At 56.0% G+C, this 55,838-nt stretch carries 60 protein-coding genes and 1 other RNA gene (1 of these 61 running past the window's edge); 36 read left to right on the top strand and 25 right to left on the bottom strand.

Going from position 1 to position 55,838, the window contains the following annotated elements:
• The 9 genes from GOV89_RS04650 to GOV89_RS04610 all read right to left on the bottom strand — a co-directional run.
• Positions 1-445, bottom strand: the 5' portion of a protein-coding gene (locus GOV89_RS04650; RefSeq protein ID WP_171173874.1) for an SspB family protein. It extends 14 nt beyond the left edge of the window; 445 of the gene's 459 nt are visible here — the first part of the coding sequence; its start codon is at positions 443-445; the stop codon falls past the left edge of the window.
• 76 nt (positions 446-521) lie between these two features.
• Positions 522-1,775: a chromate efflux transporter gene (gene chrA / locus GOV89_RS04645; RefSeq protein ID WP_171237841.1), complete on the bottom strand. Its 1,254-nt coding sequence runs from the start codon at positions 1,773-1,775 to the stop codon at positions 522-524.
• A gap of 235 nt (positions 1,776-2,010) precedes the next feature.
• Entirely contained in the window at positions 2,011-2,442 is a 432-nt protein-coding gene (locus GOV89_RS04640; protein ID WP_171173876.1) for an ester cyclase, read from the bottom strand.
• A gap of 100 nt (positions 2,443-2,542) precedes the next feature.
• Positions 2,543-2,890: a transfer-messenger RNA gene (gene ssrA, locus GOV89_RS04635) on the bottom strand.
• A gap of 36 nt (positions 2,891-2,926) precedes the next feature.
• Positions 2,927-3,289 carry a DUF4345 family protein gene (locus tag GOV89_RS04630; protein WP_171173878.1) on the bottom strand — a complete coding sequence of 121 codons (363 nt, stop codon included), beginning with the start codon at positions 3,287-3,289 and terminating at the stop codon, positions 2,927-2,929.
• A 17-nt stretch (positions 3,290-3,306) separates the two neighbouring features.
• Positions 3,307-3,957 carry a TenA family protein gene (locus GOV89_RS04625; protein WP_171237619.1) on the bottom strand — a complete coding sequence of 217 codons (651 nt, stop codon included), beginning with the start codon at positions 3,955-3,957 and terminating at the stop codon, positions 3,307-3,309.
• Positions 3,958-4,016: 59 nt separating this feature from the next.
• Positions 4,017-4,670: a hypothetical protein gene (locus tag GOV89_RS04620; protein ID WP_171237618.1), complete on the bottom strand. Its 654-nt coding sequence runs from the start codon at positions 4,668-4,670 to the stop codon at positions 4,017-4,019.
• A 13-nt stretch (positions 4,671-4,683) separates the two neighbouring features.
• Positions 4,684-6,084: a selenium-binding protein SBP56-related protein gene (locus GOV89_RS04615; protein WP_171173884.1), complete on the bottom strand. Its 1,401-nt coding sequence runs from the start codon at positions 6,082-6,084 to the stop codon at positions 4,684-4,686.
• Positions 6,085-6,201: 117 nt separating this feature from the next.
• On the bottom strand, positions 6,202-6,933 hold the full coding sequence (locus GOV89_RS04610) for a FadR/GntR family transcriptional regulator (protein WP_171173886.1): 732 nt from the start codon (positions 6,931-6,933) through the stop codon (positions 6,202-6,204).
• Between the two features lie 115 nt (positions 6,934-7,048).
• Here GOV89_RS04610 and GOV89_RS04605 point away from each other — a divergent pair, with 115 nt between their 5' ends.
• From GOV89_RS04605 to GOV89_RS04515, 19 genes are all read left to right on the top strand, one after another.
• On the top strand, positions 7,049-7,813 hold the full coding sequence (locus GOV89_RS04605; RefSeq protein ID WP_171176165.1) for a DUF2182 domain-containing protein: 765 nt from the start codon (positions 7,049-7,051) through the stop codon (positions 7,811-7,813).
• A gap of 4 nt (positions 7,814-7,817) precedes the next feature.
• The gene (locus tag GOV89_RS04600; protein WP_171173889.1) at positions 7,818-8,522 is read left to right on the top strand and encodes a DUF1326 domain-containing protein; all 705 of its coding nucleotides are present in this window, start codon (positions 7,818-7,820) and stop codon (positions 8,520-8,522) included.
• Complete coding sequence (locus tag GOV89_RS04595) at positions 8,522-9,049, top strand: DinB family protein (protein WP_171237617.1); 528 nt, start codon at positions 8,522-8,524, stop codon at positions 9,047-9,049. Before GOV89_RS04600 ends, GOV89_RS04595 begins: the two co-directional genes overlap by 1 nt.
• The gene (locus GOV89_RS04590; RefSeq protein WP_171237616.1) at positions 9,050-10,153 is read left to right on the top strand and encodes a dimethylsulfoniopropionate demethylase; all 1,104 of its coding nucleotides are present in this window, start codon (positions 9,050-9,052) and stop codon (positions 10,151-10,153) included.
• 105 nt (positions 10,154-10,258) lie between these two features.
• On the top strand, positions 10,259-11,254 hold the full coding sequence (gene acuI, locus GOV89_RS04585) for an acryloyl-CoA reductase (RefSeq protein WP_171237615.1): 996 nt from the start codon (positions 10,259-10,261) through the stop codon (positions 11,252-11,254).
• A gap of 182 nt (positions 11,255-11,436) precedes the next feature.
• Positions 11,437-12,000: a ribosome recycling factor gene (gene frr, locus GOV89_RS04580; protein WP_171173898.1), complete on the top strand. Its 564-nt coding sequence runs from the start codon at positions 11,437-11,439 to the stop codon at positions 11,998-12,000.
• 9 nt (positions 12,001-12,009) lie between these two features.
• Entirely contained in the window at positions 12,010-12,741 is a 732-nt protein-coding gene (locus tag GOV89_RS04575) for an isoprenyl transferase (protein WP_171173900.1), read from the top strand.
• Positions 12,738-13,520 (top strand): phosphatidate cytidylyltransferase, encoded by a 783-nt coding sequence (locus GOV89_RS04570; protein WP_171237614.1) that lies wholly within the window; start codon positions 12,738-12,740, stop codon positions 13,518-13,520. The genes GOV89_RS04575 and GOV89_RS04570 overlap by 4 nt, the downstream gene beginning before the upstream one ends.
• On the top strand, positions 13,520-14,692 hold the full coding sequence (dxr, locus tag GOV89_RS04565; protein ID WP_171237613.1) for a 1-deoxy-D-xylulose-5-phosphate reductoisomerase: 1,173 nt from the start codon (positions 13,520-13,522) through the stop codon (positions 14,690-14,692). The genes GOV89_RS04570 and dxr overlap by 1 nt, the downstream gene beginning before the upstream one ends.
• Before the next feature lie 4 nt (positions 14,693-14,696).
• On the top strand, positions 14,697-16,049 hold the full coding sequence (rseP, locus tag GOV89_RS04560) for an RIP metalloprotease RseP (RefSeq protein ID WP_171237612.1): 1,353 nt from the start codon (positions 14,697-14,699) through the stop codon (positions 16,047-16,049).
• A gap of 79 nt (positions 16,050-16,128) precedes the next feature.
• Complete coding sequence (locus tag GOV89_RS04555; protein ID WP_171173909.1) at positions 16,129-16,272, top strand: hypothetical protein; 144 nt, start codon at positions 16,129-16,131, stop codon at positions 16,270-16,272.
• A gap of 127 nt (positions 16,273-16,399) precedes the next feature.
• Entirely contained in the window at positions 16,400-18,760 is a 2,361-nt protein-coding gene (gene bamA / locus GOV89_RS04550) for an outer membrane protein assembly factor BamA (RefSeq protein WP_171237611.1), read from the top strand.
• A gap of 21 nt (positions 18,761-18,781) precedes the next feature.
• Positions 18,782-19,345: an OmpH family outer membrane protein gene (locus GOV89_RS04545; RefSeq protein ID WP_253284429.1), complete on the top strand. Its 564-nt coding sequence runs from the start codon at positions 18,782-18,784 to the stop codon at positions 19,343-19,345.
• Between the two features lie 72 nt (positions 19,346-19,417).
• Positions 19,418-19,891, top strand: coding sequence for a 3-hydroxyacyl-ACP dehydratase FabZ (gene fabZ / locus GOV89_RS04540; RefSeq protein WP_050602398.1), 474 nt, complete (start codon positions 19,418-19,420; stop codon positions 19,889-19,891).
• The gene (gene lpxA, locus GOV89_RS04535; RefSeq protein WP_171173915.1) at positions 19,888-20,673 is read left to right on the top strand and encodes an acyl-ACP--UDP-N-acetylglucosamine O-acyltransferase; all 786 of its coding nucleotides are present in this window, start codon (positions 19,888-19,890) and stop codon (positions 20,671-20,673) included. The genes fabZ and lpxA overlap by 4 nt, the downstream gene beginning before the upstream one ends.
• A 4-nt stretch (positions 20,674-20,677) precedes the next feature.
• Positions 20,678-21,472, top strand: a complete 795-nt coding sequence (locus tag GOV89_RS04530) for an LpxI family protein (protein ID WP_171237609.1) — start codon at positions 20,678-20,680, stop codon at positions 21,470-21,472.
• Positions 21,472-22,638 (top strand): lipid-A-disaccharide synthase, encoded by a 1,167-nt coding sequence (lpxB, locus tag GOV89_RS04525; RefSeq protein WP_171173920.1) that lies wholly within the window; start codon positions 21,472-21,474, stop codon positions 22,636-22,638. Before GOV89_RS04530 ends, lpxB begins: the two co-directional genes overlap by 1 nt.
• The gene (locus GOV89_RS04520) at positions 22,631-23,206 is read left to right on the top strand and encodes a hypothetical protein (RefSeq protein WP_171237608.1); all 576 of its coding nucleotides are present in this window, start codon (positions 22,631-22,633) and stop codon (positions 23,204-23,206) included. The genes lpxB and GOV89_RS04520 overlap by 8 nt, the downstream gene beginning before the upstream one ends.
• Positions 23,207-23,303: 97 nt before the next feature.
• Positions 23,304-23,849, top strand: a complete 546-nt coding sequence (locus tag GOV89_RS04515) for a carboxymuconolactone decarboxylase family protein (RefSeq protein WP_171173922.1) — start codon at positions 23,304-23,306, stop codon at positions 23,847-23,849.
• On the opposite strand, the gene GOV89_RS04510 is transcribed toward GOV89_RS04515, so the two are convergent.
• Both GOV89_RS04510 and mnmA read right to left on the bottom strand, forming a co-directional pair.
• Positions 23,846-24,805 (bottom strand): hypothetical protein, encoded by a 960-nt coding sequence (locus GOV89_RS04510; protein WP_171237607.1) that lies wholly within the window; start codon positions 24,803-24,805, stop codon positions 23,846-23,848. The genes GOV89_RS04515 and GOV89_RS04510 overlap by 4 nt on opposite strands.
• A 167-nt stretch (positions 24,806-24,972) precedes the next feature.
• Positions 24,973-26,118, bottom strand: a complete 1,146-nt coding sequence (mnmA, locus tag GOV89_RS04505) for a tRNA 2-thiouridine(34) synthase MnmA (protein WP_171237606.1) — start codon at positions 26,116-26,118, stop codon at positions 24,973-24,975.
• A 130-nt stretch (positions 26,119-26,248) separates the two neighbouring features.
• On the opposite strand from mnmA, the gene GOV89_RS04500 reads away from it, so the two are divergent.
• The 6 genes from GOV89_RS04500 (at position 26,249) to GOV89_RS04480 (ending at position 32,344) form a co-directional block, all read left to right on the top strand.
• Complete coding sequence (locus GOV89_RS04500) at positions 26,249-26,542, top strand: DUF1153 domain-containing protein (RefSeq protein WP_171234311.1); 294 nt, start codon at positions 26,249-26,251, stop codon at positions 26,540-26,542.
• Positions 26,543-26,627: 85 nt separating this feature from the next.
• Positions 26,628-27,344 carry a response regulator transcription factor CtrA gene (gene ctrA / locus GOV89_RS04495; RefSeq protein ID WP_171234310.1) on the top strand — a complete coding sequence of 239 codons (717 nt, stop codon included), beginning with the start codon at positions 26,628-26,630 and terminating at the stop codon, positions 27,342-27,344.
• A gap of 123 nt (positions 27,345-27,467) precedes the next feature.
• Complete coding sequence (ligA, locus tag GOV89_RS04490) at positions 27,468-29,720, top strand: NAD-dependent DNA ligase LigA (protein ID WP_171234309.1); 2,253 nt, start codon at positions 27,468-27,470, stop codon at positions 29,718-29,720.
• Positions 29,717-31,807, top strand: coding sequence for an ATP-dependent DNA helicase RecG (gene recG / locus GOV89_RS04485; RefSeq protein ID WP_171237605.1), 2,091 nt, complete (start codon positions 29,717-29,719; stop codon positions 31,805-31,807). The genes ligA and recG overlap by 4 nt, the downstream gene beginning before the upstream one ends.
• Positions 31,808-31,919: 112 nt before the next feature.
• On the top strand, positions 31,920-32,042 hold the full coding sequence (locus GOV89_RS22975) for a hypothetical protein (RefSeq protein ID WP_256368504.1): 123 nt from the start codon (positions 31,920-31,922) through the stop codon (positions 32,040-32,042).
• Positions 32,043-32,182: 140 nt separating this feature from the next.
• Positions 32,183-32,344, top strand: coding sequence for a hypothetical protein (locus GOV89_RS04480; protein WP_171237604.1), 162 nt, complete (start codon positions 32,183-32,185; stop codon positions 32,342-32,344).
• 70 nt (positions 32,345-32,414) lie between these two features.
• On the opposite strand, the gene GOV89_RS04475 is transcribed toward GOV89_RS04480, so the two are convergent.
• The gene (locus GOV89_RS04475) at positions 32,415-32,867 is read right to left on the bottom strand and encodes an iron-sulfur cluster assembly scaffold protein (RefSeq protein WP_171234306.1); all 453 of its coding nucleotides are present in this window, start codon (positions 32,865-32,867) and stop codon (positions 32,415-32,417) included.
• Positions 32,868-32,934: 67 nt separating this feature from the next.
• On the opposite strand from GOV89_RS04475, the gene hisI reads away from it, so the two are divergent.
• Positions 32,935-33,306, top strand: coding sequence for a phosphoribosyl-AMP cyclohydrolase (hisI, locus tag GOV89_RS04470; RefSeq protein ID WP_171237603.1), 372 nt, complete (start codon positions 32,935-32,937; stop codon positions 33,304-33,306).
• Positions 33,307-33,316: 10 nt separating this feature from the next.
• Here the strand turns inward: hisI and gluQRS are convergent, their stop codons facing one another.
• The 4 genes from gluQRS to GOV89_RS04450 all read right to left on the bottom strand — a co-directional run bounded on the left by gluQRS (position 33,317) and on the right by GOV89_RS04450 (position 37,228).
• Positions 33,317-34,198: a tRNA glutamyl-Q(34) synthetase GluQRS gene (gene gluQRS / locus GOV89_RS04465; RefSeq protein ID WP_171237602.1), complete on the bottom strand. Its 882-nt coding sequence runs from the start codon at positions 34,196-34,198 to the stop codon at positions 33,317-33,319.
• A complete protein-coding gene (locus tag GOV89_RS04460) occupies positions 34,195-34,809 on the bottom strand; it encodes a class I SAM-dependent methyltransferase (protein ID WP_171173943.1) in 615 nt (204 codons plus the stop codon). Before GOV89_RS04460 ends, gluQRS begins: the two co-directional genes overlap by 4 nt.
• Before the next feature lie 37 nt (positions 34,810-34,846).
• The gene (gene trmFO / locus GOV89_RS04455) at positions 34,847-36,187 is read right to left on the bottom strand and encodes a methylenetetrahydrofolate--tRNA-(uracil(54)-C(5))-methyltransferase (FADH(2)-oxidizing) TrmFO (protein WP_171173945.1); all 1,341 of its coding nucleotides are present in this window, start codon (positions 36,185-36,187) and stop codon (positions 34,847-34,849) included.
• A gap of 255 nt (positions 36,188-36,442) precedes the next feature.
• Complete coding sequence (locus GOV89_RS04450) at positions 36,443-37,228, bottom strand: enoyl-CoA hydratase (RefSeq protein ID WP_171237601.1); 786 nt, start codon at positions 37,226-37,228, stop codon at positions 36,443-36,445.
• Positions 37,229-37,286: 58 nt separating this feature from the next.
• On the opposite strand from GOV89_RS04450, the gene GOV89_RS04445 reads away from it, so the two are divergent.
• Positions 37,287-37,730 (top strand): PaaI family thioesterase, encoded by a 444-nt coding sequence (locus GOV89_RS04445; protein WP_171237600.1) that lies wholly within the window; start codon positions 37,287-37,289, stop codon positions 37,728-37,730.
• Between the two features lie 62 nt (positions 37,731-37,792).
• Here the strand turns inward: GOV89_RS04445 and GOV89_RS04440 are convergent, their stop codons facing one another.
• Positions 37,793-38,020, bottom strand: coding sequence for a DUF1127 domain-containing protein (locus GOV89_RS04440; protein ID WP_171173951.1), 228 nt, complete (start codon positions 38,018-38,020; stop codon positions 37,793-37,795).
• 99 nt (positions 38,021-38,119) lie between these two features.
• Between GOV89_RS04440 and GOV89_RS04435 the strand changes: the two genes are divergently transcribed.
• The 3 genes from GOV89_RS04435 to rpsI all read left to right on the top strand — a co-directional run bounded on the left by GOV89_RS04435 (position 38,120) and on the right by rpsI (position 40,636).
• The gene (locus tag GOV89_RS04435; RefSeq protein WP_171237599.1) at positions 38,120-39,523 is read left to right on the top strand and encodes a PLP-dependent aminotransferase family protein; all 1,404 of its coding nucleotides are present in this window, start codon (positions 38,120-38,122) and stop codon (positions 39,521-39,523) included.
• A 162-nt stretch (positions 39,524-39,685) separates the two neighbouring features.
• The gene (gene rplM / locus GOV89_RS04430) at positions 39,686-40,144 is read left to right on the top strand and encodes a 50S ribosomal protein L13 (protein WP_039536983.1); all 459 of its coding nucleotides are present in this window, start codon (positions 39,686-39,688) and stop codon (positions 40,142-40,144) included.
• 6 nt (positions 40,145-40,150) lie between these two features.
• Complete coding sequence (rpsI, locus tag GOV89_RS04425; RefSeq protein WP_171090107.1) at positions 40,151-40,636, top strand: 30S ribosomal protein S9; 486 nt, start codon at positions 40,151-40,153, stop codon at positions 40,634-40,636.
• 66 nt (positions 40,637-40,702) lie between these two features.
• Here rpsI and GOV89_RS04420 read toward each other — a convergent pair whose 3' ends face one another.
• The 8 genes from GOV89_RS04420 to GOV89_RS04385 form a co-directional block, all read right to left on the bottom strand.
• Entirely contained in the window at positions 40,703-41,863 is a 1,161-nt protein-coding gene (locus GOV89_RS04420; protein ID WP_171237598.1) for an ABC transporter substrate-binding protein, read from the bottom strand.
• 25 nt (positions 41,864-41,888) lie between these two features.
• Positions 41,889-43,775, bottom strand: coding sequence for a long-chain fatty acid--CoA ligase (locus tag GOV89_RS04415; protein WP_171237597.1), 1,887 nt, complete (start codon positions 43,773-43,775; stop codon positions 41,889-41,891).
• Positions 43,776-43,780: 5 nt separating this feature from the next.
• Entirely contained in the window at positions 43,781-44,554 is a 774-nt protein-coding gene (locus GOV89_RS04410; protein WP_171237596.1) for an ABC transporter ATP-binding protein, read from the bottom strand.
• Entirely contained in the window at positions 44,551-45,315 is a 765-nt protein-coding gene (locus GOV89_RS04405; RefSeq protein WP_171173961.1) for an ABC transporter ATP-binding protein, read from the bottom strand. Before GOV89_RS04405 ends, GOV89_RS04410 begins: the two co-directional genes overlap by 4 nt.
• Entirely contained in the window at positions 45,312-46,409 is a 1,098-nt protein-coding gene (locus GOV89_RS04400; RefSeq protein ID WP_171237595.1) for a branched-chain amino acid ABC transporter permease, read from the bottom strand. The genes GOV89_RS04405 and GOV89_RS04400 overlap by 4 nt, the downstream gene beginning before the upstream one ends.
• A gap of 3 nt (positions 46,410-46,412) precedes the next feature.
• The gene (locus tag GOV89_RS04395; protein WP_171173965.1) at positions 46,413-47,288 is read right to left on the bottom strand and encodes a branched-chain amino acid ABC transporter permease; all 876 of its coding nucleotides are present in this window, start codon (positions 47,286-47,288) and stop codon (positions 46,413-46,415) included.
• 73 nt (positions 47,289-47,361) lie between these two features.
• Positions 47,362-48,390: an alcohol dehydrogenase catalytic domain-containing protein gene (locus tag GOV89_RS04390; protein WP_171237594.1), complete on the bottom strand. Its 1,029-nt coding sequence runs from the start codon at positions 48,388-48,390 to the stop codon at positions 47,362-47,364.
• A gap of 195 nt (positions 48,391-48,585) precedes the next feature.
• The gene (locus tag GOV89_RS04385) at positions 48,586-49,110 is read right to left on the bottom strand and encodes a hypothetical protein (RefSeq protein ID WP_171237593.1); all 525 of its coding nucleotides are present in this window, start codon (positions 49,108-49,110) and stop codon (positions 48,586-48,588) included.
• A 380-nt stretch (positions 49,111-49,490) separates the two neighbouring features.
• Between GOV89_RS04385 and GOV89_RS04380 the strand changes: the two genes are divergently transcribed.
• The 6 genes from GOV89_RS04380 to GOV89_RS04355 all read left to right on the top strand — a co-directional run bounded on the left by GOV89_RS04380 (position 49,491) and on the right by GOV89_RS04355 (position 55,714).
• Positions 49,491-50,717 (top strand): site-specific integrase, encoded by a 1,227-nt coding sequence (locus GOV89_RS04380; RefSeq protein ID WP_171237592.1) that lies wholly within the window; start codon positions 49,491-49,493, stop codon positions 50,715-50,717.
• Positions 50,717-51,667, top strand: coding sequence for a hypothetical protein (locus GOV89_RS04375; RefSeq protein WP_171237591.1), 951 nt, complete (start codon positions 50,717-50,719; stop codon positions 51,665-51,667). Before GOV89_RS04380 ends, GOV89_RS04375 begins: the two co-directional genes overlap by 1 nt.
• Positions 51,668-51,778: 111 nt before the next feature.
• Complete coding sequence (locus GOV89_RS04370) at positions 51,779-52,033, top strand: helix-turn-helix transcriptional regulator (RefSeq protein WP_371810603.1); 255 nt, start codon at positions 51,779-51,781, stop codon at positions 52,031-52,033.
• Positions 52,034-52,400: 367 nt separating this feature from the next.
• Entirely contained in the window at positions 52,401-54,788 is a 2,388-nt protein-coding gene (locus tag GOV89_RS04365; RefSeq protein WP_171237589.1) for a phage/plasmid primase, P4 family, read from the top strand.
• 130 nt (positions 54,789-54,918) lie between these two features.
• Positions 54,919-55,455 (top strand): hypothetical protein, encoded by a 537-nt coding sequence (locus GOV89_RS04360; protein WP_171237588.1) that lies wholly within the window; start codon positions 54,919-54,921, stop codon positions 55,453-55,455.
• Positions 55,445-55,714, top strand: coding sequence for a hypothetical protein (locus tag GOV89_RS04355; RefSeq protein WP_170469000.1), 270 nt, complete (start codon positions 55,445-55,447; stop codon positions 55,712-55,714). Before GOV89_RS04360 ends, GOV89_RS04355 begins: the two co-directional genes overlap by 11 nt.
• Positions 55,715-55,838 lie beyond the last annotated feature (124 nt).

The following is a 55,838-nucleotide window of genomic DNA, read 5'->3' as shown; positions in this document are numbered from 1 at the left end:
TGTCCAGTGACACGACGTCTGCGTCGTGGTGTGGTTCTTCTTCTTCGACTTCAATCGTCTCTTCTGCGATATGATCGTCATCCATATCGTCCTCAGGGCTCTCAAAGCGCAGGCCGAACTCCACAGAGGGGTCAACAAACGTCTTGATCGCGGCGTAGGGGATATAAAGCGGTTCGGGCGCATCACCGAAATTCAGAGTGATGGCAAAGCCGGTCTCACCAACCTCGAGGTTTTCGAACCAATGCTGCATGACAATCGTCATTTCTTCCGGATAACGTTCGCGCAACCAGTCGGCGATATCCACACCGTCCTCGCGCGTGTCGAAGGTAATGAAGAAATGATGTGCACCGGGTAATCCGGTTTCGGAAACATCTGTCAGCACTTTCTTGATAAGCCCGCGCATGGCGGAGTGCATCAGGTTGCCGTAATCGATGCCTTGCGACATGTGTGATCCTCAAAAGTGGTTATGCCCAGCATAGGGCTTTTGTTCGGAAACGAAAGAGCGGGTATGACCGGATTGATCAGATATTGTGTGCGGCCAGCCCAGCGATGGACATCAGGGCCAACACCGTGCCCATCCCCAATTTTAGTCGAAATATCAAGACCCCAGCCAGAGCGGTTAAGCCCAACGCAGCAAAATTTAACTGGGAAAGCTGTGGGGCAGGTATTGCTAGCGGCCCCCAGGATATGTTCGGCACTGATTCGAATAGAACGTTCAGGGCGAACCACACGGAAAGGTTGAGAATCACGCCGACAACAGCGGCGGTGATGCCATTGAGGGCCGATGACAGGCGCGGGCGCGTGGCAAGCCGGTCCAGATACGGGGCGGCCAGGAAGATCCATAGAAAACAGGGCGCAAAAGTCGCCCAGAGCGCAACTGCACCGGCCGCCAACGCCAAGCTGAAGCCTCCGTTAAGTTCACCGGCAAGCATTGCAACAAATTGGGTGACAAGGATCAGGGGGCCGGGTGTCGTTTCCGCAAGACCCAATCCGTCGATCATTTGATCTGTGCTGATCCAGTGGTACTGATCCACAACCGTCTGCGTCATATAGGCCAGCACCGCATAAGCGCCGCCAAAGGTGACGACGGCCAGTCGCGCAAAGAACCAGCCCAAATCGCTGAGCAGTTGATGCCCGCTGAGGGTCAGCGCGAACAATGGTCCAAGCCAAAGCGGCAACCAGATAGCAACTGTTTTGAGTGATCGTTTCAGGTGCGATGGCTGAACTGGGCCAGGCGGTTCCGTTGGGCCACGAAACGTCGCATATCCCCAAAGCGCAGCGGCAAGAATGATCAAGGGAAAAGGCAGGTTCAGCAGAAAAATGGAAGCGAAAGACAGTGCGGCGATTATGCGGTGGTCTTTGTCCATTAAGGCTTTACGCGAGAGATTGCGCAGCGCCTGCAAGACGATCATAATAACCGTTGCTTTGATGCCAACAAAGGCGGATTGGACCAACGGAACATCGCCAAACGTGGAATATAGCGCGACCAATACCGCAATAACCAAAGCGCCGGGCAAGACAAACAAACTGCCGGCGATCAGCCCGCCTGTTACGCCGCGCAGGCGCCAACCGGCATAGGTGGCCAGTTGCATCGCCTCCGGACCCGGTAGCAACATGCAAAGTGACAGGGCGCGCAGGTAGGTCTGTTCATCAAGCCATGGTCGGCGCTCGACAAGTTCCTGATGCATCAGGGATATTTGCGCAGCCGGACCCCCAAAGGACAGCAGCCCGATCCTGCCAAAAACCCGGATGAGGTCTTTAATCGACGGCGTCATGGTCTTGCTCACGTCGCAAGATCCGAAATCTTTGACCCGATCCCGAAACTGGAGCCGTTGAAAACACTCAAGGCTATCGGGATCTGCTGTGTAGTATCGGGCGGCCAAGTCACAACATGAAATCCTGCAAGTGTCGAAAGATGCGAAACTTGCGGCACCGCCTTGGGTGTTCGCACTTGGACCCCATGGCGCTTGCTAACGTGCAAGCGCGATTGGGGTCAAGATTGGTTTGGGGTCAGGCCCAGTCCAGACGCTGCCCTGTCATGCACACGGGCAGGGTGTCGGATGGGAACTGGCCCAACTCTTCAAAGAACGAGATGAAATCAAAGTGATTATAGGCTTCAACCATCTTGTCGCCTTTGAACCGAGCCATCACCTGACCGGTGACCTCCAAAGGCGCGCCGTTATCGGCGCGGAAAGTGCGAACATTCAAAATGGCTGACACCCAATCCCCATTTTCAATGATCTTGGGCAGCTCGACCTTGATGTCGCCCAGAATATGGCGGAAAGCAGTGACCAGATCGCGGAAGTCATCAGCCCCGACCTGCATTTCGGGAATCAACCCTTCGGCCATTGTTTCAGGTGCAAAATACTGATCGATTGCCTCGGTGTTTCCGTGTTCCCAAACTTCGGAATACCACTTTCTGAGTATCTCTGAATTTGTCATTCCAGCTCTCCTGTCCAAGTGAGGGCACGATGACACTCAGAAATGAACAAACTCTGAATGCGCCCTAAAAAGGGAAATAACGTCAGACATTTCGGGGAATAATGCAGGTTTCTGTTGCCAGGTACCTGCGAACCCCGCCTTACGCGGCTAGGCGCAAGGGCTTAGATTTCGGTCTTGTTACTGCTTACGCAGCAACTGCAACCGGAGCACGATTGTCGTTTGCAATTGTACTAGTTTCGCCGATAACGGTGGCAGACAGCCGAGACAAAGCTAACCCCTTTAGACGTTCGTCGATCCTATTTCGGCCCCAAAATCCCCAAACGAAGGATGGTTGGTGGAGCCGCCGGGTACCGCCCCCGGGTCCGATCCGCTTATTACGAGCGCGTTTATGTCCATAGTCCCGAAGGACATCCCATATATAGGTGAGGAGATGGAGAGATGCAAACTCCGATTGCATCCAGATCTATGTAGTAACCCCAATTGGTTAAGTTGTCTTGTTAATGTTTGCAGCTATCAGCCAAACGGCTAGAACCAGCTCGATTCCCCCAAAGATCAACGCCTTGGTCAGAGGTGGGTTATCAAGTGCAATCGACACGAACCGGCCCAATGCCGCCCCAGCATAAACAACGCCCAGCATCACATAGGCCATCGGGTTATTCAGCCAGATCACGGCAAGTCCGGTGACGACAAACAGCCCTCCGACCGAGGCGCGCATCTCAGATAAGCCCATCGTGCTGTTGGTCGGGGCCAGATCAAGGGCCGACGCAGTGTGGGCCGGGGCCAGAAATCCAAACGCGCCGAACCCAACGGTCAGCAAGGCAGCGATGACGTTCAATGTTGTGACCATACCAGCCCCCTTGTGATTCAGGCCGCGTAGGCGGCGTCGAAGAAATCGCGTTCCAGTTCGACCGCACGATGGAACAAACGCGTGACCTCGGCCTGTTCTGCCGTATTCAGCGTTTGCCAAACCTTATCCAGCTGTCCACGCAGGTATTCGACCACGCTTTCGAATCCTTCACCTGCATGTAGCGTGATCCATTCGGCAAACCAGAAGGGCAGGTCGTCTTTGGGTGGGTTTTCCGGGCTGGCCCAGCTAAGGTAAACCCATTCTGCAACGACCAGCACCGCCAGCATGTTCTGATAACGGCCCGAGGCCACGGCCTCGGCCATCAGGTCCTGAAACGCCCGTGTGGCAGGGGCAGGCTGGGTGCTGGGTTCTGTGCCCAAAGCCTCCATCGCACGCAGGAAATAAGTGTTCTCGGGGCCTGTGATCACCGCGAGAAACTGAGCGGCAGGCACGCTGTCGCCCAGGGTCGGGGCATGCGCAATTGCACTTGCAAGCAGGCGCACAAAGCCGTCGACGAACTGATAATCCTGCAGAAGGTACCAGCGCATCTTGTCCTCGGGCAGGGTGCCGTCCGACAGTTCGCGCGTAAAGGCATGGGTGGTGGCGGCTTGCCAATCGTCACTTCTGCCGAGACGCAGCATTTCGGTTGGGCGGGTTTGGTCCTGCATTCGGAAGCTCCGTATTTGTCTTTCCGCAGACAAAGCGCGTTTCAAATCAAAGTACAAGATCAACCAAGCGCCGACCAAAGACCAAGACCGCCCACCAATATCAGACTTATCGCCCAGATGAGTTCGAGGTTAAACCAACTGCGCGACAGAACCTGCAGGCCCAGCCAGCAATAGACAGCAAAGGCCAGCAGACCGCCGCCCAGAACCATGGCAGCAGTGTGCAGCGCGGCGACGCCCAGAACCAGCAGGGTGTTTGTTGTCATGATCTGAGAAATCGCTTGATGGCCAGCATCCAGTTCATCTACGGCACACAGCCCCAGATAGATTGGAACCAGCATAAGCGCGGCCCCATGCGCGAGGGCCACAAGGAAGGACCAAAGAGCCAGCTTGCTGGGGGGAATCCGTGACAGGAAACGGGGGTGACGACGGGTGATCGCGATGTATAAACCCATCCCGATCACGATCAACGCGGCACCAATTCGGATTTCTTTCTGATAGTCGACCAGAACCGCCATCAGGGCGAAAGGCAGCAAGACCCCCAGCATGGCCACAAAATGCCCGCCTGCCAAAGCCGCCAGCGCTTGCCAGAGCGCAGACGGGCGTTGCTCCATCAAGGCGGAAGAAACAGCCAGCGGCCAGCCCATGCCCGGATTCAACCCGTGATAGGCGCCGCTGAGAACAACGGCCAGCCAGAGGCCAGCCGTTGATGTCATCAAGACCTCCAATTCAGACCGACGGGTAACAGAAGCTGTCGGTTGAACAGTCTCCGCCCTCTAACCTTATCTGATGGCTGCGATAGCCTTTGGGGAACTCCACCCAGAAATTCGGATCCAGCGTCAGCCCTCCGTTCTCTCCAACATCAGCCTTGACCATCGCCGCGCCGCGCTCGCCCGGATAGAACTGATCATCCCATGTGGAATAAAGCGAATTGGTCCAGTAGACGCGTTTTCCGTCACGGCTGATTTCAACCATTTGCGGACCATAGCCGAAATCCTGACCGTTCGGGTGCTTGGTTTTCTTGACGATACCACCAATCTCTACTTTGCCAGCCAGAGTCGGGTTCATTGGGTCCGAGACATCATATTGGTGCATCTCTCCGGTACCCCAGCAAGCAACATAGAGGTATTTGTCGTCGAGACTTAGGTCGATATCGGTGACCAATGGCGGAACAGCTGAAAAACCCTTGAGCAGGTCTGGCAGATCGTCCGGGTCGGCCGGTTGCGGATCGATTGTAATGGTTTTCTTGGCCTCGAATGTGCCGTCGTCATTGCGCCACCATGTAAAGATCGCACCTTGCAGATTGGTGGTATCGACAACAACCCCGCAGAACCCGTATTGCTTGATCGGATCATGGGCCGGGCGGATTTCCAGCGCCATCTGGTGATTTTCTCCCAGATCGATGGTTTGGATATTGGTCCGGTTGCGCAGGTTCCAGAAATGTATGCGATGGCCGTATTTATTCGACAGCAGGTCCTCAGCCACGATACCGTTCTCGAATTGCGGCGGCAGACCCCATTCGGAACTGACCATGTAGTCGCGCGGTAGATTCCACCAGAAATCATAGTGCTTGTCCTGCACGCCACGCTCGATCTCATAACGCCCGATGATCTCGAAGCTTTCGCAATCCATAATGAAGATGCCCGGAGGTCCGTCGGTACCATCCGCGCCACCGCCGCCCAGAGTACTGACATAGATGCCCTCAGGCCCGCAATGGATCGTATGCGGGCGTGAATATCCAGTCTTTGCAAAGACTTCTTCGGGTTCGATAATCTTGTGGATCTTCGCCTCAAGCGGGTTTTTGACGTCAATGACGTAAATCCTGCTGGACCGAATGCCGGGGATGATTAGATAACGTCGCTCTAGAAACGCGTGCCCGGTCAGCGGCGACAGGGCGGACGAACATGCATTCCAACCGAAATGGTGAAACTCATCACCTTTCTCAGGCATTATTACCTGATGCACGATCTTTCCGAAGTCGTCAGATGTCGGATCGACATTCACAACCGCCAGCCCGTCTGGTTGCGAAAAATCAGGGCTTAGCATCAAGGTGAAAGCAAGCGTTTCGGTGGGGCCCTCCATTGCCAGTTTGGCGGATGGATAAAAGGTTGGGTCCGGTCTTGTATTCATAACGTCCTCCCGTAAGTCATTGGTCTTCAATTCATATTGAGAGTTCCGGTCTTGTCGCCGGGTGACATTCTACCTGCTCGTCTGCCTTTCGTTCTGGTTGCGTTGCAAGTTTGGCCTTTAGGCCGGTTTACGTTTGCGATCGGCCACGTCCTGGGCCAGTTGTCGGGTGTAATGCTCCAGATCCACCAACGCGGCGTCTACGGCATCCGCATTCTGGGCCTCAAGCGCGTCCACTATTCTTGTATGCAGTCCTATTATCGCCTCTCGAGACCGCGCGGTGAATGTGATCATGTTCATCAACGGTTGCATCGCTTCTACAGCTCCGGCCAGTTGGTAAGACAAAACGGGATTTTCCGCACCATCCACCAACGCACGGTGGAATGTGACATCCGAGGCGCAAAACGCTTCATCCGTAAGGCCAGGTTGCGACTGGCGAAAGATCTCCGCCCGCATGGTGGCCAGTTGATCCGCTGTGCGTCGCTGGGCGGACAAAGGCGCACAGGCCCTTTCCAGTGCATAGCGCGCCTCGCATGCGGTATCGAAGCTGACGGCGTTCATCGATAGCAACAGGGTCGAGGTTGTAACTTGCTGTGAATAGGCGTCCTCAAAACTCAAACGGTTTACAAACGCGCCACCCGATGCGCCACGTTGTGTGCGGATCAAAGACTGAGCCGCCAGCCGTTTTAACGCTTCTCGCACGGTAGGGCGCGAGACCTGAAACTGATCGGACAACTCAGCCTCTGACGGCAAGCGGGCGTCCCCGATAAGCTCACCCGACACAATCGCATCCCGAATGGCTTGAGCGATCTGGGCGGACAGGTCAGCGGTTTTTCGGGGGGCGGCTTTCATGTTCAGAGGACCTTGGGCAAATTTTTATTTGTCTGACATTTAAAAGTCTGACATTTGAAAAGCAAGGGAGTTGAGTCGGGAGGCTGAAGTGAGTCGTACTTGGCTGCGCAGCGGAATGTGGCTGGGCTTTTATGTTCTGATCCTGTGGGCGTGGTGGGTCATGTTCTCGATGAGCCGGGACATGGACCTTGATCTGATCGGTCGCCCCGGACCCATGGGGCAGGCCATGGCGGCCATGGATCCGCGCATGGACATGTATATGCCCATGGCCGAGTTTGGGCCGCTGTTTTCAATGTGGGCGATCATGATGGCGGCTATGATGCTGCCCACGCTTGTACCAACCCTGCGCAGCTATGACGACCTGATCCGCAGCGCCAATGGCAGCCGTGCGGGTTGGCTGGGTGTTCTGGCGGGGTACTCGATCGTGTGGGTTGGGTTTGCGGCTCTGATCGCCGGGATTCAGCTGGCTTTGCTGTTTGGCGGTGCGGTCGATATGCTGGGCATCGCCAAGTCCGGCTGGATTGCGGGCGGATTGATGATTGCAGTGGGGGCCTTTCAGTTCACCCGCGCGAAAGAGGTCTGCCACGGCGTTTGTCATGCCCCGATGACCTATTTTCTGGGCCATTGGAAAACCGGCTTCGCGGGCGGGGTCCGCATGGGTTTGAGCCTGGGCGCGTTTTGCGTCGGCTGCTGCTGGGGTTTTATGGCGCTGGGATTTGTGGGCGGTGTCATGAGCTTGTTGTGGATGGGTCTCGCGACACTGTTCATGGTTTTGGAGAAACTCCCCCAAATCGGGCACGCGATCACGCGGCCCATGGGGTTTGTATTAATTACGGGCGGTCTCGTCCTGCTCGTCTATCCAATTAGCTACGGAGGTTAAGCCAATGGCAAAAAACAGAAAACCAGAAGCCGATCGGTTGCCCATCAGTCAGCGGATTGACAGCCGGATGCCAAACCCGAAACGGCGCGAAATGAGCCCAACGGAATGGTCGATCAAGGGCGAATTGATCCTGAACTGCTCGTGCGATGTATTCTGCCCCTGTGTTGTGTCGTTGGGTGCGCATCCTCCGACCGAGGGCCATTGCCATGCTTGGATGGGCGTCATCATCGATGAAGGGCACTATGAGGGCGAAGATCTTTCTGGGCTGAAGGTCGGTCTGTTGGTCGATATCCCGGGCCGGATGGGCGAAGGCCAGTGGAAAGTGGCGGCTTATGTAGACGAACGTGCCAGTGGCAAGGCGTATAACGGGTTGCTGCAAATCTTCAGCGGGCAGGCGGGCGGAACCACCGGGCTGTTCACCATGCTGGTGAGTGAGATCATCGGGGCCGAGCGCGCGCCCGTTCAGATCGAACGCGACGGCACCAAGCGCCGCATCATGATTGGCCGAAAGATACAGGGCGAGATTGAGATGCTGGGCGGTAAAGACCCAGAGCATCCCGTCATGGTTTCGAACTCGAAATACTGGATGGGCCCTGATATTATCGTGGCGCGGGGCACGAAGTCGAAAGTGCGTGATTACGGCCGGGTTTGGGATTTTGGCGGTAAGTCAGCCGAGATTTGTCCGATTGACTGGCATGGGCCTAAGTAATGATCACCGGCGCTTATGCACGTGAGATGGCGCAGTATAATCATTGGCAAAACAAGCAGTTGTCGGAGTTTATGCAAGCTTTGAGTCACGAGGAGCTGATCCTTGAACGCGGAGCGTTTTTTGGTTCGATCCTAGGTACCGCCAACCATCTGCTCTGGGGGGACTGGATCTGGATGTCCCGCTTTGACAAGGGGGACGGGCCAGAAAGCAACATTCACCGCGCGGGCGGCGGTATTCATGAAAGTGTGTATCTGTGCCCCGACCTGTCTGTATGGCTGCCCTTGCGAGAAAAGATTGATGCCCGCATCATCCGATGGGCTGACAGCTTGGGCGACGAACCTCTGACGGGTCCGTTCACGTGGTATTCAGCCGCGAAGGAGGCTGACATTACTTTGCCCTATGCGCGGTGCGTCATCCACATGTTCAATCATCAAACCCACCACCGGGGACAAGTGCACAAGATGCTGACTGAGGCGGGATCTGAAGCGCCGGTCAGTGATCTTGTCTTCATGCCGCAGGAGGATTGAATGCCGCAAATATCTCCTTCGCGCCGTTTGAGGCGCACGCCATTCTCGGATGGGGTCGAAGCTGCTGGGGTCAAAGGATATACGGTATATAACCGTATGTTATTGCCTACTGTTTTCGAAAGCGTTGAGGCCGACTATCGGCATTTGAAGACCCATGTGCAGGTGTGGGACGTCTCGTGTGAGCGACAGGTCGAACTACGCGGGCCGGATGCCGCACGCCTGATGCAGATGCTCACTCCGCGCGATTTGCGTGGGATGTTGCCGGGGCAGTGTTTCTATGTGCCGATCGTCGATGAAACAGGTGGAATGCTAAACGACCCGGTGGCTGTGAAGCTGTCCGAAGATCGTTGGTGGATTTCGATTGCGGACAGTGACCTGTTGCTTTGGGTCAAAGGGATCGCTGTGGGATACCGTCTGGATGTTCTCGTGGACGAGCCGGATGTGTCGCCGCTTGCTGTTCAGGGCCCCAAGGCGGACGAACTCATGGCCCGCGTATTTGGCGACCGCGTGCGGGATATCCGGTTTTTCAAGTTTGACATGTTCGAGTTTGAGGGACGCGATTTGGCCGTGGCGCGCTCGGGTTATTCCAAACAGGGCGGATTCGAGATTTATGTTGAGGGCAGCGACATTGGTATGCCCCTCTGGAACGCTTTATTCGCTTCAGGAGAAGACCTTGAGGTGCGTGCCGGCTGTCCAAACCTGATCGAACGGATCGAGGGTGGCTTGCTGTCCTATGGCAATGACATGACGGATGATAACACTCCGCACGAGTGTGGCTTGGGCAAGTTCTGCAACACGCATACCGCAATCGGCTGCATTGGCCGCGATGCATTGCTGCGTGTGGCCAAAGAGGGGCCCATTCAGCAAATCCGGCCTATTGCCATCGCGGGCGATCCTGTGCCGGGCTGCGATAGGCCCTGGGGTCTCTACGCGGATGGAAAATGGGTCGGGCAGGTGACTTCGGCGACCTGGTCCCCTGACTTCAAGACCAACGTAGCCATTGGCATGGTGCGATTGAGCCATTGGGACGCGGGAACGGAACTGGATGTTGAGACACCGGACGGGATGCGTCACGCAACCGTGCAGTCACATTTCTGGATTTGACACGGGGGTTGGGGGCGCTGCCCCCGTCGCTGCGCGACTCCCCCGAGGTATTTTGGGCCAGGTGAAGAACTGGTCCGGGCGCAGAAACACGAAAGGAATTGAGATATGTTCAATGCTCTTGTGATGGAGAAGGACGAAGAAAGCGGTTTGGCGAGCCCATCGGTCAAGCAATTGTCTGAAGATGATTTGCCGCATGGTGAAGTCACCGTTGCTGTCGAGTATTCGACGGTCAACTACAAGGACGGGCTCTGCCTGTCTGCTAAAGGCGGCGGGCTGGTCCGGTCCTACCCGCACGTTCCGGGCATTGACTATGCCGGTACGGTAGAGGCTTCGTCAGATGATCGCTACAAGCCAGGGGACAAGGTCGTTCTAACCGGTTGGCGCGTGGGTGAGGCGCATTGGGGCGGTTATTCTCAGAAAGCCAATGCGCGGGCCGATTGGTTGGTTCCGCTCCCGGACGGGTTGGACACGCGGCAGGCCATGGCTGTGGGTACCGCCGGGTTTACGGCGATGCTTGCGGTGATGGCGCTGGAGGATCATGGACTGACCCCGGATCGGGGACCGGTTCTGGTGACAGGCGCTGCAGGTGGTGTTGGATCGGTGGCCACGGCAATTCTGGGCAAGCTGGGATATGAGGTCGCCGCAGTAACCGGGCGGCCCGAAACCGGGGACTATCTGAAATCCTTGGGCGCGACGACCATTGTGCCGCGCGAAGACCTAAATGAGACCACCAAACGCCCGCTGGAAAGTGAAACCTGGGCTGGCTGTGTGGATGCAGTGGGTGGCGATATGTTGGCGCGTGTTCTGGGTCAGATGAAATACGGCTGTTCCGTTGCGGCAGTTGGTTTGGCTGGCGGGGCTGGATTGCCGGCGACAGTGATTCCATTCTTGCTGCGTGGGGTGAACCTGTTGGGCATCGACAGTGTAATGCAGCCCTTTGACAATCGGCTGCGCGCCTGGAAACGGATCGCCACGGATCTGCCGATGGACAAGTTGGACGCGATGATCCAACCCGCTGTGTTGTCAGATTTACCTCAGCTGGGGGCCGATATCCTGAAAGGACAGGTCAAGGGTCGCGTCGTAGTGGATGTAAACGCTTAGGTTCGAGCTTTCCAGCAGACCTGGACGGATTATTCCGACCAGGTCTGAGGTCGCAGGTTTGGTACAAAATGGTCGCAGCGCCTCTGGCCATTGATACAATTCCCGATCATGATTGCTATACATCCCATTTGCGATGGCGTAAGACCCATCGAAAGAGTACCTGAATACGGGGAGTGAGCAGCATGTCTGACGACTTCGAACTGGACACCGACGATCTCAAGCGCCGCATGGATGGCGCCATGGCCAATCTGAAAACCGAATTTGCCTCGCTGCGCACGGGGCGCGCATCGGCTTCCATGCTGGAACCTATCATGGTTGACGCGTATGGCTCGATGACGCCGATCAACCAAGTGGGCACAGTGAACGTGCCCGAACCGCGTATGGTGACTGTAAATGTCTGGGACAAGTCACTGGTGGGAAAGGTGGAAAAAGCCATTCGAGAAAGCGGACTTGGCATCAATCCTCAGCTGAACGGCACCATCATCATGTTGCCGATTCCCGAGCTAAATGAAGAACGCCGCCGCGAGCTGGGTAAAGTTGCCGGGCAATATGCGGAAAGCGCGCGAGTTTCGATCCGCAATGTGCGCCGCGACGGTATGGACCAGATCAAAAAAGCCAAGGCGGATGGAATGTCGGAAGATGACCAGAAGCTTTGGGAAAGCGAAGTTCAGGATTTGACGGATGAAATGATCAAGGCCGTTGATGTTGCGCTTGAGACCAAGCAAGCTGAAATCATGCAGGTCTGAGCTGGACTGATGCCCAAAGATCCCCAAATCGATCCGGTTTCCGGCCCACGCCACGTGGCTATCATCATGGACGGCAATGGTCGTTGGGCACAGGCGCGTGGACGCCCCAGACTGTATGGTCATCATGCGGGCGCGCGGCGTGTGCGAGAGGTGGTTGAGGCCTGTCCTGGCCTTGGGATCAAGTATCTGACTGTTTTCGCCTTTTCGACCGAGAACTGGAAGCGGACGCAGGTTGAGGTTGCAGGTCTGATGAGCCTGTTTCGTCGCTACATCATCAAAGAAACCCGGACACTTGCGGACAACGGAATCCGCGTTCGGTTCATCGGTGATCGCGTCCGGTTGGATTCGAAGCTGACCGATTTGATGGATGCTTTGGAACAGGAAACCAAGGACAACGACCTCGTGCATTTGACGGTGGCGTTGAACTACGGTGGCCGTGATGAGGTGGCGCGCGCCACCAAACGGTTGGCGCGTGATGTTGCCGAGGGGCGATTGAAGCCTGAAGAGGTGGACGAAGAAACTCTTCCTAAGTATCTGGATACGCGTGTTCTTCCTGATCCGGACCTTGTTATTCGCACCAGTGGCGAAGCGCGTATTTCAAACTTTCTTTTGTGGCAGTCGGCCTATTCGGAATACGAGTTTATCGATACTTTGTGGCCGGACTTTACGGCCGCCGAACTGGAAGCGCTATGCCGCAACTATGGCTCGAGAGAGCGCCGGTTCGGAGCGGTGCTGGCATGAGCGAAGGCCGATGGTCTGACCTGACAGCACGGGTTCTTTCTGCAGTCGTGCTGGTTATGGTGGGCGCGGTCGAGGTGTGGCTGGGCGGTGTTTGGTTTGAAACTTTTATCGCTGCAGCTTGCGGTTTGATGACCTGGGAACTGGTTCGGATGATCGATCCAAAAAGCCAGGGTACGGCCATTCAGCTTGGCGTCCTGACAAGCGCTGCGGTTTTGCTGAGTTACCATCTGCCACCTCTGTACACATTACCTGTCATTGTCGCGCCCGCCTTGGTGGGAATGGGGCAGGTGAGCCGATCCAAGATCCTTTATGGGCTGTTTGCTGTCTGGATTGTCGGCGCCGGGTTGGGGTTCATCTCGGTCCGCGAGAATTTTGGCTTTAGTTGGATGGTTTGGCTGATTGCCGTGGTCGTCGCCACGGATGTCGCAGGGTACTTTGTTGGAAAAATGATCGGCGGACCTAAGTTCTGGCCCAAAGTTAGCCCTAAGAAAACATGGTCGGGAACATTGGGTGGATGGGCTGCCGCCGCCTGCGTCGGGGTGGCCTTTGCGGCCCATGCCGGTTTCGGATTCGCGTTTGTTGTTGTTTCGATATTGGCTTCAATGGCCAGTCAAGCTGGTGATATTATCGAAAGTGCAGTCAAACGAAAGTTTGGGGTCAAGGACAGTTCAAACCTGATCCCAGGCCATGGCGGCTTTCTGGATCGCTTTGACGGCATGATGGGCGCTGCCTTGTTTGTCCTTATAGCTGGGCTGTTTTACGCGCCGGGTGGGATGTAATGCGCAGGGTTTCTATTTTTGGGGCCACAGGATCGATTGGGCAAAACACGATCGATCTGATCTCACGCGCGCCAAGCGACTATGATGTCGTGGCTCTGACAGGTGGGGCGAATATTCAGAAACTGGCCAATGACGCGCGCCGTTTAGGGGCCGATCTGGCGGTGACGGCACATGAAGACAAGTTGGACGATCTGCGCGCCGTGCTTACTGGCAGCGAGGTCGAAGCAGCGGCTGGCGCAAACGCCATTGCCGAGGCTGCAACGCGCCCAGCGGATTGGATCATGTCAGCCATTGTGGGCTCAGCAGGGCTTGCGCCGGGGATTGAGGCGCTGAAACAAGGTTCAACGCTGGCGCTGGCCAACAAAGAAACGCTGGTCTGCGCAGGGTCTCTGGTCATGGAGACGGCCAAGGCTCATGATGCGCGACTGCTGCCGGTCGACAGCGAGCATTCAGCCGTTTTTCAAGCTTTGGTCGGAGAAGACATCACTGCCGTTGAGCGCGTGATCATTACGGCCAGCGGTGGAGCATTCCGGGACTGGCCGATGGAAGATTTGGTCAATGCCACCGTTGAACAAGCGTCCAGCCATCCGAACTGGGACATGGGACAGCGCATTACAATCGACAGTGCTTCGATGTTCAATAAAGCCTTAGAAGTGATTGAAACAAGGGAATTCTTCTCTGTTTCGCCTGCGCAGATCGAGGTTTTGGTGCACCCTGAATCCATCGTACATGCAATGGTCGGGTACCGCGATGGGGCTGTGATGGCCCATATGGGAGCACCGGATATGCGCCATGCCATCGGCTATGCCTTGCATTGGCCAGAACGACGCGATCTTCCAGTGGATCGGCTTGACCTGGCGAAGGTCGGACAATTGAACTTCAAAGCGCCTGATCTGAAGCGATACCCGGCTTTGAAACTGGCGTGGGATGTAATGGAGCGCGGTGGTCTGGCGGGGGCGGTGTTCAATGCAGCCAAGGAACGAGCGCTGGATCATTTTATTGCGCGCCGGATCTCATTTCTGGATATGGCAGATGCCGTGGCCGCCGTTCTTGACCGATTTGACGCATCAGACGGCCTTATTGATGCCCCGATGACCCTTGATAACGTGCATCAAACGGACCATTTGGCACGTCAATGGGTCGATGACACCGTGGTGGAACGAGCAGGATAGAATTTTGGACGTACTTTCGCTGATACCTCAATTTGGCAATCTTCTTTGGACGATTGTGGCTTTTGTCATCGCGTTGTCCGTTATCGTGGCCGTGCATGAATACGGCCACTACATTGTGGGGCGCTGGTCTGGTATCCATGCCGAGGTGTTCTCGATCGGGTTTGGCCCTGTACTTTGGAGCCGCGTAGACAAGCGTGGCACCCGCTGGCAGATCGCATTGTTGCCGTTTGGCGGATACGTAAAGTTCCTGGGTGATGCCAACGCAGCGTCAGGCAAAGATGAAGAGGCGATGGGCGAAATCGCCACTCAAAGCCCCGAAGAGTTGCGGCGCACCATGCATGGAGCCCCCTTATGGGCGCGGGCTGCTACAGTGGCGGCAGGCCCGGCATTTAACTTTGCGATGTCCATTCTGGTTTTTGGCATGATTTTCTGGTCGCAGGGTGTTTCGCGCGAACCGTTGACCGTGGGTTCATTGCAACCTCTGCCAGGGACGGTGCAAGAGCTGCGTGAAGGTGATGTGATCATCGCGATCTCGGGCATCACTACGCCGGACTATGATGAAGAAGGGGCATGGCAGGATTTCATCGATGCACTGCCGGTGCAACCAGTTCTGGATTATACAGTAATCCGAGACGGCGAAACGCTGGACGTTCAGGCGCCTTGGATGTTCCCACCACTTATCCGGCAGGTCGCCCCGCGCAGCGCCGCAATGGATATCCAGCTTGAGCAGGGCGATGTTATCACTGCCGTGAATGGCGAGCCGATCTTTGCCTTTGATCAATTGAAGGACTTTGTCGAAAGCTCGGATGGCCGCGTTCTACTTTTGAACGTATGGCGAGACGGATCCGATCTGGAGTTTGCACTTGCGCCTCGACGCACGGACGAGCCTCAACCGGAAGGTGGGTTTGTCACCCATTGGCGGATCGGCATCATCGGTGGAATGATGCTAGAACCTGCTACGGAACCCGCCGGTCTTGTGGATTCACTGAGCGGCGGTGTCATTCAAACAGGTCGGATCATCGAAGGGTCTTTGTCCGGTATGTGGCACATGGTGACGGGCGCGATCAGCACCTGCAACATTTCCGGGCCAATCGGGATCGCCGAAACCTCGGGTGCGATGGCCAGCCAGGGCGCTCAGAACTTTATCTTCTTTATCGCAGTGCTGTCGACAGCCGTTGGTTTGTTGAACCTGTTCCCGATTCCTGCACTGGATGGCGGCCACTTGGTTTTCTACGCCTACGAAGCCGTCGCAGGTAAACCACCCAGCGACGGCGCATTGAGAATTCTCATGGGACTGGGCATCACTATTATCCTGACTCTGATGCTGTTTTCGGTTAGCAACGATCTGTTCTGCTGATTGTGGCGTTAGGCGCCAATTTGGGCCGCATTCCTGCCTTATTTCGGGACTATGCTCTTTGCGTCGAAAGGGTATCACCATGACCAAAGCGCTTAAAAAATCGTACCAGGGGTTCAGCCTGCTTTTCATGCTGAACCGTGACGTGTTGTTGAGCTTTGCGATGACAGCGCTGGCGCTGGCAGGTGCAGCTTATCTGGCCGGGATCTATCTGGCGGGATTCTGATTCTTACCGAAATGCTGGCAGCTTCTGGTCCACCCTCGTGGTGGAATGCTTCTATTTCGCCTTTTGACAAGCTCATTTAATCCCGTTACTCAGCAATAAAGTTCTAAAATTCTGGGTAGAGCACAAAATGACTGACAGGCGAAACGCGGGCACATCCTGCGGGGGGCAAATGCCGACAAACAATATTTTGTGGCAGGCGCTAACGGTTCTTTTCCTTTTTCTTGCAGCGAGTTTGACGGCTTTTCCGAACGCGGCGCAGGCGCAAAACTTCACGATCAACTCCTTCCAGGTTGAGGGCAACCGTCGGATCGAAACCGGCACAATTATTGCCCGAACCGGAATCGAACCGGGCCAAACAGTCACCGCCGGACAGATTAATGATGCCTATCAGCGATTGCTTGACAGTGGTGTATTTGAAACAGTCGAACTGACGCCGCGTGGCACTACTCTGGTGATCGAAGTTCAGGAATACCCCACGATCAACCAGATCAGCATCGAAGGAAACGCTCGGGTTAAAGATGACGTTTTGTTGGACGTCATCCAATCCGAACCGCGCCGAGTCTTTACCCCTCAGGTGGCAGAAGCAGACGCGGATTTGATTGCCGAAGTTTACTCAGCGCAGGGCAGGGTTGCCGCAACGGTCATTCCACGGATCATCCGCCGCAGTGACAACCGGGTCGATCTGGTTTTTGAAGTCGCGGAAGGCACAACCATCGAAGTTGAGCGTGTCAGCTTTGTTGGCAACCGGGCATTCTCGGACCGCCGTTTGCGCCGGGTTCTCGAGACCAAGCAAGCAACGTTCCTTCGGACCTTCTTCCGTAACGATACGTTTATTGGTGACCGCATCGAGTTCGACAAACAGGTCATTCGCGATTTCTACCTGTCGCGTGGCTACGTCGATTTCCGGGTGAACAGCGCCAATGTCGAATTCACGCGTGAACGGGATGCGTTCTTTCTGGTTATGAACGTCACAGAAGGGCAAAAGTTCTCGTTCGGCAAGATCACTACGGTCAGTGAAATCCCCGGCGTCAACGCCGCAGAATATCAAGATGCGCTGAAGATCAAACCTGGTGTGACTTATACGCCCACGCTGATTGAAAACTCGATTGCCCGGCAAGAACGTTTGGGCGTCAAGAAGGGCGTGGACTTCCTGCGGGTCGAGCCGCGCATCACCCGCAATGATCGCGACCTGACACTGGATGTGGAGTTTGTCCTGACAAAAGGTCCGCGCATATTTGTTGAACGGATTGACATTGAAGGCAACACCACCACGCTGGACCGCGTCATCCGCCGTCAGTTTGACACGGTCGAGGGTGACCCATTCAACCCGCGCGAAATTCGTCAGGCGGCTGAGCGGATCAATGCTCTGGGTTTCTTCGCCACCGCAGATGTCGAGCCGCGCGAAGGGTCTTCGCCCAGCCAGGTGATCTTGGATGTGGATGTAGAAGAACAACCCACAGGCTCGCTTAGTCTTGGTGGTAGCTACTCGGTAACGGACGGTTTCGGGATCGCGATTGGTCTGAATGAATCCAACTTCCTGGGTCGTGGTCAGAACCTAGGTCTGACGATTTCGACCGCCCAGGACTCCGAGCAGTATTCGATCAGCTTTACAGAGCCGTATCTGCTGGGCCGTAAGCTGCGTTTTGACTTGGGGCTGGGGCTGTCGGGAACAAACTCGGGCTTTGCCAGCTATGATACCAGCTCGCTGTTCTTCACCCCACAACTGACCTATGCCATCGGGGAACTGTCGTCGCTGCGGTTGCGCTATGGTTGGGATCGCAGTGAAATGACCCAGCAGGACAACGAAGTGAACGGTGCGGTTATTTCGTCGGAAATCGCTCAGGGTAAGCGAACGTCCAGCTCTTTGGGTGTGTCTTACGTGTATGACAGCCGTCGCGGTGGTTTGGACCCGAATTCCGGCGTTCTGTTCGAGGTTGGCGTTGATGCTGCGGGTCTTGGTGGCGACAACAAATACTTCAAAACCACCGCACGCGGCATCGCACAAACCCGCGTTTGGAACGAAGAGGTCGTGCTGCGGGCGTCGATGGAGCTGGGTGCGCTGCACTGGCGGGGGAACGATTTCAGCCGTACGATTGACCGCTTTGTGCTGGGGCCCAATACGTTCCGCGGATTCGAGCCTGCAGGTCTTGGCCCACGGGATCTGTCCAACGGTCAGGATGACGCCATCGGTGGTAACTATTACTGGGTTGCACGCTTTGAAAGCGATTTCCCGCTTGGCCTGCCCGAAGAATTGGGTCTGCGAGGTGGTGTCTTTTACGACGTCGGTAACCTCTATGACATCGACAACGTCAACACCGCCGGTGCGAATATCGTCGGCGCAAACGGCTCGATCCGCCACGTGATTGGCATCGCTGTTCTCTGGGACACTCCGTTCGGACCGTTGCGGTTCAACTTCTCGCAGGCTCTGAAAAAAGAGAGCTTCGACAAAGAACAGAACTTTGACTTTACGATTCAGGCTCGGTTCTGATCAGACATGTTGAATAAGATAATGAAAACAGCACTGGGCCCTTTCGGGGCCCTGTGTCTTTTGTCGGTTGTTTTGACCGCACCGTTGGTTTCGGCACAACAACTCGGCGTACCGCAAGCCAGTGTCGTTACCTTGTCCAGCGAAGAACTGTTTTCCAAGTCGGCCTTCGGTCAGCGTGTGCGGCGAGAGGTCGAAAAAGAAAGTGCCCTGCTTGCGGAGGAAAACGAACGGATTGTGGTTGAGCTCAGCCAGGAAGAAAAAGAACTGACGGAACAGCGCGCGACCTTGCCGGCTGAGGAATTCCGCCCATTGGCCGAGGCTTTTGACACCAAGGTTCAGTCTCATCGCGAAGGCCAGCGCGCAAAGCTGGATGCCTTGGCGCGGCGCAGTGAAGAAGCGCAACAGACCTTTTTCGAGATCGTCCGCCCCATCCTTGTAGACTTGCTGCGCGAATTTGGAGCCAGCGTAATGATCGAACGATCCAATGTGGTCGTCAGCACCACCGACATCACTGACGCAGCCATCGCCCGTATCGACGCTGCAATCGGGGATGGCAGTTCCCTCCAAGAGGGCAACGGCGAATAGGGTTGCTTGCCCTTGGGTTGCTGTATTGCTAACCACGCGGAAAAGAAACATCCAAAACGGGATATCTGATCAATGACCACGGAAACCAAAAGCGCCGACATTCAGCTGATCCAGAGGATCTTGCCACATCGCTATCCGTTTTTGCTGGTCGACAAGGTGGTGGACATCTCGGGCTATCAGTCGGCGCGCGGCATCAAGAACGTGACTATGAACGAGCCGCACTTTCAGGGGCATTTCCCCGGCACACCGATCATGCCGGGCGTCACAATCGTCGAAGCCATGGCTCAGACTGCGGGTGTGATGCTGGGTGTTGGCATGGATGTCATCGATACTGAATTGCTGATCTATTTCATGAGCATCGACAAGTGCAAGTTTCGCCGCAAGGTAGTGCCAGGTGACGTTCTGGAAATGCATGTGGAAACAGTGCGCGGTAAAAAAGGCGGCAAGCTGTTCAAATTCAGCGGTCGGGCCACGGTTGAAGGAGAAGTAGCAGCCGAGGCCGAGTTTTCGGCCTATGTTGATTGGGATATGGAAAAAACAACATGAGTGGAATCCATCCCAGCGCAATTGTTGAAGAGGGCGCTCAGATCGGGCAGGGCTGTACGATTGGTCCATTCTGCTATGTCGGCGCGCAGGTCAAACTGGCGGATCGGGTCGAGCTTAAATCTCATGTGGTTGTGACCGGAGATACATCGGTTGGCGAAGACACCGTCATTTTCAATTTCTCGGTGATTGGTGAAATCCCGCAGGATCTGAAGTTCGGTGGCGAAAACACCCGCCTGGAAATCGGTCAACGTAACCGGATTCGGGAACATGTGACGATTAACACCGGCACCGACGGTGGCGGCGGCGTCACGCGCATCGGGGATGATTGTCTGTTGATGGCAGGCGTTCACGTGGCCCACGACGTGCAGATCGGCAACCGCGTCATCATGGTCAACCACGCAGGGGCAGCTGGTCACTGTATCGTGGAAGACGATGTGATTGTCGGCGGCATTTCAGGGCTGCATCAATGGGTGCGCGTCGGGCGCGGAGCAATCATTGGTGCGCTGACCATGGTGCCCAAGGACGTTATTCCCTACGGTCTGGTGCAGGCCTCACGTGGTGAGCTGGACGGCTTGAACCTTGTAGGTCTGAAACGCAAGGGTGTTTCGCGCGAGGATATCTCGGCGCTGCGCGCGGCCTTCAAGGAACTGTCCGAAGGCGATGGAACCTTTATGGACCGCGCCAGCCGGATCGGCGAAGGCAATGAAAGCGATTACGTGCAGCGGATCGTCGATTTTGTCACCGGCCACAGTGATCGCTCATTCCTGACACCGGGGAAATAAACCCATGCTGGCGTTGATTGCGGGAACAGGGGCATTGCCGACCGAAGTGGTGGCACAGTTGACCGAACGACCTTTGATCTGCGCAATGGAAGGGTTTCTACCTGACGATTTGACGGCGGATATTGTGTTTCCGCTGGAACAGCTGGGTAGCTTCATCGCCGATCTGAAGGCGCGGGGCGTGACGCAGATTTGTCTGGCCGGTGCGGTTCAGCGCCCGCCTATCGACCCAAGCCGCATTGACGCCGCGACGCTACCATTGGTTCCGGTGATCCAAAAGGCAATCATGTCCGGAGATGACGGCGCGTTGCGTGCGGTCATCGGGATTCTTGAAGATGCAGGGCTGCAAATGCGGGCCGCACACGAAATTGCGCCCGGGTTGCTTCCTCCATTGGGCTGTCAGACGGATGCGCAACCCTCCGAGGCCGACATGGCTGATGCGGTCCGTGCTTCAGGTATTCTGCGTGCCATGGGGGCCGCAGATACAGGGCAAGCCTGCGCTGTGTTAAATGGCCAGGCCCTGGCGATTGAAGGGATATTCGGCACCGCTTGGATGCTGAAATCTTTGACCCAACGACCAGATGCGGGCGGAGGAATACTGTTCAAAGGGCCCAAACCCGGTCAGGACCGGCGCGCCGATCTACCGGCCATCGGACCCGATACCGTCACCGATGCGGTTGCGGCCGGGTTGTCTGGAATCGTATTGGAAAAAGGCGGCGTGCTTGTACTGCGGCAAGAGCAGGTCATCGCAGAATGTAACCGTCTGGGTCTGTTCCTATACATCCGCGAGCGGGCGGCCTGATGCGTGTCTTTCTGGTCGCCGGAGAACCTTCGGGCGACCGGCTGGGTGGCGCGTTGATGGCAGGCTTGAAAACTCTGATCCCCGATGTGGAATTTGACGGGGTCGGTGGCCCGCTGATGGAGGCGCAGGGTCTGACCAGCCGGTTTCCCATGTCCGAGCTTTCAGTCATGGGCCTTGTCGAAGTTCTGCCGAAGTTCTTTCACCTCAAGCGCCGAATCTCCGAGACCGCGCAGGCCGTGCTGGATACGAAACCGGATGTGTTGATCACCATCGACAGTCCGGATTTCAGCCTGCGTGTTGCCAAGATTGTAAAGGCCGCAAGCAACATCCGCACAGTTCACTATGTCGCCCCTAGTGTCTGGGCCTGGCGGCCGGGGCGGGCCGATAAGATGGCCAAGGTTATTGACCATGTGCTGGCGCTGCTTCCTTTTGAGCCGCCGTATATGGAACGGGCAGGGATGGAGTGCGATTTTGTCGGTCACCCCGTGGCCAGCGAGCCTGTTGCCACGCCGGAAGAGATCGCCGCGTTTCGGAACCGCTTTGATCTGGGGGATGCGCCGATCTTGTTGGCCTTGCCCGGATCACGTCGGGGCGAGATTGAACGGCTGGCAGAGTCCTTTGGCGGTGCATTGCGGCTGTTTATCGAGGCTCATCCGGGCTACCGCGTGGTGATCCCCACCGTTGGCGCGACAACCGAGCTTGTTAAAGAGCGGGTCGCGGGCTGGCCCGGAGACCCGGTAGTGTTGGACCCGCGCTATGAAGGCGCGGATCAAACGCTTGCCAATAAGCGTTCCGCGTTTGGCGCGGCCAGTTTGGCGCTTGCGGCGTCGGGAACCGTGTCACTTGAGCTTGCTGCGCAGAATACGCCGATGGTCATTGCCTACAAACTCAACTGGCTGACACAGAAGATGGCCGAACGGATGGTCAAACTGGACACCGTAACTCTGGTTAATCTGGTGTCAGATACGCGCGCTGTGCCGGAATGTCTGCTGGATGACTGCGAACCAGCAAAGATCGCCGACGCCTTGCGCAATGTGATCAACGCCCCGGATGCGCAGCAGCTTGCCATGGGTCTGACCATGGACCGATTGGGCCGAAGTGGCGAAGCCCCCGGTTTGCGTGCCGCGCGGGCTGTGTTGGATAGAATGCAGGTCGATTATGCTTGACCATGCGCTGTTCGCGGTGTCTGCCGGGATCGCGATGGTATCCACCAATCTCGACAATTTGGCCGTCTTGTTGGGTCTGATTTTGGTGATGGAACAGCGCCGCGCCATCATTGGCTTTGCGGTTGCTCAAACCCTTGTTCTGACCCTGGCGATGACCGTCGCGCTTGGTCTGAACCAAAGCGGTGTCCCGTTCTGGATCGGGTATCTGGGCATCGTGCCCCTGGTTTTTGGTTTCCGCGGTATCTGGAAACAGTATCGTGACGCCGAAGCGCAGGACACGGATTCCAATGCGGCCGTGACTTCGGTAGTGACGCTTTTCCTAAGTCTTTCGATTGACAGTTTCGCGGTCATGACCCCTCTGCTGGCGGACTCTGCGCCCACTTTTCGCATTGCTGCGCTGGTTGGCGCAGTAGTGGCTGCCACCGGTCTGGTCGCCGTTGCGACGTGGGGTGCGCCCCGCGCCAAAAGCCTCGGCCCTCGCGTCGCACGTCTGGATCGGATCGCGCCGTACATCATGGTCTGTGTTGGTCTCTATATTCTCTTTAATTCGCCCACGGATGTTATGTGACAGATAGAGGATACGCCGTATATCGCATATGTGATCCTTATCCGGGTGGTGCACCGACACGGGGCTGCGATATCCTCGTCGAAAAAGGAGCTTTGCTATGACCCGCATTCCCCCATTGTCGGATCAAGAAATGACCGAAGAGGCACGCGCGTCTCATTCGGCTTTGGGCGCATATGGGCCGTTCGATAATTGGGCTCGTGTTGCGGCCTATTGCCCTTCGATTCTGGAACATGTGACGGGAATGCTGACCACATTGCGCGAACAACAGAATCTGCCCCAGCGCGCGCTTGAACTGGCGATGGTGACGGTATCCAAGCTAAACGCCTGCGACTATTGTGTTTCACATCATACACCGATGCTGACCGTCGCGGGCCTAAGTCCCGAGGGTGCTGCGCGTCTGCCGGACGTTGAGGATCATCCAGAACTGGACGCTTGTGACAAAGCCGTGGTGCGCTATGCAGAGGCCGTGACAACACGATCCGGTCGGATGCGGGACGCCGAAGTATCGGACCTGCGGGAGTGGTTCAGTGATGCGCAGATCGTTGAGCTGACCTGGCGCATCGCCCTTTGTGGAGCGTTCAACCGCTTCAACGATGCCCTTCAGATCCAGATCGAAGCAGAGGTCGAACCGGTCTCAGCCTAATTCGCGGTTGCAAGGATTTCCCTGAAAACCCAACCTTCCAATGTTCCAGACGCAATGGCCACGCTGTCCCCATCATGGTCGATGGCGGACACGGTGATCTGGTCATAGGTCGTCAGGATATTGCATTCATTTGCTGTCGCCAGTTCAGCAAGCTTTGAATGGCGATCCTTTTGCCCGTCGGCACCGAGTTGCAGTTCGATTGAAGACTGAAAATGCGATACCCAATCCGAAGTTTCGCATAAGGCAAATGTGCCGGGGTGAAGGGTATAAATTCCGTCTTCTGGAGGATGAGCAACGCCATTGGCCGCAGTGATGGGGGTGGCATCCGGAGTGTCGTCATACTGATCGTCCAGTGAGTCGAAGAAACCTCGTTGATCTTTTTCCGGTGCTTGGCTGGGATCGTCCGCGATCCGCAAAAGATGGTCGATCGCATCAGGCAGATCGCCATCTTCTTCGACGAGATCAACAGTGAAGCTGGTCTTTCCTCCATCCCATTCCAACTTGGATTTCACTTTGTAGTAATAAAATTTTGCATATGTCGAGTGACGCAGGATTTGGATCTGCTCATCGCTCAACGGAACCCTGATCGTGACGGCTCCGGTGTAGGCGTCAGGTCGAGCGCATCCACCGCAGACGCTTGCAGGGATGGTCAGTATTTCGGTGTCGTATTCATCAAAAAAAGCAAGTCGATCAAAGCTGGCAATAGCCTCGGGATTGGCCTGGTCGAGCATGTCGCTGTCTGCAAGTTTATTCAAAAAATCATGATCGTAAGCGTTCGCAGGTTCGGACCCAAACAGCCCGGCGCCGAACTGTAGCCCCGGGTTGGTTTGAATCAATGCCGACCGGCTCCGGGTGGTCCAACCTGAACCACCACCGTGTATCCCGGTCGTCCTCAAGGCGTAGGCTGACATAGAAATCGCGCCATTGTATTCTTGCCTGCCAGCCGTCTGCTTCATCAAGCAGCGCTTTCAGGGTCCATTCTTCTGCATTCTCAGCCAGCGATATTGCTGGAATAGCCAGGAACAAAATAAGAAAACGGTAGAGTCTAAGCATTGTGTATTCCGGTTAAGGTATTACTTTGAAACCGAAATATCCTGTGCGATCTGCTATTTCAATAACTTGTTCAGTATCCACGCCAGATCCAGCCGCCGCCAAAAATGCGGCTGCCTTCACCTGCATAAAACACACATGCCTGACCCGGTGAAATACCTTCCTCGGGTGTCAGCAGTTCGACCTCGGCTGTGGTGTCGGACAGGGGCCTAACAATCGCCTCACGCGGGGGACGGGTCGAGCGGACTTTGACTGACAGATGCCATTCGTCGCGCGAGGTGAAAGGTTCATCGCCGAGCCAGTTGATCTCGCGTACCGGAACGACACGGGTGGCCAGCATCTCCTTGGGGCCGACAACGACCTGTTTCTTGTCGACGTCCAGTTTGATGACATAAAGCGGCTCAGTCAGGCCGCCGATGCCAAGACCGCGCCGTTGACCGATCGTGTAGTGAAGCACGCCATCATGTTGCGCCAGAACGCGGCCATCCGCGTGAACGATCTCGCCCGGCTCTGCCGCACCGGGACGCAGCTTTTCGATCACGCTGGCATAGTTGCCATTTGGCACAAAGCAAATGTCCTGACTGTCGGGTTTATCCGCAACGGACAACCCGTATTGCGCCGCCATTTCACGCGTTGCGTCCTTGGATGGCAGGTGGCCCAGAGGAAAACGCAGGAAATCCAACTGTTCCGGTGTGGTCGAAAACAGGAAATAAGATTGATCGCGGTTCGCATCCTCGGCGCTGTGCAACTCGGGTCCGTTGGGACCCATCTTGCGTTGGATATAGTGGCCGGTGGCCATGCAGTCGGCCTCAAGATCTTTGGCGGTTTCCAGCAAATCCTTGAACTTCACCCGTTCATTGCAGCGAATGCAGGGCACAGGGGTAGCTCCCGCCAGATAGCTGTCGGCGAATTCGTCGATCACAGCATCTTTGAAGATGTTCTCATAATCCAGAACGTAATGCGGAAAACCACGTTCTTCGGCCACACGACGCGCGTCGTGGATATCGATCCCAGCGCAACACGCGCCTTTCTTGGCCAGCGCCGCTCCGTGGTCATAAAGCTGCAACGTAACCCCCACAACGTCATAGCCCTGATCCGCTAGATAGGCCGCCACAACCGAGCTGTCGACGCCACCCGACATCGCAACGACCACCCGCGTTTCCGAAGGCGGCTTTGCAAAACCAAGCGAGTTCAGCGGGGTCTCGGTATCGAGGGCCATGATCAGTTCCGTTTCGGGTTAAGGAAGACCGCCGGAATATAAGAAAATTCTAAACATTCTCAAGGGGCGGTTTCACGCGCTCTTAAGTAGCCTGATGTCAGCTGTGATGCAGTAAGAAAAGGGTTGAAAGATGTTTTTGCACAAAGTGGAAGGCCCTCGGTCTGTGACATTGCCTGACGGTACCATTCTGACACGCGCTGATCTGCCACCTTCTGATACACGGCGTTGGGTGGCCTCACGCAAGATTTTGGTTGTGCGTGGCGTGCTTTACGGCCTGATCAGCTTGTCTGATGCCAAGAAAAATTACGGGATCAGTGATGAGGAGTTCAATGGCTGGGTGTCTCTTGTTGCGGAACATGGTGCCGAAGCACTGAAAGCCACAGCCTTAAAAAAATATCGACAACCTAAGGGAGAGTGTGAATAACTGATTCAACGGTAACGTCAGATTAACCATTCTTGTTCAGGTTTATTTTTAATTGGAATTGTTGACCGAATTGGAGCAGTAAAAAATGCGCGTACTTCTTGTCGAGGATGATCCGACCACGTCTAAAAGCATTGAGCTCATGCTGACGCATGCAAACCTCAACGTCTATGCAACGGATCTTGGCGAGGAAGGAATCGATCTGGCGAAACTCTATGATTACGATCTAATTTTGCTGGATCTGAACTTGCCGGACATGAACGGGCACGAGGTGCTGCGCCAGTTACGTATCGCACGGGTTGAGACACCGATTCTGATTCTGTCAGGGGCCGATGACACTGAAAGCAAGATCAAAGGCTTTGGTTTTGGAGCGGATGATTACCTGACCAAACCCTTCCACCGCGAAGAACTGGTAGCGCGTATTCACGCCATTATCCGCCGGTCGAAGGGGCATTCGCAGTCCATCATTCACACCGGTCGGGTTGCGGTAAACCTGGATGCCAAAACCGTTGAGGTGGACGGAAAGACTGTTCATCTGACCGGCAAGGAATATCAAATGCTTGAACTGCTTAGCTTGCGTAAGGGCACGACCCTTACCAAAGAGATGTTCCTGAATCACCTCTATGGCGGCATGGATGAACCTGAACTGAAGATCATCGACGTGTTCATCTGCAAACTGCGCAAAAAGCTCAGCAATGCGACCGGCGGCGAGAATTATATCGAAACCGTCTGGGGGCGCGGCTATGTGCTGCGCGATCCGCAAAGCAATACTCTCGACGAGACGCGGATGGCTGTCGGTCTCTGATTGGAACCACCCGTGCCGCTGGTGGTCCAGGGCGGCACTTTACACTCACGGCTCAGCACGTCTGGACCTGGCCATGGCCTCGCCCTATCACTGAGGTCCAAGAACGCGTGACAGGGCGAGGCCATGAGCAACTCCATTTCCATATCTGATCTGACCGAAGACCAAGCGCGCGCCGAATTGGCGCGCCTTGCGGCTGTGCTGTCTCGGGCAAACACGCTGTATCATGGGACAGACGCGCCTGAAATTTCGGATGCGGAATACGATGCGTTGAAGCGCCGAAACTCTGAGATTGAGGCGCGATTCCCCAACCTCAAACGTGATGACAGCCCGTCGGACCAAGTCGGCGCCAAGGCAGCGGACGGGTTTTCGAAGGTAACGCATGCTGTTCGTATGATGTCGCTGGGCAATGCCTTCGATGACGAGGACGTGGCCGATTTTGACAGATCGATTCGAAAGTACCTGGGTCTGGGCTCCGATGAGCCATTGTCTTTCACGGCTGAACCAAAGATTGACGGTCTGTCGCTGTCCTTGCGCTATGAAAACGGCCAACTTGTTCAGGCCGCGACGCGAGGGGACGGTGAGGTCGGCGAGAATGTGACGGCGAATGCGCGTACCGTCTCGGATATTCCTCAGCAGTTGAATGGCGCGCTCGAAGTGCTTGAGGTCCGTGGCGAGGTCTATATGTCTCATGCCGATTTCGAGGCGCTGAATGCGCGGCAAGCAGAACGAGGTGGAAAGCCCTTTGCCAATCCACGTAACGCAGCGGCCGGGTCTTTACGGCAAATAGATGCGGAAATCACGCGATCCCGACCCCTAAAGTTTTTTGCCTATGCGTGGGGTGAGGTGTCCGAACCCTTGGCAGACACACAATTGGGTGCGATTGAGCGACTGCAATCTCTTGGGTTTTCGACAAATACACTGACGCGCCTATGTCAGACGACCCAAGAGATGATCGCGCACTATCGGGAAATCGAGGCGCAACGGTCCACCTTGGGATATGACATTGACGGGGTTGTCTACAAGGTCAACAATTTGTCGCTTCAGGCGCGTTTGGGGTTTCGCTCTACTACGCCGCGATGGGCAATTGCGCATAAGTTCCCCGCCGAACTGGCCTGGACGAGGCTAGAGGCAATCGACATTCAAGTTGGCCGCACTGGTGCGCTCAGCCCCGTGGCCCGTTTGCATCCAGTGACAGTTGGCGGCGTTGTGGTTTCGAATGCCACTTTGCATAACGAAGACTACATTGCCGGGCGCGATGCCAAGGGCAGTACGATCCGAGAAGGCAAGGATATACGTGTCGGGGACTGGGTACAGGTTTATCGCGCGGGTGACGTGATCCCGAAAGTTGCCGATGTCGATCTGACCAAACGCCCTGAGAACACTGAGACATTTCCGTTTCCGCAAGAATGTCCTGAATGCGGTAGTGCGGCTATTCGCGAGGAAGGCGATGCCGTGCGCCGCTGTACGGGCGGTTTGATTTGTCCGGCGCAAGCGGTAGAAAAATTAAAACATTTTGTGTCTCGCAAGGCGTTTGATATCGAAGGCCTGGGCGCAAAACAGATTGAAATGTTTTACGATGACCCGGTCCTTCCGATTAACACCCCTGCTGACATCTTCACATTGGAACAGCGCGACAACGGTAATCTGGCCCGGTTGAAAAACCGGGATGGATGGGGCGAGACCTCGGCCGGAAATCTGTTTGCTGCGATTGACGAAAAACGCAAAATTCCATTTGCGCGCCTACTGTTTGCCTTGGGTATTCGGCATGTGGGCGAAGTTGGCGCGCGCGATTTGGCGTTGTATTACCGTGAGTGGGATGCCATGGCGCAGGCGTTGGATGCTGCTCGCCCGGCGGCTTTGGCGCAGCGGCAAGCCGATGAGGCCGAAGATGCGGAACGAGCGACAGCGGCGACCGAGGGCCGTCGTGCCCGCGTCAAGGAAGTGCGTGATGCGGCTATCGCAACGGCCTGCGTTTCTTCAGAGGCCAATGCAGCCTGGGCTGATCTGATCGGGATTGATGGGATCGGCGCGACGCTTGGCCTTTCCCTTTCAGATGCTTTTGCAAATGAGGAAGAGAGGCGCGCATTTGATACGCTACGACAGGAGTTGACCGTCATTGCTCCGGATGCACCCGCATCGGACAGCCCGGTGGCAGGAAAAACCGTGGTGTTTACCGGGACGCTGGAAAAGATGACGCGAGCTGAAGCTAAGGCTCGGGCCGAGGCATTGGGTGCGAAAGTTTCGGGATCTGTCAGCAAGAAAACTGATATTTTGGTTGCAGGACCGGGTGCCGGATCGAAAGCCAAAAAGGCCGCAGAACTGGGTATCGAAACCTTGGACGAGGATGGCTGGTTGCAGCTGATCGAAGGCGCATGAGCGGACGGCCGGAACAGCTTTTTCCGCTTTTTGCGGATTTGGAGACGCTCGATGGTGTCGGTCCCAAAACCGCGCAAGTCATGGCGCAGACCGGCGTGGAAAGTCCGCGCGATGTTTTGTTTGGTTTGCCCTACGCAGTGGTTGACCGTCGTAGGCGTGATACGATCCAAGGCGCTGATTTGCCTTCCACGTTGACAGTTGAGGTCACTGTGGGCACGCATCGCCCGCCACGCAGTAAGGGTGGGGCCTATCGTGTTCATGTCGAAGACAGTCAGGCCGATTTTCAGTTGGTCTTCTTTCATGCGCGCGGAGATTATCTGAAAAAGGTGCTGCCTGAGGGATCGCGCCGGGTGATTTCCGGTAAGTTGGAATTGTTCGACGGTATGGCCCAAATGGTGCATCCGGATCATATGCTGCCAGTAGAAAAGGCCCGAGAGATCCCGGAATTTGAACCTGTTTACCATCTGACACAAGGGCTGACCCAGAAAACCGCGTTCAAGGCCAGTCGCAGCGCGTTGGCGCGGGCGCCTGAGCTTGAGGAATGGATCGACCCCGCTCAGGTGGCGCAACAAAATTGGCCGGATTGGGCTTCAGCCATTCGCGCCGGTCACAATCCGCAGGGGGCAGATGATGTCGCTCCCTTTGCACCCGCGCGGCAGCGTTTGGCCTATGACGAATTATTTGCGCATCAGTTGACCCTGGCATTGGCCCGCCAACGGGAACGTAAATCTCGTGGAATTGTTAGTGTCGCGACCGGGAGGTTGCAATCCAAGGTGTTGGCCAGCCTTCCTTATCATCCGACCGGGGCCCAAAGCCGCGCGATCGAAGAGATCGCGGCGGATATGGCTTCGGACGCTCGGATGAACCGTCTACTTCAGGGCGATGTGGGTGCAGGCAAGACCCTGGTGGCTTTCATGGCGCTTTTGATCGCTGTTGAAGCAGGCGGGCAGGGTGTGATGATGGCCCCGACCGAGATACTGGCGCGCCAACATCTGGAAGGGTTGCGCCCGCTGGCCGAAGAGGCCGGGGTGGTTTTGGAACTGCTCACGGGGCGAGATAAGGGTGCTGAGCGTCGTGCCAAGCTTGAGGCGCTGAAACAAGGTAGTATTCAGATACTGGTCGGCACCCATGCGGTGTTTCAAAGTGACGTGGAGTTCAAGGCTCTGCGCTTGGCCATCGTCGATGAACAGCACCGCTTTGGTGTTCGGCAACGGATGGAACTGTCGGAAAAAGGGCAGGGTGCCGACGTTCTGGTGATGACGGCAACTCCAATCCCGCGAAGCCTGGCGCTTGCGCAATATGGGGATATGGATGTCTCGGTTCTGGACGAAAAACCGCCCGGGCGAAAACCGATCAAAACGGCGATTGTCAGCACGCAGCGTATGGATGAGGTCGTGTCGCATCTTCGCCGCGCGATTGAAGAGGGGCGACAGTGTTACTGGGTCTGTCCATTGGTTGATGAATCCGAGGTTTCAGACCTGACCGCTGCCGAAGAACGGTTCAAACGTCTGCGCGCTATTCTGGGGGAAGGCGTTGTGGGGCTGGTCCATGGGCAGATGCCGCTCACTGACAAAGACGCGGCGATGAGCGCGTTTCAGAACGGTGACACCAAGGTTCTGGTGGCGACAACTGTGATCGAGGTTGGGGTCAATGTTCCCAACGCCACGATCATGGTGATTGAACGGGCCGAGATTTTCGGGCTTGCGCAGTTACACCAATTGCGAGGGCGTGTGGGGCGTGGCGACGCGGACTCAACCTGCCTGCTAATGTACCAACCGCCGCTCAGCGAAGGTGGGCGCAGACGGCTGGAGGTTTTGCGGGAAACCGAGGATGGGTTCCGCATTTCCGAAACCGATCTTGAGATGCGCGGGGCCGGGGATCTGATCGGGACCGCACAATCCGGCCTTCCTAAGTTCCATATCGCCGATCTTGAACGTCAGGCCGGATTGATGGCTGTCGCCCAATCAGATGCGCGCGCATTGCTGAATACAGACCCGAAACTGACGTCGGAACGGGGCCGTGCCGCGCGTGTTCTTTTGTGGTTGATGAAACAAGATCAGGCTATCCGTTTAATTTCAGTGGGTTAGGTGACGTGTTCTAAAAAGTTCACAAATGTTCTTAAAAAGTTCTTTACCGACTCGGGTAAATATGAGAACAAAAGGTCAACAAAGGATTAAAGCTCTGACCGGAGGTGACCCTATGCTGACCCAGATCAAGACCGCTTTCACCCGCGCGCAATCGACCATTTTTCAGGATGCGGTTGGCGTGATGTCTTTGGTCGTGATCCTGATGGTAGCTTTGCACCTGCCGGTTGGTTTCTAAGCCTTTCTGCCTGCGATCTCGTGCCGAAAAAACCGCGCTGTCATCCCCATTTCAGTCAAGGGTGACCTGCCTGTCCCAAACCCCTTGAGGGGCCATGCCTCGGCCCCGCGCGGTGAACCGGACCCCACACGAGACACGCAATGCCTGCCGCCGCCCTTTCGCCCGGAAGGAGCGGCGGTTTTTTTCAGCAGACCAGTTTTGAAGATCCCAAGCAGCGCGGACAGGACAGAGTTGAGCGCGATAATCGCAGCTATTATCCCGATCGGGTCAATAACAACCCAAAGCGTGACGAAATGCTCTAGTAGATTGTTCTAACCCATTCCTACTGAAATCTGACCTGAGGCGGAACAGGTTTACTTTAGTTTGCCAAGTTTACGCGCAATGGGCCTGTTCGGCCTGTGCCATGGCCTCGGCTGTGGCATCCAGCGCCAGAAGGATCGAGGCGTGCCGGTTCTTATAATCCCGTGCCGGCATAAGGACTTCGAGCCCGTCGAAGGGAGCATCTGGGGCAGGTCCATCTTTTTTCAGCATTGCAGCCAACTGATCGCGAGCAGCTTCGACCTGAGCACGCGTCGCGCCAATGATCGCATCCCCCACGACCGCGGCAGAAGCTTGACCCAAGGCGCAGGCTTTGACGTCCTGACCAAAGGCACGCACCCGGCCGTCCTGAACCTTGACATCCACTGTCACGGTCGAGCCGCACAGCGGTGACCGTTTCTTGACCGTTGCATCTGGGTCGTCCAGACGGTCAAGATGCGGAATATCTGCCGCCAGCGCTAGAATGCGCCCGGAATACAGCTTTATCAGGTCGTTCTCGCCGCTCATGGCTTTCCCTCGTCGTGTGTTCCTCATACATAGTGGCCAGCCCACCGGATGCAAAAGGTTTTTCGAGATGACTGAGCCTGTCATATTTGACCCATCGACATTGAAATATAACGAGGCGGGCCTGATCCCTGCAATCGCACAGGATGACGCGTCGGGCGAGGTTCTGATGATGGCTTGGATGAATGCTCAGGCCGTTGAAAAGACGCTGGAAACGGGCAGGGTGACCTATTGGTCGCGGTCTCGTCAGTCTTTCTGGATCAAGGGCGAAACCTCGGGTCATGTCCAAGAACTGGTGGACTTTCGGATCGATTGTGACCGCGATTGCCTTCTGGTGCTGGTGCGTCAGACCGGGGCTGCTTGCCACACAAATCGCCGGACCTGCTTTTACACCGCTGTTCGTGACGGGGCCGAGACAGAATTGATGGCTCCGATGGAATAAGCGCGCCGGATCAAAGCCCGACCATACGCCGAATGTCAGCGGGGCTGGCGCCTTCAGCGCGATATTTTGAGATCGCACGCGCGTCGTCGCGCTTGGCCAATCGTTTGCCTGCATCATCACGGATCAGATCGTGGTGAAAATACTCGGGCGTTGGTAAATCCAATAGAACCTGAAGCAGAACATGGATGCGGGTGGCTTCGAACAGATCCCGACCCCGAACAACACGCGTGATTCCTTGCGCCGCGTCGTCCAGGACAACGGACAGATGGTAAGACGTGCCCATGTCCCGGCGGGAGAGAACAACATCTCCGACGGTTTTTTCCATCTCATCCGGAGTGAAGGTGATTACACCTGTTTCCCCGTCGGGGCCGGAACCGAGTTCAGTGAACTGAAGTCTGGACCTCTCCTGAATCGCTTGACAAGCCTTGGAAATGTCCAGCCGTACAGCTTCGTGTTTTGGGCGAAGGTGTTGGGTTAAGTCTTTGCTTGCATTGAATTTACGACAGGTCCCGGGATAGATTATTCCGTCAGGCCCGTGCAGCGGTGCGCCTTCCTGCGGAGCGCTGGCTGCAGCGGCAATATCTTTGCGGTTGCAGGTGCAGGGATACAGAAAGCCCCGCGCCCAGAGTTGATCCAGGGCGGCATCGTAAACCGCCATGCGATCCGATTGGCGCATAACAGGACGTGGCCAATTCAGGCCCAGCCAGGTCAGATCATCATATATCTGATCCTCCCAATGCCGTCGCGAACGGGATTGGTCGATATCCTCGATCCGCAGCAGGAACTGACCACTTTCAGCTTTGGCCATGTCGTTGGCCATCAATGCGGAATAAGCGTGGCCCAGATGAAGTGGCCCGGTTGGAGATGGCGCAAAGCGCGTCAGGAAAGTCACGCTTTTTCTATTATATACACGTCAGCGTTAAGGTTGATTCCGGGTAGATGCGGCCCATGTTCACGAAATAGCAAACGTGCGGCCCCCATGTCGACCCAATCCGTAACGCGGCAGGTGAAAGTGTGATCTGCCAGCGCGTGATCATTCAAAGAAAACGCAAACAGCCCTCCTTTGGGTAAAGCATGCATCAAAGCGTCGATTGTCTCTGCCGGGGCAGCGCCCTTACCGATGACACCGATGGCTGTGACAATCGAATATGCACCACGTTTGAGCGGAGCTGGCTTGGTGATATCGAAGCCGGTCAGCTTTCTGTACACACCCTTAGCATTTGCCTCTTCCAGCATTTTGGGAGTGGGATCCATGCCATCGATAGTCTCGAACCCGACTGAGCGCAAAGCCTGACCGGACATTCCGGTTCCACATCCAAAGTCCAGCACCGGGGTTTCAGGGTGGGGGTGGGCAGACCACAACGCCGCCGCCACGCGACCTGGCGTGACATATCCATGATCTTCGACCTCTTTATCATAGGTCGCCGCCCAGTTCTTGTAGTGCGATTCTGTTTCTTGTGGTGTGTCGAGGTTGTAGGTGCTGTCTAGGAACTTGTCGGTCATACCTGCATGCTAGGCCGAGACCGTATTGTGCGTCCAGTCAGCAATGCTCCAACCAGGTGCTCCATTCCAACTTGGCGCGGTCCGTATAGGCTTTGTACCGGTCCTTCCGGCCTCGCCGCCCACCTTTCAGACCATCCACCGGACGGAATAGACCAAAATTCACATTCATCGGCTGAAAGGTCTTGGCCTCGGCCCCGCCGGTAATGTGATGAATCAAAGCGCCCATTGCGCTGTCCTGCGGCACGTCCGGCAGATCACGCCCAAGTATCTCTGCAGCTGCCAGACGCCCTGCCAGCAAACCCATTGCGGCGCTTTCGACATAGCCCTCGACGCCCGTGATCTGCCCGGCGAACCGGATATTCGGCTTGGATTTCAATCGCATCTGCGCGTCAAGCAACGTGGGTGAGTTGATGAATGTGTTGCGGTGAATGCCGCCCAAGCGAGCAAAGCTGGCGCTTTCCAGGCCGGGGATCATTCGGAACACCTCGGTCTGGGCACCGTATTTCATCTTGGTTTGGAAACCCACGATGTTGAACAACGTGCCCAGTGCATTGTCGCGGCGCAGCTGCACCACGGCATGAGGTTTGACGTCCGGTGCATGTGAATTGGTCAGGCCGACCGGTTTCATAGGACCATGGCGCAAGGTTTCGCGCCCGCGTTCTGCCATGACCTCGATGGGCAGGCAGCCGTCAAAGTAACCGGCTGTTTCGCCCTCGTGGAACTCGGTCTTGTCAGCAGCCAGAAGTGCGTCGATGAACGCCTCGTACTGATCACGGTCCATCGGGCAGTTCAGATAGGCTGTGCGCTCTTCTTCTGTTTCGCCTTTGTCGTACCGCGACTGCATCCAGGCCTTCGACATGTCGATGCTCTCGGCATAAACGATGGGCGCAATGGCATCAAAGAAGGCCAGCGCCTCGGCACCAGTTTCCGAGCGGATCGCTTCGCCCAGTGCTGGCGAGGTCAAGGGCCCTGTTGCAAAGATCCATTGGCCGTCATCGGGCAGGGTGGTCACTTCTTCATCCGTGACCGAAACGCGTGGGTGGGCGCGGAGTTTTGCGGTGACGCTTTCGGCAAAAGGGTCACGATCCACCGCAAGCGCCCCTCCTGCGGGCAGGCGATGGGCGTCGGCCGTTGTCATGATCAGCCCATTGGCAGCCCGCATTTCCCAATGCAGCAGGCCAACTGCATTCTGTTCGTCATCATCCGACCGAAATGAGTTCGAGCAGACCATTTCAGCCAGATTGCCGGTTTGATGGGCAAAGGTACCAACGGTTGGGCGCATTTCGTGAATCACCACGTCAACGCCCATTTCCGCCGCTTGCCACGCCGCCTCGGATCCGGCCATGCCGCCGCCTACAATGTGCAAAACTTGTGTCATGCGCTGCCACATAGGGCAGACCACAATCGTGCGCAACTCAGCCAGTGCCAGTTTCGATAATTTTAAAGGGGGGTCTTGGGGTCGCCGCTGCGGGAATGTCAGCGCTGGTGAGAGAGACCAGCTGGAGGGACCTTCCGCCCACGGCGACCCAAAAGTGTCCTGAGGCCTCAGCCTCGACCCAGCTTTGCCACAGAGTCGCCGTTTTGAAAAGTGCAAAAATCAAAACAGTGGCAAAAAATGTGCAAAACAATTGCCTCATTGGGTCCAATTTGGGGGGCGCTTTTCAATAAAGGCGGAAATGCCTTCTTCTGTGTCGCGGTGCAACATATTCTGCGCCATTACCTCTCCGGTATAGGTGTAGGCCTGATCCAGGGGCATCTGAAGTTGTTGATAAAACGCCTCTTTTCCGATTTTCACGGCAGCGCCAAGCTTTGAGGCCACAAGCTCGGCCAGCGCATTGGCTTCATGGTCCAGCTGCGATTCCGGGATGACGTGGTTGATCAGCCCAAGTTCTGCGGCCCTTTCGGCTGAAATGAACGCGCCTGTTGTCAGCATCTCAAAAGCTTGCTTTCTGGGGATGTTGCGGCTGAGCGCCACCATTGGTGTCGAGCAGAACAACCCGATATTGACCCCGTTCACGCCAAAGCGCGTACCCTCGGCTGCGACAGCCATGTCGCAGGTCGCAACCAGCTGACACCCGGCGGCGGTGGCAATGCCATGGACCTGAGCGATAACGGGTTGAGGAAGCGACTGGATTGACATCATCATCCGGGCGCAGCGCGCAAACAAATCCTGGAAATAGGCTTTGCCCCCATCTTCGGACTGACGTCCGGCTGTCATTTGCTTCAGATCGTGCCCGGCACAAAAAGCCTTTCCAGCGCCTGATAAGATCACTGCGCGGATGGACCTGTCATCGCGCAAAGCGTCAAGTTCATCCTGAAGCGCAGCCAGCATCTCTTCGCTCAGCGCGTTCAACCGCTCGGGCGCGTTCATTGTAAGCCGTGCCACCGCGCCAGTGTCGTTACGTTCCAGAATTGCCATCTTGCCCTCCGATCCCAAGTTGGGCCAACTCTAGGTCGGGAAGAGCAGGAGGGAAAGTATGGCTTTGGCAATGAACAGGGATGAACTGTCGCAATACCTAAAAGAGGTGTTTCCTCAGATTCATGAGGATTTTGTTGTCGAAGAACTGGCCGAAGAAAACATTACCATGCGCCTTGTGGTCCAGGACCGGCACCTGCGCCCCGGGGGCACAGTGTCTGGCCCGTCCATGTTTGGTCTGGCGGATGTCAGTGTGTACGCTATGGTTTTGGCGCGAAAAGGGCGGCAATCCCTGGCGGTGACGACCAGCAGTTCGCTGGATTTTCTTCGCAAACCCGCAGGTGGCGCCGATCTGATTGCGACTTGCCGATTGCTTAAGTTAGGTCGAACATTGGCCGTCGGCGATGTTTTGATCTATTCCGAAGGCATGGACGAGCCGGTTGCGCGGGCCAGCATGACGTATTCCATTCCACCGGCAGGCTCGGCCGCGGCGCGGTTCGGCTAAAAAAAGGCCGGGGACTGGCCCCGGCCCAGGAAGAGGTCCCAATAATTGGGACTGGGGATGATTCAGATCTGCCAGAAGTAGCGTTTTACTTCACGGTCCGCCTGCGTGCGGGTCAGGCCAACATCTTTCAACAGCCGATCATCCAGATTGCCCAGATTGACGCGACTGCGACGGCGGCGTTCCCATTGAGTGACCGCAGCCGCAAACCGCACGGCCAGCACAGCGATCAGCGGCAGCCGAGGGCTGGCGTTCAGCAGTATAAGGGCGGGGTTGTGCATTGTGCGTGTCATCTCAGAGTTCCTTTCAAATTGTATTGACACAAAGCAGTGATATTCGGTACAAGATGTTGATACATTCAATATTGTGTCAAAATCAAAGGAAGAATTGTAATGGATACAATTTGGCCGGAAGAGTTGCCGAAAGCCAAGGGGCCAAAGTATACTTTGGTTGCTGACACAATACGAAAAGCAATTGAGAGCGAAGCGTTAGACATCGGATCTAAGCTGCCGCCGGTGCGCGAACTGGCGTATCGATTGCAGATCACACCGGGTACTGTTGCACGGGCCTATACGATTTTGACGGATGAAGGCTTGTTACAAGCAGAGGTCGGACGTGGTACATTTGTAGCCCCTCCGAAATCCCCGATTCTGGATGATGTCTGGTCACGTCAGTTGCATTTGGCCGAAGCACAGAATGCCAATCACGTCAGCCTGTTCAGTCCAAGATTGGCGGATATGGGGCAGGTGTCGTTGATACGGGAGTGTTTGCAGAAAGTTGCGCAGTCCGATCCCGCATTATTTATGAACTATCCAACCCGCGATGCCTATAAGCCAATGCGCCAGGCGGTGGTCGAGTGGCTGTCGAATTTACCGCTGGGTCCGCTGACGGATGACGACATTGTACTGACTCATGGGGGGCAGAACGGATTGTGTCTTGTGTTTCAAAGCATCCTTCAAGGTCCCAAGCCGGTCGTTTTGGTCGAAGACCTGTCTTACGCCGGCTTTCGCCGCGCCGGTGAATTGATGCGGGCCGAAGTGGTCGGTATTCGCATGGACAAGTGGGGCATCGATCCCACTGCGATGGAACATGTTTTGCGGCAGACAACCGCGCAGGCGATTTGCGTTTCACCCGAGGTGCAGAACCCGACCGCACTGCACACCCCGCTTGAGCGGCGCAAAGAGGTAGTTGAAGTTGCGCGAAAATTCGATGTGCAGATCGTGGAAGATGACTGTTATCGCATGGGTGAGGCTAAAGAGCCCAGCTATCGTGCCTTGGCGCCCGAGCGGGGCTGGCATGTATCGTCGATCTCAAAAGTTCTGACGCCATCACTGCGCGTCGGGTTTGCCATTGCCCCGAAAGAGCGAAGTGTGGATCTGAGACGCTCGGCAGAGTACGGGTATTTTGGGCTGGCGCAGCCGTTGGCAGAGCTCACCCGATTGCTTTTGTCTGATCCCCGTACGCGGCAGATCGCCAAAGATGTCAGAACCCGAATGGGCGAGTATGTGCGTGTCACAGTGAATGCGCTGGGTGGTTTTGACCTGACGTGGGCACCAGACGTACCGTTTGTCTGGCTGAACCTTCCATCTGGCTGGCGCGCAGCAGCTTTCAGCCGGGCGGCAGAGCGGGAGGGGATACAATTGCGATCGGCGGACGAATTCGCTTTGCGCGATGGCCGTGCACCAAATGCGGTTCGCATTGCAATGAACGGGCATGTCTCGTTGCAACGGTTCGAGGACGCAATGCTTCGCCTGCGTGCGTTGTTGGACAATCCGCCCGAGCAAATCAGCGTTTAATTTGGGGTAAAATAATACCTATTTTTTAAGGTGTTGTTTTGCCTAGTAAAAAACAGGTTTACTGCGCTTGACGTGCGCGCGGCCACCCCATAGAACCCCACCATCGAATTCGGACCGCTCTGTCTTGGGGCGGTCTTTCACATCAAACAGGATTATCCTGCCATGAAAACCTTTTCTGCAACACCTGCAGACATCGACAAGAAGTGGATCCTGATCGACGCCGAGGGCGTTGTTCTGGGCCGTCTTGCCTCGATCGTCGCCATGCGCCTGCGTGGCAAGCACAAAGCATCGTTCACCCCGAACATGGACATGGGCGACAATGTCATCGTGATCAACGCTGACAAAATCCAGATGACCGGCAAGAAGCGCGAAGAAAACTTCTACTGGCACACTGGCCACCCGGGCGGCATCAAATCGCGCACCAAGCAGCAGATCCTTGAGGGTGCACACCCCGAGCGCGTCGTGACCCAGGCGGTCAAGCGCATGCTGCCGGGCAACCGCCTGGCGCGTCAGCAGATGACCAACCTGCGCGTATACGCCGGTGCCGAGCATCCCCACGAGGCGCAAGCGCCCGAAGTTCTGGACGTTAAGTCCATGAACAAGAAAAACACCCGGAGCTAATGACCGATGGCTGATCAGATCAATACTCTCGAAGAGCTGAGCGCCGTCGCAGGCGTTGAAACCGTGGCCGAAGAAGTCATCGTGCGTGAACCCGTACGTGACGAGCTGGGCCGCTCCTACGCCACCGGTAAGCGTAAAGACGCTGTTGCCCGCGTTTGGATCAAGCCGGGTTCCGGCAAGGTCACCGTAAATGGCAAAGACCAGGACAAGTATTTTGCGCGTCCGGTTCTGCAGCTGATCCTGCGCCAGCCGTTCCAGGTTGCTGGTGTTGAAGGTGAATTCGACGTTGTCGCAACCGTCAAAGGCGGTGGCCTGACCGGTCAGGCGGGTGCGGTTAAGCACGGCATCTCGAAAGCGCTGCAACTGTACGATCCGAACCTGCGTGGCGCTCTGAAAGCCGCAGGCTTCCTGACCCGCGACAGCCGCGTTGTGGAACGTAAGAAATTCGGTAAGCGCAAAGCCCGCCGTTCGTTCCAGTTCTCCAAACGTTAATCGCCGGGACAATCCAAAAGAAAGGGCTCGCATCTGCGAGCCCTTTTTCGTTGCATTTACTGCGACTTATTCTTCGTAGACGAGCTTCCACGCGCCGTTTTCAACAACATTTACGAACACGGTATCCGCGCCTTGGTGATCATCCGGCCCATAGGTGATGTGGTTGCCGACCAGATCGTCCTGATAGTCCAGCGATTCCATGGCCGCGATGAAACTGTCATGGGTCAGATCAGGACCTGCGGCCTCCAGCGCTTTGACCATCATCTCGGCGGCGGAATAGCCCAGCATTGCAAACCCAACCGGATCTTCACCCGTGGCGGCCTTGTACTCTTCTATGAACGCGGCGGGGGCGGGCTCATCGGCGCGGGCCCACAGATCCTGCCACGAGGCGGCGGCATAGAAGCCGTCGGTCACGCCTCCGGGAACCTGCGCCACGACTGTCAGGAAGCTGGCCGAGGTGCCCAGGAATTTCATATCCGTCAGGCCCATCTTCTTGGCAGTACCCACCACAGTGATCGCCTGACGAACGCCCAGCGCCATCGTGACAATGTCACAACCTTCTTCCTTGAGTTTACTGAGCGAACCCACGAAATCGGTCTCATCTGGTTTATGAGTGGTCTCGGATCCAAATGTGATCCCGGCCTCTTCAGCCCCGGCCTGGCTGCCCTCAAGAATTTCTTCGCCGAAATCGGTAGGCAGGTACATCGTGCAAACGGTTTGTGATCCAAATTCACCTGCGAGGTATTTCACGCCAATGCGGGCTTGATCATAGTAAGTCGAGAATGAGGTGAACTTGTTGCGCATAGGCTCTTGCAACATCTGCCGCGCCGCCGTCAGGGGGGCAACGTTCGGAATTCCCTTTGGATCCAGCAGTTTGAAGCCGGCCATGTTCATCGGTGTGCCCAGTGATTGCAGCATCGCAAACACTTTGTCCCGGTTCAGCAGTTTGTTGTAACCCTGCATTGCACGCGGCATCTGATAGCCATTGTCTTCGACGACAAAGCGGATTTGTCGCCCGTGCACGCCTCCGGCTGCATTGACACGGTCAAACACAACATTTGCGCCTTTGGTGGCCGGAACGCCCACGGCTGCGAAGATACCACTCAGATCGTTGACCGACCCGATCACGATTTCATCGTCGGTTACGCCTTGGGTTTGCGCCAAACCTATGGTCGCCGAGGCGGTCAAGGCCGTGGCGACAGCCAATAGTTTGAATGACTCTCTCATTTCTCTCCTCCCGAAATTCCCTTGTCTAACTGTACATGTCTTCAATCAGATGTCCGTGTTTCTTTTCCACCAAACCCCGTTTCAGCTTCATCGTAGCGGTCAGTTCATCGTCTTCGGCTGTTAAAAGCACGTCGATCAGCCGGAAATCCTTGATCTGTTCAACCCGTGCAAACTGGGTATTCACGGCTGCAACTTCGGCACCGATCAGATCGCATACCTCAGGCGCGGCACAGAGTGAGGCGAAATTCGAAAACGGAATTTTGCGGTCCTGTGCATATTTCTCGACATTTTCCTGATCGATCATGATCAGGGCCGTCAGGTATTTTCGCCTGTCACCAATCAGGATCGCGTCAGAAATATAGTGGCTGAACTTCAACTGGCTTTCGATTTCGGCCGGGGTGATGTTCTTACCACCTGCGGTGATGATGATGTCTTTCAGGCGGCCGGTGATGGTGACAAAGCCATCCTTGTCGATATGCCCCATATCCCCCGTGCGCAGCCAACCATCGGCAGTGAACGTCTCGGCCGTCTTGGCATTATTGCGCCAATACCCCTGAAAGACGTTCATGCCTTTCAGCTGGATTTCACCATCTTCTGAGATACGGATGTCGGAGCCTTCGACGGCTTGGCCGATGGTCCCGATCCTGTTGCTTTCAACGGTGTTGAGCGTGGCCAACCCGGCGGTTTCAGTCATCCCAAAACCTTCGACCAAAGGTACTCCGATGGCCCAGTACCATTTCAGCAAGTCAGTCGAAATCGGTGCAGCTCCGGTGCCGCCACGACGCAGTTGGTCCATGCCCAGCATACGACGCAGGTTCTTCAGAACCAGTTGATCCCATATCCAGAACTGCACCGCGATACCGATCGGAACGTGTTTCCCTGCCGCCCTGTATTCGGCGCGGCGAGCGCCTGCTTTCAATGCCATCCCAAAGGCCGCGCGCCCCAACGGTGTGGCCTCCTGCGTCAGAATTTGCACATGCGCATAAATCTTTTCCCACACGCGCGGCACAGCCGTGAAGGTCGAGGGCGAGACCTCTTGCAAGTTCGCAAATACGGTTTCCGGGCTTTCCGCGAAATTCACAGTGCAGCGGGCCGCCAGCGGGAAATAGACCGACACGTCCCGTTCCAGAATGTGGCAGAGCGGCAGGAAGCAAAGCTGCTCATCACTGGCCAGAACCGGTAAGGCCCGCGCGCCGGATTCAATGGCAGCAAGGATATTTTCGTGGCTCAGCATCGCGCCCTTGGGCTGTCCTGTGGTGCCAGAGGTATAGACAAGCAGCGCCGTATCCTGCGGTTTCGCCAGCGCGATTTCGGCCTCGAACCGCCCGTGATCGGCTGTTTCTGCCTCTCGGCCAAGCGCGTAAAGGTCGTCGATCATCATGCAGCGTGGGTGCTTGAGGTCGTGCAGACCTTCGTATTCCAGAATGATCACCTTGATCAGGTCCGGAACTTCGGCTTCGATTTCCAGGAACTTGTCCAGATGTTCTTCATCTTCGACAATCAGGAATTTGCTGCCACTGTCATTGATCAGGTATTGCAACTGACTGGCGGAATCGGTGGTGTAAACGCCCGAGGCTATCCCCCCGACGCCCTGAATACCCATGTCGAACCACGCCCATTCCTTGCGATCCTCGGATAGGATCGAGACCACATCGCCCCGTTCCAGCCCCAGTTTCCGTAGCGCCAAACCAATCCATTTGGCGTGTTGCCAGTAATCGGCCCAGGAATAGGATATCCAAATGCCTAGATCTTTTTCCCGATGCGCGGTGCGTTCGCCCAGCTCGGCGCAGCGGTGTTGAAACAGCTCGCTTATGGTGATGCAGCCGTCCACCCGCAGCGGCCTTTGACCTGTTGTTGCGTTAAAGCGCACGCCGTTGATTGTGGTCTGCGGGGGCAGGGGGCTGGCATCCATCCGTCTTACCTCCACGTCTTTTTCCGTTTCCAGCGCCGGTTTTCCCGCGCGCCGTCTTCACGCACACCAAGATAGAAGTTCTGAATGTCCTCGGATTTCAACAGAGCCTCGGCGCTACCGTCCATGACGATGCGTCCAACCTCCATCACATAGCCATGATGGGCCAGATCCAGTGCCGCATGAGCGTTCTGTTCGACCAACATCATGGTCATCTGCTGTTCTTGGTTGAGGCGCCTGAGGATCTCGAAAATCTCTTGCACCAGCATCGGCGACAGGCCCAGTGATGGCTCATCCAGCAACATGATGCGAGGACGGGCCATCAGCCCACGTCCGATCGCCAACATTTGCTGCTGACCGCCTGACAGTGTGCCAGCCTCTTGCCCGCGTCGATCTTTGAGGACGGGGAAATAGCTAAAGACCAGTTCACGATCTTGCTCGATCTGGTCTTTGTCCTTGCGGGAATAGGCACCAAGGCTGAGGTTTTCATCAACAGTCAGAAGGGGAAAGACCTCGCGCCCTTCGGGAATATGCACGATCCCGCGTTGCACGACCTTATGTGGTTCGGCCCCCTGAATGTCTTCACCATCAAAGGTGATTTGTCCCTTTTCAGGGTCCATCACGCCCGACACGGTTTTCATCAGCGTCGTCTTTCCCGCGCCATTGGCCCCGAGGATCGACACGATCTGCCCTTTGTGCACGTCCAATGACACCCCGCGAATGGCCATGATGGGGCCATAAAAGCTTTCGACATTGCGTATTTTCAGGATCGGCTCGGTCATGAAGCTTTTCCCAGATACGCTTCGATAACAGCCGGGTGGGCCTGCACTTGCGCAGGAGAGCCCAGTGCCAGTTCAGCGCCGTCTGCCATGGCCAAAACCCGATCTGACACGCCCGAGACCAGGCCCATGTCATGTTCCACCATCAGCACGGTGATGCCCATCTGACGCCGGATGTCATCGATCCACCACCGCATGTCACTGGTTTCTTCGACCGACAGGCCCGAGGCGGGTTCGTCCAGCAACAGGAGTTTGGGATCAGTTGCCAGTGCGCGCGCGACCTCAACCACCTTTCGCACGCCATAGGGCAGCCCTGCGATCATCTTGTCGCGATAGGCCTGAAGATCGAGGAAATCGATGATCTCTTCGACCTTCTCGCGGTTTTCGATTTCCTGCCGTCGGGCGGACGGAAGGAACAAAAGCTCGGAAAGCAGATTTGTTTGTCGATGCCTATGCCGCCCAACCAGAAGGTTTTGCAGAACGGTTGCGTGCTCGAACAGTTCGATGTTCTGGAACGTCCGTGCCACGCCAAAGGTTGCAACGCCCGAGGGTTTGACACGTAGCAGATCATGGCTGTCGAACCGGATCGACCCGGCGTAGGGCTCGTAGAACCGCGAGATCAGGTTGAATACAGTCGATTTGCCAGCACCGTTGGGGCCGACGATGGCAAAAACCTCGCCCTCCAGCACTTCGAACGATAGGTTATCGACCGCAGTGAGGCCGCCGAACTTCAGGGTTACGTTTTCAAACTCCAGCAGGCTCATCTTAGACGCTCTGTCTTTAGATAAGATTTTTGCCGTTTGAACATGTCCTTGCGGTAGAAGGGGAACAACTCGAACCAAGTGCGGATCTTTAGCCAGCGACCATAAAGGCCCATGGGTTCGAACAGGATGAAGGCAATCAGGATCATGCCAAAGATTCCGAATTCCAGGCCCGGAATGGCGACTGTGTTTCCTCCGAACAAGGCTCCGACATATTCTTTAGAGATCGAAAGGAATTGCGGCAGGAACCCGATCACGATCGCACCCAGAAATGCCCCGTGGATCGACCCCAGTCCGCCAATCACGATCATCATCAGCAACTGGATCGAGATCAGAACACTGAAGGTTTCATTGTTGAAGGCACCGGCAAAAAGCCCCATCAAAGCCCCGGCCCAGCCCGTCACAGCACAGGACAAGGCAAATGAGATCATTTTGGTGCGCGTAATGTCGATGCCCATCGCCTGAGCCGAAACCTCTGAGTCACGCACAGCGATAAAACTGCGCCCCAGCGGTGCTCGCAGCAGGTTGATATAGCCCAAGGTGACTAGAACCGTTACGGTTAGAACCAGCCAAAAGAACAGATCCGGCGTACCCCAGCGATCTACCAAATGGCCAAAGATCTCGACCCCGCCGACATACTTGCCTGCGACGCCTCCAGTGATGGGTTCAGACAGAACGATGATGTCATCCATCAGGATCGAAAGGGCCATGGTGAAGATGGCCAGGTAGATACCGTGAAGGCGCAAGGCAGGGATGGCAACTGTCACGCCCGCGATGCCAGTCAGTATTCCTGCCAGTGGGAAAGCGACCAGAAAGGGAACCCCTGCTTCGATCAGTGCAACGTTGGCATAGCAGCCAAAAGCCAGAAAAGCGGCATGTCCCAGACTGACTTGCCCGGTATGGCCGGTCAGGATCATCAGGCCCAGCCCAGCAATGGTCCAGATTAAAACATTTGTCAGTTCACCCAGATAGAATGCGTCCAGCCACCATGGGGCCGCTGCAACGACGGCCAGAAGGATCAGATAAAGACACAGTTGATACCGGTCTTTCCAAGGTCGGATGTCCTGCATGTAGTTGGTTTTAAACACGATCCGCATGGCTTAGACCTTTTTGACCCGAACCTGACTGAACAGCCCGTTGGGTCGGAAAATCAGCACGGCCAGCAGCAGAGCATAGGGCGCGACCTGGCTATAACCCGCGGCAATATAGCGGCTGGCAAAGGGCTCAATCACACCGACGATCAGCCCTCCGGCCAATGCGCCCGGCAGACTGCCAAAGCCGCCAATGACCGCTGCTGCAAAGGCCTTGATGCCCAGCAAACCGGTGGTCGGGTCCACCGCTCCCTTGGCGGCAAACAGGATACCGGCGATCCCGGCAACGATCCCGGCCAGTGCCCAGATAAAGCCCTGAACGCGTTTGACCGGAATGCCCATGTAATAGGCCGCCAATTGGTTTTGCGACGCGCCCTGCATCGCAAGGCCCAGTTTTGTGCGGCTGAAGAAGACATAAAGCGCCCCGGTCAGAAGGATCGTGACAACAATCACCGCCACATCTTCCATCCCCAGAACCAGACCGCCAAAGCGAACCTCTTTGCCGGCAAGCGGATTCTGCAGCGTTTGCGGCTCGTGCCCCCAGATCAACCCCGCAACAAAGCGGATCACGAACCCCAAAGCGATGGTCAGGATGACGACTGCGGTCTGGCTTTCACCGAACAATCGACGGATAATCAGCCGATCCAGCAGATAGCCTAAGGCACCCATAATCCCCAGTGAGATCGGCAGGGCGAGCCAGAAGGGCAGGCCCATATATTCAGTATTCGTCAGGCCGATAGTCACAAAGGCCCCCAGCATCATGAAATCACCCTGCGCGAAATTCACCGCTTCGGTCGCCTTGTAGATCAGAACAAAGCCAAGTGCGATCAGGCCATAGACGCAGCCATTCGCCAGTCCGCTGATCAGCAGCTGTGCGTTATCCAAACTGTCCTCCCTCCAACGAGCAACAGGTGCCGTCAGCCTCACGCAAGTCTTCGGGGTGCGTGGGGTTCTTCTACTATGGCGTGATTATCACCTTTCCGTCACTCTTTTTCAGCGCATTGGCTAAATTTGGCACCAGATCTCTGAGTGTAAGGTGTTCAGAAACATCTGTTTTCCAGCGCCCGTCTGCAAAACGCGCCTGAACCTCGGCCACCACCCGCATCTGATCGGCCGGTGGCGTCGACATCATCCATTGCGTCAGCCAGAAACCTTCGATCCGCTTGCCCATAAAGATCAATTGGCCGGTTTGGGTGAGCGTCGGCGCTTCGGTCGAAAGCTTTCCATAGGTGATCCAGCGTGCACGGTTTGGCATGGCGCAAAACAATTGTTCCGACAGTTGGTCAGTCACGGCGTCAAGGAAAACGCGTGGCTTCATGGACGTGCTCAGTCCGGCAAATTGCTCAACAACATCTGAATCTGTCGTCACCAGAACTTCGGCAGCGCCGAGGCTTTTCAACGTCTCAACGGTCTCCGCGCGCCGCACGAGCGCAATGGGTTTCAGCCCAAGATCACGCCCAAGGCTGCACATCAGTTTTCCAAGCTGGCTGGTTGCGGCAGACACGACAAACGCGTCGCCGTCGGCCTTGGCCATGTCTACCATCGCCATCGCGGTCAGCGGATTGACGATCTGCGCGGCCCCGTCATCGTCCGAGATATCCGGCCTTAACGGAATGCACATTTGCATCTGCGTGACAACATATTCCGCCCAGGCCCCCGATCCGGCAGCAACAAAGGCAACCCGCTGACCTTGCAGGGCTTCGGCACCTTTTCCGGTGGCCACAACATCACCGCATCCTTCGAAACCTGCAGGGGATCCCTTTACGCGAGGTTGGCCGTACTCGCCCTTGATGAAATGCAAGTCGGACGGGTTGACCGATGCGGTTCTCAATCTGATCAGAACCTGACCAGGGCCAGGCTGTGGCACGGGTATCTCTGCGGGTTCCAACCATTCGGCTGCGTCAGATATGGCTGGCCCGCTGGATGTGCCAGAATATCCTTCATGTTTTAATAGAGTGGCAAACATGGTCTGTGGCAGTTCTGTCATTTGGTCATCCTCAACAAATCTGAAGTCGAAATCGCCGTATTAAACACGTACCCTTAACAGGCGTGGCGCGTGCCGAGCTTTGGAATGAGCCAATCAAAAGCCGCTCGGGGCGTCAATTCAATGCCGAAATAACGTGGGGGCACCTAAGATGCGCCCATAGGGTGGGGCCAAACCACAAGGTCGACCCCAAGTATTTTATTGTTGTGTCAACAGGTTGGTCAGTTCCTGGATTTTCTGAGCGATGGTCTCAGGCGACGCTTTGATATCGTTTACGATCTGGATCGCCTGCTTTTTCAGGTCGGCCGCCAGAGTGCTTTCTTCCAGCGAAGCCATGATCCCGTCATAGTCGAAATTGGCTGGGTTTAGCTTGCCTTCCTGAATCCAGGAATTCAGCAACTCCTGCCCCTGATCGGTCAGCGCGGCGACCTGATCGCCCGCCTGTTGCGCAGCTTCTGACGCCTGATCCGCGACCGACGATGCCGCTTCTGCTGCCTGATCGGCCACTGATGCAGCCGCCTCAGAAGCTTGTTCGGTTGCGGTGTCAACGGCGTCGGCCACAGCGTCCTGAGCGTCAGAGGCAGCGTCGGCCAAGGCATCGCCAGCTTCCTCTGCGGCTGTTTGCAAACGCTCTGCCGGAGTAGGTTCGGGTTGGTTGAGGTAATAGTAGCCGCCAACGCCGAATACAGCGATGATGACGGCCAAAATAAGAGTGCGCGACATATGAATCTCCTTTGAATTTGTGTCGCCGGGATGCCTGAAGACTAACGCAATGACAAAGGGGAATTCCTTTGAATTCTCAGCAGAATAGAGGTTTGAGCCAGCCTACGCTGATACAAGGCTTTGCATACGGCAACATCACGCTGCTTTGGGAAATCGCGCATTGCAATTGCGCAGCCATCCGCTTGCCCCACTAAAAGCCAGAGCAATTCTCTGCACAACTTTTGAATTCAAGGCCAAGCCGGGGAGTGGCGGAGAGACAGTCCGCCATTGCAAATTCCTGTCAGTTCCAACAGAGGCTGTATTCTCAATTGTTTATAGGGATTTGGTTCTTGCAGGTTCCAACGCTATCCCCCATATTCTAGAAGATTATGGGGGATGATATGGCGGATGCAACTAGCGCTATAAATGAGCAGCGGCTGAAAAGCGGCAAGCACCCCGAGAAAGCTCTGTCGGCTGCGTTTGTGCGAACAGTTTCAGAACCGGGCAAATATAACGACGGCCACGGCCTGTTTCTTCGCGTTGACAAAAGCGGTGCCAAACGTTGGGTGCAACGTATCGTCATCAAAGGCAAGCGAACGGAGTTAGGATTGGGGCCCTTGTCACTGGTGCCGCTTGCAGAAGCCCGCGAGGTAGCACTTGAAAACCGCAAGATCGCACGTTCGGGTGGCGATCCGTTGCGAGCGAAGCGGGAAACTCAATCTGTGCTGACATTCGAAGAAGCAACATGCAAGGTGCACGAAATACACGAGCCGTCATGGCGGAACAAAAAACACGCTGCACAGTTTCTCTCTACCTTGCAGACTTACGCGTTTCCGCGCATCGGTCGCATCAGAGTTTCGGAAATCAGCACGGCCGATGTTCTGGCGGTTTTGCAGCCCATCTGGTTGGAAAAGCCGGAAACAGCGCGACGTGTGCGCCAACGCATTGGAACGGTGCTGAAATGGGCAATAGCTCAAGGCTGGCGACAAGATAACCCTGCGCAGAACATCGGATCCGCGCTGCCCCGGCAAGACAAGACGCAGGCGCACCGCAAGTCGATCCACTACAACGACGTTTCCGGATTTCTCGAAGCAGTGAAGTCTTCCGGCGCATTGATGTCGACGAAGTTGGCTTTGGAGCTCATTGTTCTGACAGCGACGCGATCCGGCGAAGCGCGACTTGCGAAATGGGATGAGATCGACATGGAAAACGCTGTCTGGACGATCCCCGCAGATCGCATGAAGGCAAAGAAAGAACACCGCGTGCCCTTGTCGCCGCGCGCCTTGGAGATTTTCGAACAGGCGAAGCAGCTCGACGACGGGTCCGGTCTTGTGTTTCCCGCGACAAAGGTGGGACGGCCACTGTCAGACAACACGCTTTCCAAGCTGACACGAGAATTGGGCTACGATGCCCATGTTCACGGGTTCCGCACGTCATTTAAAACATGGGCTCAAGAACGTACCAACATACCCCGCGAGGTTTCGGAAACTGCGCTGGCGCATACCATCCGGGATAAGGCCGAGGCGGCATATGCCCGCTCAGACCTGTTCGAAAAACGACGCAAGATGATGCATGGTTGGGCGGCATTTCTATGTGAGAGTGCCTCTAAAGTAACGAGGATCGGCTGATGGGCGTCTACATAGCGGCAAAGCTTCCAGATTTATGTTTGCCGATTGAAGCTGTTTTCTGGTTGGCGTTCGGCCGGGCGCCGGAAACGCACGTAGACGAATGGAAAAATGAAGCCCGTGAGTATCAATATGGGGATTATAGAATTAACCCTAACGTTGTTGGCGACACTTATCCAAATGTTAATGAATTCCCGTTGCCAGAAGAAATCGCTGCCACCGGTACTGCAGTTGACGAAGAGAGATATTTCAAGGGCATAGATCCGCCAACCAGTGAAGACCTACGACTAAAACTAGATGCAATTGTACGACAGCGCGAAGAAGCGGGCGAGGATGTGGGCGACTATTGGACCGAGCAGCAACTGGAAATCGATGCACATAGTTACACCGCTGAAATGCAAGCTTTGGTTGGGCCGCTGCTGGACGAATGTAGAGCTGAGGTCTTTCTCGCGTTGCGAAACGGACAAATCCAAGGAAGGGCTTTTCGTTGGGCAGACGAAGAGATGCGGTCGCACTTCTTTGAAGACATACCCGCCGATTTTTGGACTTTAAACTTGCTGGAGGAAGAACCCCCGCGCTTCGATGATCCCCGCGAGGGTTATGCCTGCATTTATATCGTGTTCGACGATGTGCTCTCCACTTTTCCAAAGCCTAAAGGCGTTACAAACCCCGAAACTGGAGAACGCACTGTTTTCAGCACCGTGCTCGACGAAAAGACATCTTCAGAAGTTAAATCAGTAAGGCCAAGGGGGGCACCTCAAAAGGGAGGCGGTGTTGCAAGAGCGGCTGTTCGAGCAGAAATTTCACGACTATTGGATGAGGGCAAACTATCTGGAAAGAAAGAGGCCGACATACAGTACGCAGTTGAGTGGTCACAAAAGAACCTCGATGTTTCGGTTAGCCGGTCGACTATGCAGCGTTGGATCGGCGACATATTGAGCAAGCGCCCATAAATACTGCTCATAATTCTCCTGCTGAGCTTCACATCATTGCGGGCTTTCTTCTGGTAATTGTGGGCCGCCATTCATTTGAATTGGCGTCGATTTTGGTATCAATGGTTCAGCATGTTCCGCAGCAACACAAGGACATGCGACATGGCATTGAGCAGTACACAGACGAACGAGCGGTTCCAACGCCGACCAATGGTGGAAGAGATGACGGGACTTTCCCGGTCTTCCATCTACGCCAAAATGGATCCGCGCAACCCGCATCATGACCCTGATTTTCCAAAGCCGGTTCGACTCGGGAAGAGAGCGGTGGCATGGCGCGAAAGCGAGATCCTAGCCTGGATGAATGGCCGTGAGAGTACTGCGGCATGAGATATCAATCTGACAATCCGCTCCTCGAAGTCTCTCCGTACGCAAGCGACGGCGGCCAGCTGATTGGGCGCGATCCACGAGAAATTCCTGCTGAGGACTATGTCGACAGACTGTTCCTTTTCGGACTCGATGTGATCCGGGCAAAATGCCTTGACTGTGCAATAGATCCTAAGGAAGTCCGAAAATGCGTTCAGACAAGTTGTGCACTTTGGGACTTTCGCATGGGGTGCGTCCCCAAGGCCTACAGAAAAGCCGTCATGAGGGCGAAAATGTCTGCCAATCGGTCCGGGGCTACTACCCTAGCCGAGCAGTCCGAGGTTGAACAAAATCCCGACGATGAGGCGGAAAATGATGCGGAGCAAGCGATATGACGGCTGCTTCATCCGCAACGCACACCGCAACGGCCGATTTCCAACCGCCCGAGACAGGAATCTGCGACAACCACTTGCTAGCAAGAAAGCTCGCCGGAGCCGTGGTGCCTGTATTTCCCTGTTTGGAAGAGGACCGCGGCACCAAGAAAGCCAAAGCGCCATATACGTCGCGCGGGTTCAAGGATGCGACGACTGACATCGCCACCATTGATCGATGGTGGCAGCTGTATCCCGGCGCGGTCGTCGGTTTGCCGACCGGGAGTGTTTCAGGGTTGTCTGTCGTTGATGGCGACGTTGACAAGGAAACCGGAGAAGCCGTCGGTGAAGACCAGATCGAGCAACTGTCACTGTCGCACCCGGATGCGGTGAAGGTGCGCACGCAATCGGGCGGCGTACAGCTCATCTTCATGCACGTCGAGGGCGCGCCCACGTCCAGCAAAAAAGCGGCCAGCCATGTCGATACGCGTGGCGATGGCGGATACATCATCGCACCCGGTTCGATCATGGCTAACGGAGCGACTTACGCCTATGAGGGCCGAAACCTATCGGCCGCCTTTGAGGCCCAAGACCTGCCCGGCTTTCCGCTCGAGGCATATCTTAAAGCTGTTTCCGTAAAGGACACAGCAAAATATGCTCAAACGTCGTTGACGCCAAAAGTCGAAGTCATTGATTTCAGCCAGGCCCAAGCGACAGATGACGAAACTCTTGAAGCAATGCGAGAGTTGCTCGCGGCGGCCCCGAACACTCTGATCCGAGAAGACTGGGTAAAGCTTGCCGTCTCGTTGCGTGTAGGTTTCGGTGACACGCTGCGCGATGACTTCATCGACTTTTCAATGAAATATGTCGGCGGCGATTGCGCTGCCAGGGACGCAGCCAAAGTTTGGAACTCATCCGGCAACCCGCACAGCATCACCTCCATCGCACCCGCTCTGGCCTTGCTGAAACAGGCAGTCGGTGAGGCGCAAAACAAAGCGATCTGGCGCAGCGTACTTAGCAAAAGGCCACCGTTGTCGTCTGGCGGCATGCCGCGCTCCGATGCGATTAAACCCGTCGACCTGAGCCATGATACCCTCGCGATCGCACTCGGAAAGAGCGGATGGAATGAGGATGCGCGTTACGTTGCAGCCTGGAACAAGTGGCTATTCTGGACTGGCACGCATTGGGCGATCGACGATCGCCTGCAGCACATGACGTTGACGCGTAAATTCTTGCGGCAACGTGCGGCAGAGCTGATGGAGCAAGCCAAGGATGATGGTCAATCCAAGAGGGTGGAAAAACAGGCGGACATCATTCGTGGGAAAACAACTGTTGCCGCGGTCGCGGATTTTGCCCGCTCAAACCCGGCAAGCGCGGCCAGTCCCGACGATTTCGACGGAAACCGAATGCTCCTCGGCACGCCGGGCGGAACCGTCGACTTACGCACCGGTGAAATGCGCGCAGCACGCCGGGATGACATGATCACGAAACAGACCGCCGTGGCACCAGCTCCCGCCGGTATAGAACCGTCGCTTTGGTTGCAGTTTCTGCGTGACGTTTTTGACGGCGACACGGAGGTGATTTCTTTCATACAACGTGCGGCTGGTTACGCGCTGACTGGCATGACCAGCGAGCATAAGATGCTGTTTCTCTACGGCACCGGTCGGAACGGCAAGTCTGTCTTTCTCAACACCCTCTTCGATCTTTTCGGCGATTATGCGCGTCGCGCGCCCGCGTCGATCTTCCTTAACTCCAGGTTTGAGCAACACTCCACTGGTATTGCCGGTTTGCAAGGTGCGCGCCTCGTCGTCGGGTCCGAACTGCCAAAGGGCAAGAGCTGGGATGAAGCGACAGTCAAGGACTTGACCGGTGGCGACAAGCTGACCGCGCGCCTGATGAAGCAGGACTATCTCGACTTCGATCCGCAGCTGACGCTCTTTATTGCGGGAAACAATATGCCATCCTTCGCCGGCATCGACGAAGCAATCCGCGCCCGGGTCGTGCTGGTTCCTTTCACTGTGACGATCCCGCCCGAGAAACGCGACAAGACGCTGCCGGATAAATTGCGCGCTGAAGCGCCAGCCATTCTGCGGTGGGCGATCGACGGAGCGCTGCAATGGCAGCAGAGTGGGTTGGACGTACCGGCCAGCATTACCGCGGCATCCAACGCCTATTTCCACGACGAGGACATTCTCGGGCAGTTTCTCGAAGACGAGACCGACGCTGACAGCGGCAGCTTCGTCACGAACAGCGCGTTGCATCAACGCTTCGGGCAATGGTGTGAGCAGCAAGGGCTGCAGCCCTGGACACAGCGCACGCTGCAAAAGGAGATGAAAAGCCGGCAATTTGTCAGCACGAGGCGCAACACTGGGCGCGGGTTTCTGCATCTCAAATTGAAATTCGGGTGACGAAAGTGACGGAAGTGACGCTTTTCCCTTTATGCGACGTACGCGCGAGATCTCACGTGAATCTCAGATACGTCGTACATAGGTGGAAGCGTCACTTCCGTCACTTTTCCCAAACAACGGAGAAATGACGATGAGCAAAATTGCGAAAGACAAGACTCCAAAACACGACTTGTTCACCTTCCGAAAAGACGAAGACGGTGTTTTGCACGTAGACCAGCACGGTGAAGACGCTATGACCAAGATCTTCGGCAGCGAGAGCCCTGCCGTTAACGAAGGCCTCTTCCTTCAGGGATACATGACCCTCAAGCCTACCGAAGTCGAAGACGGCACCACAGACATGCGGGGATTTATGCCCGCGATCGTCCGAGAAATCGCGCCGCGCGACGGTGTCGAACGCATGCTAGCGGTGCAAATGGCTACCACGCACGTCGCTTTGATCCGACAAGGTGGCCGCATGGCGAATGCCGAGCAACTCCCTCAGTTCGAGGCGCACGAACGGGCATACAACAAGCTTGCTCGAACCTACACGTCTCAGGTTGAGGCGCTGCGCAAGTATCGCAATGGCGGCAAACAAACGGTCACAGTACAGCACGTCAATGTTGAAGATGGCGGACAGGCCATTGTCGGAAATGTTGAGACCCGGGGGAGGGGCGTACATGAAAAGTGACGCCAGCCCCATGAGCAAGGCGCATGCAGCGCCAAGATGCACGGCAAAGTCAAAACGAACTGGAGAGCGATGCAAAGGCCCCGCAGTAAAAGGGTGGACGGTGTGCCGGTTCCATGGTGCCCGCGGCGGCCACGGCCCCGGCAAGGCCAACCCGGCTTACAAACACGGGATGCGGACGCGAGAATGGGAAGAGATGCGCAAGGCGATCAACGATCTGGTGCGGATGGAAAAAGATATCGAAGAACTGATTTCTGAGTGATCGCAGTAATTCAATGTCGGCTTCTGTTCCAAACCCGTCATCTGACGAAATGACTCAGATGTCGCCTTCGAGCCCAAAGCCGTCACTCATCTGGTGGAACATTAGAAATAAATATAGTCCTGAG

The sequence above is a fragment of the Ruegeria sp. HKCCA5763 genome, from assembly GCF_013034545.1.
In the GTDB taxonomy this organism is placed as follows: domain Bacteria; phylum Pseudomonadota; class Alphaproteobacteria; order Rhodobacterales; family Rhodobacteraceae; genus Ruegeria.
The sequence above is the reverse complement of the archived record's forward strand: the minus strand, read 5'-3'. Positions and strand labels throughout refer to the sequence as shown.

Coding starts and splice junctions, on each gene's coding strand:
- chrA (WP_171237841.1), bottom strand. CDS start 1,775: ATGACGCCGTCGATTAAAGACCTCATCCGGGTTTTTGGCAGGATCGGG.
- GOV89_RS04640 (WP_171173876.1), bottom strand. CDS start 2,442: ATGACAAATTCAGAGATACTCAGAAAGTGGTATTCCGAAGTTTGGGAA.
- GOV89_RS04630 (WP_171173878.1), bottom strand. CDS start 3,289: ATGGTCACAACATTGAACGTCATCGCTGCCTTGCTGACCGTTGGGTTC.
- GOV89_RS04625 (WP_171237619.1), bottom strand. CDS start 3,957: ATGCAGGACCAAACCCGCCCAACCGAAATGCTGCGTCTCGGCAGAAGT.
- GOV89_RS04620 (WP_171237618.1), bottom strand. CDS start 4,670: ATGACATCAACGGCTGGCCTCTGGCTGGCCGTTGTTCTCAGCGGCGCC.
- GOV89_RS04615 (WP_171173884.1), bottom strand. CDS start 6,084: ATGAATACAAGACCGGACCCAACCTTTTATCCATCCGCCAAACTGGCA.
- GOV89_RS04610 (WP_171173886.1), bottom strand. CDS start 6,933: ATGAAAGCCGCCCCCCGAAAAACCGCTGACCTGTCCGCCCAGATCGCT.
- GOV89_RS04605 (WP_171176165.1), top strand. CDS start 7,049: ATGTGGCTGGGCTTTTATGTTCTGATCCTGTGGGCGTGGTGGGTCATG.
- GOV89_RS04600 (WP_171173889.1), top strand. CDS start 7,818: ATGGCAAAAAACAGAAAACCAGAAGCCGATCGGTTGCCCATCAGTCAG.
- GOV89_RS04595 (WP_171237617.1), top strand. CDS start 8,522: ATGATCACCGGCGCTTATGCACGTGAGATGGCGCAGTATAATCATTGG.
- GOV89_RS04590 (WP_171237616.1), top strand. CDS start 9,050: ATGCCGCAAATATCTCCTTCGCGCCGTTTGAGGCGCACGCCATTCTCG.
- acuI (WP_171237615.1), top strand. CDS start 10,259: ATGTTCAATGCTCTTGTGATGGAGAAGGACGAAGAAAGCGGTTTGGCG.
- frr (WP_171173898.1), top strand. CDS start 11,437: ATGTCTGACGACTTCGAACTGGACACCGACGATCTCAAGCGCCGCATG.
- GOV89_RS04575 (WP_171173900.1), top strand. CDS start 12,010: ATGCCCAAAGATCCCCAAATCGATCCGGTTTCCGGCCCACGCCACGTG.
- GOV89_RS04570 (WP_171237614.1), top strand. CDS start 12,738: ATGAGCGAAGGCCGATGGTCTGACCTGACAGCACGGGTTCTTTCTGCA.
- dxr (WP_171237613.1), top strand. CDS start 13,520: ATGCGCAGGGTTTCTATTTTTGGGGCCACAGGATCGATTGGGCAAAAC.
- GOV89_RS04555 (WP_171173909.1), top strand. CDS start 16,129: ATGACCAAAGCGCTTAAAAAATCGTACCAGGGGTTCAGCCTGCTTTTC.
- bamA (WP_171237611.1), top strand. CDS start 16,400: ATGACTGACAGGCGAAACGCGGGCACATCCTGCGGGGGGCAAATGCCG.
- GOV89_RS04545 (WP_253284429.1), top strand. CDS start 18,782: ATGAAAACAGCACTGGGCCCTTTCGGGGCCCTGTGTCTTTTGTCGGTT.
- fabZ (WP_050602398.1), top strand. CDS start 19,418: ATGACCACGGAAACCAAAAGCGCCGACATTCAGCTGATCCAGAGGATC.
- lpxA (WP_171173915.1), top strand. CDS start 19,888: ATGAGTGGAATCCATCCCAGCGCAATTGTTGAAGAGGGCGCTCAGATC.
- GOV89_RS04530 (WP_171237609.1), top strand. CDS start 20,678: ATGCTGGCGTTGATTGCGGGAACAGGGGCATTGCCGACCGAAGTGGTG.
- lpxB (WP_171173920.1), top strand. CDS start 21,472: ATGCGTGTCTTTCTGGTCGCCGGAGAACCTTCGGGCGACCGGCTGGGT.
- GOV89_RS04520 (WP_171237608.1), top strand. CDS start 22,631: ATGCTTGACCATGCGCTGTTCGCGGTGTCTGCCGGGATCGCGATGGTA.
- GOV89_RS04515 (WP_171173922.1), top strand. CDS start 23,304: ATGACCCGCATTCCCCCATTGTCGGATCAAGAAATGACCGAAGAGGCA.
- GOV89_RS04510 (WP_171237607.1), bottom strand. CDS start 24,805: ATGAAGCAGACGGCTGGCAGGCAAGAATACAATGGCGCGATTTCTATG.
- mnmA (WP_171237606.1), bottom strand. CDS start 26,118: ATGGCCCTCGATACCGAGACCCCGCTGAACTCGCTTGGTTTTGCAAAG.
- GOV89_RS04500 (WP_171234311.1), top strand. CDS start 26,249: ATGTTTTTGCACAAAGTGGAAGGCCCTCGGTCTGTGACATTGCCTGAC.
- ctrA (WP_171234310.1), top strand. CDS start 26,628: ATGCGCGTACTTCTTGTCGAGGATGATCCGACCACGTCTAAAAGCATT.
- ligA (WP_171234309.1), top strand. CDS start 27,468: ATGAGCAACTCCATTTCCATATCTGATCTGACCGAAGACCAAGCGCGC.
- recG (WP_171237605.1), top strand. CDS start 29,717: ATGAGCGGACGGCCGGAACAGCTTTTTCCGCTTTTTGCGGATTTGGAG.
- GOV89_RS22975 (WP_256368504.1), top strand. CDS start 31,920: ATGCTGACCCAGATCAAGACCGCTTTCACCCGCGCGCAATCGACCATT.
- GOV89_RS04480 (WP_171237604.1), top strand. CDS start 32,183: ATGCCTGCCGCCGCCCTTTCGCCCGGAAGGAGCGGCGGTTTTTTTCAG.
- GOV89_RS04475 (WP_171234306.1), bottom strand. CDS start 32,867: ATGAGCGGCGAGAACGACCTGATAAAGCTGTATTCCGGGCGCATTCTA.
- hisI (WP_171237603.1), top strand. CDS start 32,935: ATGACTGAGCCTGTCATATTTGACCCATCGACATTGAAATATAACGAG.
- GOV89_RS04460 (WP_171173943.1), bottom strand. CDS start 34,809: ATGACCGACAAGTTCCTAGACAGCACCTACAACCTCGACACACCACAA.
- trmFO (WP_171173945.1), bottom strand. CDS start 36,187: ATGACACAAGTTTTGCACATTGTAGGCGGCGGCATGGCCGGATCCGAG.
- GOV89_RS04450 (WP_171237601.1), bottom strand. CDS start 37,228: ATGGCAATTCTGGAACGTAACGACACTGGCGCGGTGGCACGGCTTACA.
- GOV89_RS04445 (WP_171237600.1), top strand. CDS start 37,287: ATGGCTTTGGCAATGAACAGGGATGAACTGTCGCAATACCTAAAAGAG.
- GOV89_RS04440 (WP_171173951.1), bottom strand. CDS start 38,020: ATGACACGCACAATGCACAACCCCGCCCTTATACTGCTGAACGCCAGC.
- GOV89_RS04435 (WP_171237599.1), top strand. CDS start 38,120: ATGGATACAATTTGGCCGGAAGAGTTGCCGAAAGCCAAGGGGCCAAAG.
- rplM (WP_039536983.1), top strand. CDS start 39,686: ATGAAAACCTTTTCTGCAACACCTGCAGACATCGACAAGAAGTGGATC.
- rpsI (WP_171090107.1), top strand. CDS start 40,151: ATGGCTGATCAGATCAATACTCTCGAAGAGCTGAGCGCCGTCGCAGGC.
- GOV89_RS04420 (WP_171237598.1), bottom strand. CDS start 41,863: ATGAGAGAGTCATTCAAACTATTGGCTGTCGCCACGGCCTTGACCGCC.
- GOV89_RS04415 (WP_171237597.1), bottom strand. CDS start 43,775: ATGGATGCCAGCCCCCTGCCCCCGCAGACCACAATCAACGGCGTGCGC.
- GOV89_RS04410 (WP_171237596.1), bottom strand. CDS start 44,554: ATGACCGAGCCGATCCTGAAAATACGCAATGTCGAAAGCTTTTATGGC.
- GOV89_RS04405 (WP_171173961.1), bottom strand. CDS start 45,315: ATGAGCCTGCTGGAGTTTGAAAACGTAACCCTGAAGTTCGGCGGCCTC.
- GOV89_RS04400 (WP_171237595.1), bottom strand. CDS start 46,409: ATGCGGATCGTGTTTAAAACCAACTACATGCAGGACATCCGACCTTGG.
- GOV89_RS04390 (WP_171237594.1), bottom strand. CDS start 48,390: ATGACAGAACTGCCACAGACCATGTTTGCCACTCTATTAAAACATGAA.
- GOV89_RS04385 (WP_171237593.1), bottom strand. CDS start 49,110: ATGTCGCGCACTCTTATTTTGGCCGTCATCATCGCTGTATTCGGCGTT.
- GOV89_RS04380 (WP_171237592.1), top strand. CDS start 49,491: ATGGCGGATGCAACTAGCGCTATAAATGAGCAGCGGCTGAAAAGCGGC.
- GOV89_RS04375 (WP_171237591.1), top strand. CDS start 50,717: ATGGGCGTCTACATAGCGGCAAAGCTTCCAGATTTATGTTTGCCGATT.
- GOV89_RS04370 (WP_371810603.1), top strand. CDS start 51,779: ATGTTCCGCAGCAACACAAGGACATGCGACATGGCATTGAGCAGTACA.
- GOV89_RS04365 (WP_171237589.1), top strand. CDS start 52,401: ATGACGGCTGCTTCATCCGCAACGCACACCGCAACGGCCGATTTCCAA.
- GOV89_RS04360 (WP_171237588.1), top strand. CDS start 54,919: ATGAGCAAAATTGCGAAAGACAAGACTCCAAAACACGACTTGTTCACC.
- GOV89_RS04355 (WP_170469000.1), top strand. CDS start 55,445: ATGAAAAGTGACGCCAGCCCCATGAGCAAGGCGCATGCAGCGCCAAGA.